The sequence below is a fragment of the Desulfitibacter alkalitolerans DSM 16504 genome (assembly GCF_000620305.1).
GTDB lineage: Bacteria > Bacillota > DSM-16504 > Desulfitibacterales > Desulfitibacteraceae > Desulfitibacter > Desulfitibacter alkalitolerans.
The window spans coordinates 199,846-257,516 of record NZ_KK211102.1; the positions used below are offsets into that span (position 1 = coordinate 199,846).

A 57,671-nucleotide genomic window follows, 5' to 3' on the forward strand; every position below is an offset into this window, starting at 1 on the left:
CTTTTTAAAATAATACTCAATAGGCTCTAGATAACCACCCAGCTTAAGGGGAATAGACAAAATTGGCACAACTACAAAAATTGTAGCAAGGGGCAGGTTTTTTGTTATCCCTTCTATCCACACCTCATATCCTATTTTATATTTGAAGATTAAGATATGACCTATGCTTAAAAGAATGATGCTCATAAATAGTATTATGCCCCTAGCATAAAAAAGACCAATGCCAACAACACCAATCAAAAATACAGTTTTAACTGGCATCAAGGGGCCAATTGAAACAAATTCCTGAACAAAGGTTATACTAATGGCACTAATGATGCAGACCACATAGATCTTTTCTAATATTTTTTTCACAAAAGACCATCCTAATTTCGAATAATTTATCACTAACTTCTGTGAAAGCATGCTCCCACAATTTCTACCAAATGCTTGACTGATGACTGGCTTTTATCGTTTTTTAAAACATGGGACAACTGCATCATACAGGAAGGACAGGCTGTAGCTACAATACTTGCCTTACTCTCTTTAATCCCATCCAGCTTTCTTTTCCCTACCTGTTGGGACAACTTGTAATGGGTAAGGCCAAAGGAGCCGGCAGAACCACAGCATTGATCTGCAAGATCCATCTCAACAAATTCATAAGCAGGCTCAAGTCTCTTCAAGAGTTCTCGCGGGGCTGTTCTGCCTCTTTGTGTTCGTTTTAAATGACAGGGATCATGATAAGTCACTTTAACACCATACTCAACAGCATCAATTCTTATATCCAGCACCTCCACAAGAAAGTGATTTATATCCATGAGTTTTTTTGAAGCTTTTGCTGCTTTATCAGTTTCTAAAAGTTCAGGATAATCTAACCAGGTGGAAAGACACGTGGCACAGTCAAAAATGTAATAGTCCACTTCTTCTGAAAGAAAGTTTTTCAGATTTTCTTGTGCAAGGAAGTTCCCTGCTGCAAAGTCTCCACTGGCATAAGCCGGTACACCACAGCATACTTGTTCTGGTATTAATACCTCTACTCCATGGGCTTTTAAAAGCTTCATAATATTATATCCCACGTTATGATTAATTAGATTTGTCATACACCCTGTAAAATAGGCTACTTTTAACCGTGGGTTTTCAACTGTATTTCTATAAGGAAACCTGCCACGAAATGGACCAGAGGCAACCTTTGGCAGCATGGCCTCAATGTTTCCCAGATCGTTGGACACCAAATTTAAGATTGGAGCGACCCGCAGGAGCTTTTGCAAGCCTATTTTTTGATACAGATAAAGTATTTTACCAGCAATATTTAAACGCCCATTGTATTTAAGCAGGTGTTGAAAAATATTTTTCTTAATGATGGGCAGACCTCTATTCTCTACAAGCTCTTTCCTGCCATGCATTATTAGCTTATCAGCAAAGACACCATTTGGGCAGGATTCTGTACAGCTTCCACATAGCAGACAGGCAGAAAAGATATCTGCAAGCTTTTTGTTCCATTGGATAGAGCCTTTTTGAAGATTTTCAAGGAGCTCCATCTTTCCCCTGGCCACCATTTGTTCTCTAAATGTTTCTAGGTAAAGGGGACAATGGGCCTGACAGCCTCCGCATCTACTGCATTTTTTTATGCTCTCAAGATATGCTTTGCTCATTTCATTCACCTATATAATCTTCCCTGGGTTTAAGATGTTGTTGGGGTCTACTGCCTTTTTTATGGCTCTAAGATACTCAATACCCACAGCACCTAGTTCCAGTTCTAAAAATGGTTTTTTCATTGTACCAATACCGTGTTCCCCCGATAGTGTACCACCTAATTCCAGAGCAGCCTTAAATATTTCTTCTGTTGCTTTTTCTACACGTTGCATTTCTTCTTTATCATTTTTATCAACAATAATATTGGGATGCAGGTTCCCGTCTCCTGCATGACCAAAGACCGGCAGGAAAAGATCATATTTTTTGCCTATAGCATTAAGCCTTTTTACCATCTCGGGTATCCTGCTCCTGGGTACAGTTGCATCTTCTGAAATTTTGGTAGGTTTGAGTTGAACTACTGCTGAAGATACAGACCGCCTTGCTTTCCAAAGTGCATCCCTTTCTTGAACCCCAGAAGCAATTTGGAAGTCCCCACAGTTAAATTTTTGACATACTTTCTTAACCCTTTCCATATCCTCATTAACTGCAGTTTCTGATCCATCAACTTCTATTATCAAAATAGACTCTACATCCAGAGGCAATCCTAGTTTGACATGTCTTTCCACACAGATAATTGTAATTTTATCCATTATTTCCAAAGTTGTGGGTGTAACACCCTCCAAGATCATACCGGAAACTGCAGCGGCGGCATCTTCTAATTGTTTAAAAGTTACCAGGGCCGTCTTAATAGCTTTGGGCTTGGGCAAAAGCCTAAGGATAGCTTCCGTTATGATACCCAGGGTCCCCTCGCTTCCAGTAAGCAGTCCAGTTAAATCGTAACCCGTAACATTTTTAACTGTCCTTCCTCCAACATGCATGATTTCCCCTGTTGGCGTTATGACTTGAAGACCCATTACGTAATTCCTGGTTACACCATACTTTAGGGCCCTGGGCCCCCCAGCATTCTCTGCCACATTTCCCCCTATTGTACAGGTTTTCAAGCTAGCAGGATCAGGTGGATAGAATAGTCCAGCTTTGTCTACCTGATGCTGGAGCTTTTCTGTCACTACTCCTGGTTCAACAACACACAACATATCATTTTTGTTAATTTCTTTAATGGAATTAAGTCTAGTCAAAACTACGGCTATCCCAGTATCCATGGGAATAGAGCCTCCACTTAGTCCTGTTCCTGCACCCCGAGGGAATAATGGAATCTTTTCTAAATTGGCAAGCCTTACAACAGCCTGTATCTCTTGAACGCTTCCTGGTAATACTACAAGCCCTGGTATTTGCCTTTGAAAGGTAGCATCATATGAGTAACATATTCTATCTTCTTTATTTGTATAAACATTTTCCTTGCCAACAATATCTATAATTTTCTCTATAACTCTTCTTTCCAGTTTCATCATCCCCTTAACAAAGCTGCCCACTTGCAAAAACCTTTTAGGATTTTTAGTATCTATGATAGATTATTCTCCTTTTCTTCCTTTGAACCCAGGAATCCTCCTCATAAATATTCCCGCTATTTATAGTTTCAGACCTACTATTTATTCTTGGTAGTAATAACCTGCAGGCTATGAGGAAGCACTATCACCTTTGCATTTTTACCATGAATTTGCATGCCATATACAAGAGCCTCCAATATGGTTTCCTTGGCTTTCATATGCATTTGCCTAACCACTTCTGGAGTCTTGGAATTGGTAATACATATCTTTGCATACCTTAATGTTAAACCCATTAAATAGGCACGCTGTCCCCCAGCTGGAAAACCATTTTCTTTAATATGGTAAATGATCTCCTCGGGACCCTCGGCTTTTTTCATGAGCTGATAAAATCGTTGTTCACCCACTCCCTGCCCAGCTCCCTCCCGGGTCTCAGCAGGTATAATTATAAGGCCTCCTTTTTTGACAGCAGGATAAGGACTAAATGCTATACAACTGGCCCCGCGAGTTGCTTGATATAGGTTTGTATCTTTAGGAAAACCGATACCAGCAATGGCAATATCTGCTTGTTCTTCAATTTCCACCTGATAAACTGCCTTACCTATTCTAACACCCTCATCAAAGGCATCTTTAACATGCCCTGCTATTATGCCGGCTACTTCGCCTTTGTTATTCAAAACAACATTAACCATAAAATCCAAACCAACTTTTTGGGCTATCTCCATGGCATTTTCGTGAAAGATATTGCCCTCTACATTTCCAATCTGGGTACATGGATGATCAAAAACCTGGCATCTATGCTGGAACATGATTGTTTCTTCTCCAGCTACGCCTATGGCTATATTTTTTCTTCCTCCACTAAACCCGGCATAAAAATGGGGCTCAATTATCCCTGTACTGATGACTAAATCAGCCTCTGCAACAATCCTATTAATCCATATGGGGCAATCTTGTGTAGTCTGTCCCAGATATACCTGTTCCTCTTTATTGATAGCAACATGATTGACAATACGATACTGGTTAACTACATCCTCTCCAAGTCTTTCTGATAGCTCTATCCTATTATTGGGCCTATGAAGACCCGTAGCAACTAGTATGGTAATGTCTTTTCGGTTAACTCCAACACCTTCTAGCTCCTTTAAAATTGCAGGAATTAATAAATGATCAGGAGTAGGTCTGGTAATATCAGTAATTACAATGACTATCCTCTTCTTACCACTCGCAAGTTCAACAAGTGGTCTAGAATTTATTGGTTTTCTAAGTGCCTCTATAATTTTACTCTTTAGGTTTACCAATCCATTAACGGGATTGGGTTCTAATACACCCAAGAAATTTTTTTCAGATATACATACTTCCATTTCATCTTTATTAAAAGGAATTTTTACAATTACCATTTCTTTTACTCCTTTTGCTGACTATATTTCTTAATGAAAAGAGGAGAGAACATCTCCCCTTTTCTTAATTAAGAATTTTTGCAAAAATTTCATTTTCCCTGTCATATACTTCCTTCATCTTTGCACCATCATAGTTCAACCAACCAGCACCAGAATTCTTAACAAATTCTTTGTATTCCTGAGAATTTGCAGATACCAAAAATGCTTCGTACAGGATATCAATGATCTCTTGGGGGGTATCTTTATGGGCTAATAGTGATCTAGTTGTGGTGACCACAGTGTTGTAACCTAATTCTTTAAAAGTAGGTATATCTGGAAAAGCCTCTAATCTTTCATCTGACATGATGGCCAAGAATTTCAGGTTACCAGCTTCAGCCTGTCCGAAGATCTCCAGGGGACTAGCAGTAACTGCATCAATGTTTCCACCTGCAGCTTCGATTACTGGACCTGCACCACCGCCTCCATCAGGAATTATATTCCACTTAACTCCAAGGTCTTCTTCTGCTGCATGGGTTGCAATATTCCAGATGCCGCCTTCTGCAGTAGTGCCCATGGAAACTGTTTTTTGTTTGGAGTATTCTATAAATTCTTCAAGGGTATCAATGCCAAGCCCGGCGTAGACACCAATTGCTGCTGGCTCGTAATTATAGCCAATAACAATTTTAAAGTCATCATGGTTAAGATCTAAATGGCCTAAAAGCTTTAAAGTAACTATAGTAGATGTACAGTTAACTAGTGTATAACCATCTGCTGCCCTATTTGTTAGTTCTGCATATCCTACTGCTCCAGATCCACCAGGCATGTTAATTACGTTGATTGGAACACCAAGTACATCTTCGGCTCCTGTTTGAGCTAGCCTTCTTGATATCAAATCTGAACCCCCACCTGCACTATAAGGAACAATCAAGGTAATAGGTCTAGTGGGGAAATTGATTGCCTGCTGATCATCTCCTCCACCATTACTTCCACCTGCATTATTTGAAGTATTACAGCCTGTCAACACAACACACAAAGAAAAAACAACCAGGACAATCATAAAGATCATTTTCACTTTTTTCATTGAATCACCCACTCCTTTAAATGAATTTAATTTTTTAACTCCAACCCCATTACACTATTTGCCACAGTTTTATTCAATTTCACCTCCAATCTATAACCTTTTAATTACCCGCAAATTTTTATGTTAAGAGTAAATTATTTTGATTTGGACGCCTTTTCTAACTCACTTTTACGTTTGTGGACACCAGTTACATAGGGGTAAGCTACAAGCAATATAGTAAGAAAAAGAAGAACAAGGCTTATTGGTCTTTGTATAAAGATTAACCAACTACCTTCAGAAACCAATAATGCACGCCTCAGATTTGACTCAGCAATGGGACCCAAAACAATACCAAGAATCATAGGCATTGGGGGAAATTTAAACATGTACAGGATATAACCAAACACCCCAAATCCCAGCATTACCCAGATATCAAATATAGAATTTCTAATGGCAAAGGCTCCAACAATTGTCAATACTGAAATAAAAGGGAGCAAAACGGGCATTGGCAGAGTTAAAATTTTTGCAAAAAACCGAGCTCCAATCATCCCAAATCCCAACAAGAAAAAACATGAAAGGATTAGCCCAATGTATATAGCAAAAACCAAATCGCCATGATTGACAAAAAGGGATGGCCCAGGCCTGAGGTTATGTACCATAAATGCACCAAGCATAACAGCAGTAACGCCATCCCCAGGAACTCCTAGGGTTAGCATAGGAATTAAAGCCCCTCCGGTAACCCCATTATTCGCTGATTCAGAAGCTGCAACTCCCTCTGGCTCACCCTTTCCATAATTCTCTGCTTTTTTTGATAGTCTTCTGGCAAAGTCATAGGAGAGAAATGAAGCAATAGGACCACCAGCCCCTGGCAAAGCCCCTATAAGCGACCCCAGGAATCCGCCACGAATATTTGTGGGTAATAGATTCTTAAATTCCTTCCAGGTGGGTAGAATGTTCTTTACATTCTGCTCAACCTTAAAGTTATATCTTCTAAGTGCTACTTGTGTTAAAAATTCCCTCATTCCAAACAACCCAATCATCATAGGAATGAAGGCAAAGCCTGATAACAGGCTTATCACTCCAAAGGTAAATCGAGGAGTACTGGTTACATAATCCATACCAACTATTGTCATCATCATGCCTAGCACCCCAGATATTAAACCTTTAACAATGGATTCACTGGAAATACTAGCAATAATACTCAAACCAAACACGGCAATCATAAAATATTCAGCTGCACCAAAGGAAAGGGCCATCTTGGCCAATTGAGGAGCAGCAAGTATCAGTACTATTGCACTCACAATTCCCCCTATAAAAGAACTATAAGTTGCAATTCCTATCGCCTTTCCTGCTTCTCCTCTTTGCCCCATTGGATAGCCATCTAATGTAGTCATCATTCCCGACGGTGTGCCAGGAATACTAACTAGAATTGCTGAAATTGCTCCTCCATAAATGCCCCCACAATAAATCCCCACAAGCATAACTAATCCTACAGAAGCATCCATAACAAATGTTATGGGGATTAAGATAGCTACACCCATGGTTGCAGTAAGACCGGGAATCGCTCCAAAAATAATCCCCAACAAAACCCCACCTGCTAGCACCAATAAAGCATAGGGATCAAAAACCATTGCCACTGCATGATAAAACTGCTCTATCATATCTTTTTATACCTCCCACGTTATTAAGGCAAAGGAATCCGAAAGAAATTGCCAAAAATATAGTACACGCTAACTGATATGATTATGGCTATTGGAATTGTTTTTATTAATCTTCCACCCTTAAGCAAAGTAATGGTTGCAACCAGATACAAAATTGTTGTATATATAAAGCCAATATACTTAAGCAGTATAGTATAAAAAACAATACTTAATACTAATAGCACAACCTTGATAATATCCTGCTCCTCATATTCATGTTTGACCTTTCTAAGAATATCTTTAATGGCACTTATAATAAGCAGCACACTCAACACAGCAAGGGTAATAGCCAAAAACGATGGGAAAAAAGTTGGAGGCATACCACTAATTTTACCAACAGGTATTTTTTGTGTAGTAAAATATACCCAACCACTAAAAATCAAAAGAAATATCCCTGCAATTAAATCTCTATTTTTATACCAGTTTTTCATCTGCCAGCTCCTTCCTAAATGTTGATTAAATGACTTCGCGCATCATCCTTTCACGTCAAAGTTTCTCTAACACAGCTGATGCTCTGTACGGTTGATGATTTCGTTTTGAAGATTAGGGCTTAATTCTGTAAAATAGGCACTATACCCTGCGACCCGTACAATTAGATTTCTATACTTTTCTGGATTCTTTTGTGCTTTTAATAACGTAGATTTGTTAATCACAAAAAACTGAATGTGCCACAGTTTTAAATCTACAAAGGTCCTTATAAGTTCCATTAGGTCCCGCGTACCCTTTTCACCTGACAAAACCTGTGGGCTGATTTTAATGTTTACCAGCCTGGCCAGGTTATTGTTGTATTTACGACTTTTGGCTTTGGCAATTGAAATTAGAGTAGCTAATGGACCCTGGCTATCGCGGCCTTGGGTTGGAGATACCCCTTCGGAAAATGCTTCCCCAGCCTTTCTTCCATTTGGAGTTGCTCCCATTCTCTTGCCCATTGCCACATGAGTCGTAACTGGAACAAACTTTAGATTTTGAGGACCATTTGGTGTTTGATAACACTGCATTACCCCGCAAATGATTTCATCCACTTGACGAGCAATCTCATCAGCATAGTGTTCGTTATTACCATACTGCGGAACATTCAAAAGCATTTGTCTAATTCTTTCATGATCTTCAAAATTTGTTTCTAGAGCCTCCTTCAATTTCTCTAAATCAAAAGCTTTATCTTCAAAGATTAACTTTTTTATAGCAGTGAGGGACTCAATAACTGTACCAAAACCTATTACACTGAGATTCCCTGTATCCTTGGATAGCCCTATGCCAAAAATAGGCTGGTGAATATCAGTTAGTGCTTCAACACAGGCATCATTAAGCATTGACATGAAAGGTGCAGCTAAACAGGCGGCATTTGAAATTTCCAAGGCAGCCTGGCGAATATAATAGTGTTTTACCAAAAAATCCCAGGCCTCAGTAAAATTATTCAATACATCCTCATAGGTCTTAATATCAGAAAACTTTATAGATGGAGTCATGAGCTTTTTTTTCTTTCCATCAATGGTCACCACCCCGTCATTTATTGCCATTTCCAGGGCTGCAACTGTATTCGGGTTACACCCCACAGTTACATAGGTATCAAGATCAAGAAGTCTTACTTCAGTACAAGCGCAAGGCGTATAATCCCTGGCATCGTGAGTATTGGCACCATCATGTAAAAGCTGGGGAATAATTTCTTCATCATTTAACAGTTTAGGGAAGCCTGTTCCTTCTTTGATCAATTCTACAATAGCGTACAAAAGTCTATCAGGCGTTCTGGAGTGTACCCGAACAGAAAGGTCTGGATAGTGAAGGGGAAATTCTTTTTTTGATCTAAGCACAAGGTATGTTAACTCGTTTGAAGCGTCCTGCCCATACCTTGTCTGACCACCAAGAACTGTTTGTTCAAAATGGCAGTAACCCTCAAAATAATTATTTGTGGCAGTTACATTATATGGAACATAGTTTGCAATTTTAAACCACAAGCATTCCATTAATTCAAGAGCTTTTTCTTCATCTATAACCCCTGCTTTGTAATCCTTTATAAAGGTTGGATACATATACTGGTCAAAACGCCCCAGAGAAATTACACCTACTGTTGGTTGTTCCAATTTATAAGCTGTTTGTACAAACCACTGGCACTGTAAAGCTTCCCAGAAATTTCGTGCGGGGTGAGCTGGTATCCATTCACAATTTTGAGCAATGGTCTCCAGTTCCTTTTTTCGCACCAGGTCCCTTTCCATAGAGGCTAATTCCCTGGCACGTTTGGCATAACGCTTGGCATAATCAATGAGGCCATCACAGACTATAATTGCAGATTGCAGGAAGGCCTTTTTATTATAGTCATTATTACGAACCTGGCTCAGACGTTCTTCCATTTCTTTTTTTATTGCCAGTAAACCTTTGTCAATAACCTTCTTGTAATGTCCAGCCCAGTTCAACGTGGCATTAATATTTGCATTGTCTTGTAAGAGCCCAGCTGAACCCCAGTCATCATCGCCATAAATAAGTTCCTTAGTTTCATTTGGAAGCATAGACAGATATCTTTCATGGGCACTCTTACCCTTCCAATAGGGAATAACCTTTTCTTTTATGATTTGTATCTCCTTATCTGTAATCCTATAACCGTTACCTTCCTTTGCAGCTTTTAGAGCTTTTTCAAGCCAGGGGCCCCGGAGTTCTGGAAAGAGGATAGAATGCCTTCCAGCGCCACCACAAGTTCCAACTATCAGTTCATTGTCTTCAATAACTACATCAATATGGTTAAAAATGTGGTGCAAAGCTTTTGCTCTTCTAATATTCATTGGATACTCTTCTGTTTGCGACATGGATTCGGTGAAAAGAACCGCTCTTTGAATATCAATTCTTGGCACCTGATCTCTAAATTTCGAAAGAAAACCATTAATACGTGACCTTGGACTCATCTGACCATGGCCGCTTTCAATTCTTTTTTCTTGTTCGGTTAAATAAGCTACCTGAGCCATAAACCTCCTCCTTTTCAAGTAATAATTTTGTTCAACCAACTAAAAAAACCCATAAAACACACAGGCATGACAAATGCCTTGAAGTATGTTCATGGGCTTTATCTTGTTTAGTAACATCAACTTCAACAAATTGACGCCAGCAAGAAATCCCTTATTTAATTATAAGTTAAACTGCCACTGCATCTTTTAATACAAAAATCTCATCTGCTGCATATTTGTTTGCCCATTTTCTCCCTGTATCTTTCAACAGCATTTTTTATAGCCTGAATTAACGAACCTGTGGTGGACAGGCAAATCTTTTCCTTTATGGTTTGAAACAATGGCTCCAGAGATTCCTCAACGCAGTATCCATTAACCAGTTCTTCCAGACAGGCTTGTGTTAAGGGAGAAATCAAGTTAAAATTAGACTGCACAATACGATGTGTATTCACGTCAATGAGCAGCTGAACCGACATGATCTTGTAAACTGTTATTTCCTTGGGCGGCTTAGCATTACCACCCACCAGTATACAACCCTCCATCCTTTTCATTGACATTTCCCCTACATCAGCTATTTTTAGAATATTATAACATATCTTCCCATGCAAATAAATAGCCTATATCTTATTTATGTGATTATCTTATTTATACGTTATATATTTCCACCTTATTTGTTAGTTGTACTAGTTCCTAGGTCTAATCGTGTACGTGCTTGTTGATTCATTTCTTCTATCTGGGCTTTTGCAGGTGAACCTATCCCATCCATTTTATAGGTCATGCCCAAAAATTTATATTTGTTGCTTCCATAAGGATGATAGGCAAGCAGCTCATAATCATCAATTCTTTTAAGGATAATTAGAAAATCTACAATTTCCATGATCTCTTCATTTTTATCATTAATGCCTGGTATAACTGGAGTACGAACTATAATTTCTAACTCTGGGAAAGTTTCTGTCAGCCTTTTAAGGTTTTCCAGAATAAGTTTATTATCAACCCCAGTATACTTTTTATGCTTTACAGGATTCATTAGCTTCACATCATAATAGATAAGATTACACCATCTAGCCACTTTTTCAAGGTTTTCCCATGAACAATAGCCCGTGGTTTCAATAGCAGTATGAATGCCTACATTCTTATATTTTTCAAGTAATTCTGCCAAAAAATCAGCCTGCATAAGGGGTTCTCCTCCACTAATGGTTATACCACCATTTGAACGCCAGGTTTCTGCCTGGTCTTGGGTTTTATCAAATACCTCATTGACTGTCATATCAACACCAAAAACGTGCAGCGCCTTGGAGCAGCAAACTTCTACACAGGAGAAACAATTAATGCATCTGCTCCTATCTATTTGGATTAACCCTTTTTTGTCAACAATGATAGCCTCTTCATTACATGTTTCAGCACAATATCCACAGTATTTGGCTCCAATACATTTTGTGTTGTTAAAGGCCAATTGGAAATCAAATAACTGGGTTTCAGGATTTGAACACCAGATGCATTTAAGTGAGCACCCTTTCATAAATACTAAATCTCTAATACCAGGTCCATCATGAACTGAATATTTTTGGATGTTAACTAATCGGCCAGTCTTGTTCTGCAAATTTTTCACCTCCATTTAAATAAAAAATGCTCAAGTATGCACAAAAAACAACTTTTACGCATATTTGAGCATTGACTTATTTTTATTGCATGGATGCCGGTACATCACTGCGAATAAGTCTCCCAAATGTTTTATTAAAATATAGCTTAATAATAATATGAGTGGAATGTATTGTCAACATGACAACAGTTGCAGGCTCAAATCTAAACCAAACCCTTATACATTACTTTCCATTACCCGAATTACAAATTTAGGATGCATATTAAAAATATAACATTCCTGTCTATAATCTTGTTCTCTTTACTTGTCTATTGAAATTTGCAACGGCCTTAACGATTTCTTTCAGGTTACTGTTTGGAGTCCGTATTGGAACAGCACATTCTGGTGAAACCAGGTTAATACCCATATGTATTAACCGAAAAACTTTTTGTTTAATATCATCAGGGGTTCCATTTAATAAAAGTTGAGGGTTGTTTATACCGCCAATTAATGTAATACGATTCTTGGCTGTTTGCAGCAAATCTTCTAATGAATTGCGTGAATCAAAATGGAAAGCTGTAAAACCCGCCTTGGTAATGTATGAGAATCTGTCAGTTGCATCCCCGCATGTATGTAATATAACAGGACAGTATTTATTTACTTCTTTTACAGCTTCCTGCTGAATAGGCAGTAGATATTCCTTATAGCAAGCAGCGCTTACCAGGTTGCTGGTAGCATGATCTGCCCATGTAATCACATCTGCCCCCTTCTCCAGTTGAATATGGGCCATTTCCAAACTGACTTTTACTAAATCCTGCATTATTTTTCTGGCACTTTCTGGTTCAATAATTAATTTAAGAAGATAGCTTTGAACACCATATAAATGGTACGCTAGTGTTAATGGTCCAATTGCCTTGCCAACTACAGCTGCCCTGTTATCATATCTTTTTTTTAAAAGCTCTATGGCTTCAAAAAGTGCTTTAACAGGCTTTTTATTAATAAAACCCCTTAAATCAACTTTTACTTCTGGGGTTTTCATGAAATCCTTTTTAACTTCAGGCATGGTATCTTTTTTCCCCCAATCTATATTGCAACCGAGGGCTGCCGCTTCTAGAACTATGCTAAAATAAGGAGCTACAGTATCAAAGCCTAGTAATTCATGGCCGGCGGACGCCAGTAAAGCCATTTTTTGAGCATCAAAATGTGCCCTTGGGAAGAAGGCCTGCACCTTTATCATGCTTTCAAGGGTAGCAACAGATGTGGGGTTTATAACAGGAAGCCTGTCAACTTCTTTGCCCTGAAGTGCAGCTATTACCCTTTCACAGCCTGTCATTTGTCTATTAATAAACATTTTGCTTCCCCTCTTGATTCATGGATTTCCTGCGAAAATAAACTAATAGCATTTTAATTATAAAAATGTTATTAAACCCTTTGTCTAGTTTAACCCCAGTAATACTTTCCACTTTTTCTATATGCTTGGCCACTGTATTGCGATGCATGTAAAGCTTTTCTGAAGTTAACTTTATATTCATGTTATTATCAATGTATGTTTCCACAGTATCCATAATTTGAACAAATGCATCTCCACTGTTGACAAGTTTTTGATACAGCGGCTCAAGATGCCGACCAATAAATCGTCCTGGCAGTTCATTTACAAGAGATTCCATCAATATTTCATCACCTTTAACAAATCCGCCATTTTTACCATAATATTCACTTATACTCATTATATTTATAGCCTCTAAGTAAGATTTTCTTATTCCTGAAATATCAGAAGCTATACTACCGTAAGATAGCTGTGAGGAGAAAATTCTATTATCTTTTATTTGTTCAAAAATATTAGCACATATTACATCAAGTGCCTGGTAAATAAGATGTAACTCCTCTGTATTCAAGAAGGCTTTTCCTATAATAAGAATGCTGTCATTATAGAAGGAGATAAAGTCCTGGGTAGTAATATGGATATTATTTCTAATCTGTTTTTTCACATCCTCCTTCATCTGCTCTCGAACAATATCATAACCTAGTTGTAAATTTATATTAAAATATGCATTTTCTTTAGGTTCCAGGTATACGACAATTATAGCTCTTGGAAGGCTTAAGTCATATCCCAACTCCATTGCGGCCATTGCTAATTTCTTTTCATTTAATGCAGCCTGGCTGTCTAATAAACCTCTAATCAGTATTTCCTCTTCTTTAGTTTTGGAGTACCTTTCCATCCTGGTTTTGTCCATTGCTATCGTTTCTTCAATGGCTATTTTTAATAATGCAGATTCAATTAACTTTTTATCCCCTTTCCAGCACAACCACCCAACAGGCTCATTTTCAAGAAAAAGTGGTAAATAATTGGTTGTATCAATTGTAACAATCCGTTCATCAGCTTTTAACTGGGCAATCTCTTTTCTAGATATACCCTTTCTGTCCAGATTAGAGCAGGCTACAATTGTGCCGTCAAAATTGGCAACCTCTATTGGGCTGTTCCACAATTCTGACGTTCTAATGATTAGAGATTGAATACAATTCCAGTCCATATTAGTTACCTCCTACTTTCTCACAGTAAAAAGATGTATCTAGAACAATGTTACAACGCAACTCTTTGTGTGAAAAGTAAAAATGTTTTTTATAGAAAACTATTTGTGGATTATCTTTAATTATAGTCTTTACAAACTGATATAAGTAGAAAATTAATAGGTGTTTTAACTACAGCCCTATCAGTCCAAAAGGCTAACTAAACTAGAAAAAAATGTTCTAAACAGGTTTGGAAAATACATTTAAATAAAGCCCTCTGTCTTGTTTCAAACAAAGGGCCCTAGGCTATTTAATTATCTTTACAGTATTCTTCTACAGCTTTAACAATTGCTCTTAAGTTTTCATTTGGAGTTCGTAATGGAATTGCACACTCTGGAGAAATCATTTCTATTCCTGCCTCGCAATTCTTGTATACTTCTCTACGTACATCTTCTGGCGTACCCTTATATAAAACTGTAGGATTATTGATACTTCCCGTTAGACTTATTCTGCCATCAATTATTTTTTTTGCTTCAGTTGGATTAACTTTTGAATCAAAATGGAAACATTTAAATCCTGCTTTTGCAATATGATCAAGCCTATCTGTAGTATTTCCACATATATGAAGGATAGTTGGACCATTTATTAGTTTATTGATCTCCTGATGCACTGGTAAAAGAAAATCTTTATAACAATCTCCGCTAACCAAATCACCTGTAGCATGGTCAGCCAGTGTTACAACATCAGCCCCTGCTTCAAATTGAGCATTAGCAAACATTATAGTTACAGCCTTCAATTTTTGCAAAAACCCCCGTACTTTTTCAGGGTCTAGGATAGTGTTTATTAAAAATGATTGGACTCCATGTAAGTGGTATGATAATGTCCAAGGCCCCATTACTTTGCCTACTAAACATAAATTATCCCCATAGTATTTTTTTAGTATTCTCAATGATTCTATAACCGTATGAATTGGAGGCCTTTCAAGAAAATCACTAGGTATAACTATCTGGCTAGGGTCCTCATATAGATTTTCTAAGACATCGGGCATTGAATCAACTTCGCCCCATCTCATTTTTGCTCCAAATGCCGCAGCTTCTTGTTGTACACTAAAGTAAGGAGCAATTGTATCAAACCCAAGCAATTCAAAACCTGTTGCAGAAAGGGTAGCCATTTTTTCCGGGTCTAAATGTGCATCAGGAAAAAAAGCACCACATTGCTCCATTGATTCAACAGTTGCCACTGAAGTAGGGTTGCCAACAGGAATGCGGTCAACTGGTTCCCTATTAAGTGCTTTTAAAACACGTTCTTTAGGCTTCATAGAATACATATTTAATCTTCCTTTCATTATGTTACAAAATTTACGCTAATTTTAAAAAACGTCTGATAAACATAGAATAACAATTTTAAACAAACATTGAAAGTATTAAAACACTAATAATACCTGTTATCCCCATTACAAGAGTTGTAGCGGTAACCGCCCAGTAACCTTCAGTTATGCTCATACCTGAAAACTTGGTCACTACCCAGAAGTAACTACCATTAGCATGAACTACTGTTACAGCTCCCGCACCAATTGCAAGAACAGCTAATTCAGGTGAAATACCCAAAGATGGTAACATAGGGGCTAATATTGCAGCAGTTGTTGTAATTGCAACTGTTGCCGAACCCTGTGCAGTAAGAATAAATGCCGCTATTAAAAATGGTAGAAGAACACCTGGTATTCCCCAAGCAGAAATAACTCCTCCCAGATATTCACCTACGCCCGTCATAGCTAGAACTCTACCAAAAGATCCTGCTGCTCCTGTCACCATTAAAATAACAGTTGCACGTTCAAGAGCACGGCCTACCCACTGATCTCGAACTTCTTCTGTATTAGGCGCCATTGTAAAAGCTATACCTGTACCTATAAGTAAAGCAATAGCTGGATGACCAATAAACGCAAGCAGCCCTCTTATAGAAGAATCATCGGCTAATAATTGATTGGCAAACGATTGAGCTATAATTAATACTATTGGTACAACTATTGGCACATAAGACATAAAAGTAGATGGTGTTTTAACTTTACTTTCCTCAGTTGTTGGCTGTGCAACATCATCTTCAGTAATAAATCTTGGAAACTTATTTCGAATAAATTTTGAATTTGCCCACATAACTGCAACCAGAATAGTAGGAATAGAAACTATAATACCATAAAGGACAACCTTGCCTAAATCAGCACCTAGTATACCCGCTGCTGCAATTGGTCCCGGGGTTGGCGGTACAAACACGTGAGTTGTTAATAGTCCAGCCATTAAAGCTGCTGATAACGTCATTACAGGAACTTTACCAACTCTTGAAATTGCTCTAAAAATTGGTGAAAGAATAACAAAGCCAGAATCACAAAAAACTGGAACTGAAACTATTCCACCTGTTATCCCCATTGCAAGCGGACTACGATTTTTACCTACTACTCTTAAAACAGATTTAGCAATCTTTTCAGAAGCACCAGTAGATTCTAGAATCTCACCAATAATAACCCCTAAAGCAATGACTATACCAATATAAGTCATTAACCCTCCAAATCCTTGGGTTACAGCATTGACAACTTCTAAAGGAGAATGTCCTGTCAAAAGCCCCATAAGTATAGATGTAATAATTAGGGCTAAAAAAGCATGTAGTCTAACTTTAGAAACTAAAAGTATAAGAAATAAAATCATCACAACAATTATAGCTAATAGTAATGGGCCACTCATAAATAATTCCTCCTATTTAATAATTTTTTGTTTATTAAATTTAAACTAGTCCTTACTAAAAATCACCACCTTCTTGAAAATAAATCATTAAGTAAAATAGTATTATTCATATTTTTCTATAAACTTTTATTTCTTTTAATATTTAAAAAAGCCTATGAACATAATGCACCCATATTACCTAATAAATTCTAGAAAAAGTGTGCAATAATGATACTTATTTGTTACCTCAATGTTTAATATATTTTAGAATGTTGTTACATGAGTTCCTAAAAAGGATGGGAACCGTCAACATCTTACAGCTTAAATTAATATGAAAGAAGCAATCCATGGGGGATTTATAAAGCAAAAAATATCCCCACTAACTGTCCTGTTAGCAGGGATATAAAGAGGAGGAGTGTTTGTTATTTAAATACTTTTCTTACATTGCTATAATCACCCATAGTAGCCTGATAAATATCATTGGTATTAATCTCAATAGGTTCAAACAAAGCACCTGACAGTATGATTTCTCCAGCTTTCAAAGACAAATTAAATTCAGCCATCTTGTTTGCCAACCAGGCTACAGCTAAAGCGGGCTGACCTAAAACAGCAGCACCAGTTCCAAATTTGCATATTTTACCGTTTTTTTCTAATACAACTCCGAGATACTTTAAGTTAACAAAGTTTATGGGGATGATATTCTCTCCAAGTGCTATCTTGGCAGCACATACATTATCAGCAATTATATCCATAATATTGCCCTTCCATCCAACATACCTGCTGTCAACTATTTCAAAGGCTGGAAATATTCCTTCTGCAGCCTGGAGCACATGTGAAATGGTAATCCCCGGTCCCCTTAAATCTTTTTTTAGTAAAAATGCCATTTCCACTTCCAATTTGGGCCTAATTAATTCTGTCATGTCAATATAGGCTTCTTCAGAAGCATTCATTGAATTGAACAGGTAGCCAAAAACCGGCCCGTTAAAACCCAGCTTTTCCTGTGCCTTTCTATTAGTCAATCCAACTTTTTTACCTATTACTATTTCCCCTTCAGCTACCTTCCTTTTTACATTATTAAATTGAATACCATATGCTTCATTTATTCCAATATTGGAGCAAACTATTGATATAGGCTCAATGAATTGGTGATTTTTTTCAGCATAATAGATCTTGTCTGAAATTTTTTTAATTGTTTTTTCCATTTTTCTTCAGCCTTTTTTAATTTCTTATTTAAAATTTTTTTGTAAACATACACCGTTTTCATAATATATTAACCGTTAATCCATTTTTCCCATTAAAAATGCCATGTTCAATTTATATCACGGAAACAATACTGATGGCAGCCAAAGAACTAGTTGAGGGAACAAAATAATAAGGATAAGACCTAAAATTTGCAAAGCCACAAAGGGTATGGCAGCACGATAAAGATCCGTTATTTTTATATTTGGTGGTGCTACCCCCTTTAAATAGAATAAAGCAGGACCAAAAGGTGGTGTTAAATATGCCATTTGCATATTCACAGCAAAAACAACACCAAACCATAAAGGATCAAACCCTAGCTTCACAATAACAGGTATTAATAGTGGGCCAGTCAGCATAAGTATCCCAATCCAATCAAGGAAAAAGCCCATGACAAAAAATAATACCTGTAATGAAATAAATATGCCCCATTCGCCTAATGGTATGGAATTAATTAAGCCCTCCAAAAATCTAGCACCACCTGCTCGTGTGTAAACAGCAATAAGAGCAGTGGCACCAAAAATTATCCACATTATCATTGCTGAGACTCGAACGGTTTGCAAAGCAGATTCTTTTAACATCTTGAAATCCAACTTCCTACGTATTAAAGCTACTATTAGAGCTCCAAAGCTCCCAACACCCGCCGCCTCTGTTGGTGTTGCAATTCCAAAAAAAATGCTTCCCATTACAGCAATTACTAAAAATATTGGTGCAATAAGGACTTTAAGAAGTGCTATTTTTTGCTTCATGGATGGTCTGGGTTCTCCACTGCTTAAAGCAGTTGGTCCCATATTAGGATTTAAGTAGCATCTTACTATAATGTATAAAATATATAATAAGGCAAGTAAAAGTCCTGGTACTAAAGCTCCAGCAAAAAGCCTTCCTACAGATACACCAGCAACCATAGAATATACAATAAACAGAATGCTTGGAGGAATTAAAACACCAAGAGACCCTGCCGCAACAATCGTCCCTGTGGACAAATTCTTGTCATATCCCCTTTTTAACATTTGTGGCAGGGCTACTAATCCCATTAATACTATTCCAGCACCAATAATTCCAACCATTGCTGCAATTATTGCACAAGCCACTACAGTTGCAATGGCTAATCCGCCCCGTAAGGAGCCTAACCATGTATAGAGACCTTCAAATAGCTCTTCTGCAACACCTATTCTTTCTAAAACAGATGCCATGAATATGAACATGGGAGCAGCAACAAAAGTATAGCTTCCCATTTGTTCAAATACTCTCATTAATATTAACGGGAAAAAACTTGGCCCCCACATGAATAGAGTAACTATGGTAGCAAGGCCTCCTGCTGCAAAAGCCATGGGCAATCCGGCCATTAATAAGCCTACAAATGAAATTATTATTACTATTGTCAATAATTCTATACTCACACTACCTCTCTCCTTCCTGTCCATTACCTTTAGGGTCTTGTGTTAAGAGATGCATATCTCGTATTAGCTTTACTATCCCTTGAAGTAAAAGCAAGGTAGCCCCTATAGGCAGGGCAAATTTGAAAGGGTATAGGGTTAAGCCCCATGCCGATCCGGTTGTTTCATTCATAAGATATGACTTCCATGCCCACTGGTATCCTCCCCACATTAATGCTAGGCAAAATAAAACAAATACGGGAAAGGTAATTATGGCAAGTATCTGCCTATTTTTTGGAGATAGCCTTTGCGTAACTGCTTCAACATTAACATGAGCATTGTGCAATAAAGCATATCCGGCAGATAGGGCATATACTGCAGCTAATGGATAAATTGTCAATTCGAAAACTACAGGAATAGGATTTTTAAACACGTACCGCATAACCACACCATAGGTAATTATAAATACAGCCGCAACTACAACAACGGCCATTAGTCTCCCCAGCCACTCATTAATTAGATCAACAATGTGCAATATGGATTTCACCACACTCATCTCCTTATAGTTAAACTAGGAGGGAAATATATTACTTTCCCTCCTATAAACTAAATACCGGGCAAAATATCGATTTTATTCAAGTCTATTCAGGCAGCGTACCAATCAACCTCATGTACTCTTCCAATTCTTTAACTAATCTGGCGGCTAGTTCGCTTTGATTAGCATATGAACGCCATAGATCCATAGCAATTAACTGTGCTTCTCTTAAATCTTCATCGGCCCACATGATATGCTCATTACCTGCAGCTACATATTGTTTAACTGCTTTGTAATCTTCCAATAAAGCGCCATATTCATGGTTCCAAGAAAATTCCCTTAATGCAGCCTCAAAAATAGCCTTGAGTTCATCTGATAGTGCATTCCAAGAATCCTTATTTACTGCAACATAAATAGTAGCTGTATTCTGGTGGGGTGAAGGCCATATAAGATATTTTGCTACTTCATGGTATCCTGCTGAGAAATTACCTGCTGGAGTAACCCATTCTCCTGCATCCACCACTCCTCTATCTAAAGCTGAGTAAACTTCTGCTGGTGGCAATACAACTGGTGCCGCACCCATTGCTTGGAAGAAATCTGCAGTTATACCTGGCGGTGTTCTTACTGATAAACCTCTAAAATCACTAACATTTCTAATTGGCTTGGTTGAGTGAAGGCTCTCTTGCTGCCAATATGTTACTCCAGGAATATATAGATTGTACTCACCATAGGCCTCTCTCATAATATCTATAACACCATAATCATAGAACCATGATGTAACCTGCCAACCCTCTGTAAGAGACATTGGAGGTGGAGCAAAAAGGTTAAAACCTACATCTCTACCTGACCACACTCCTGGCCAATCCATAGTCATATCTAATACTCCTTGTCCTGTTACTTCAGTTGATTCCCAATGGGGTACTACTGCGTCCCTTGGATGTACTTCTATTTCAAGCCGCCCACCGGATAATTCATATACCCTGTCGGCAAAATCAAGTACATACTGATGGTGTGGATGTAGCCCCGACCAGGTCCATGATTGAAAGTCCCACTTGTGCTTTTCAGTGGCCACTGGTGCCGCATTATCTCCCCCTGAAGTTTGTTTTGCATCGCCAGAGCCGCAAGCTGCCGCAAAAATAGCCAGCACCATAACCAAGACCAGGATCAACAGATTCTTTCTCACATCATTACCTCCTCAATTCATTTTATTATTCATTCGCCTATAATTTTTAACCCCTAAACTTAAAACTGCACCTCCTTGCATATTGGTTTTCTTACTCACTCAATTTTTTATACATTTTAGAACTTATGCACTTTACACCAATCCTATTTACTACTCAACTGTAATAGGATACCTGCCATATTTTTTTACAGCCTTGCCTAAAGCCAGCGCATTTTCAGGTAATACGTAGGATGCAAGGGAGTTTGCGCTGCTAACAATATAGCCTCCCTTTGGCCCAATGGTTCTAATGCGTTCTTTTACTTCTGCATCAGTTTCTTCTGGAGTTCCTCGAGTTAGTGTATAATCTAAATCTATATTTCCTACTATACAGACCTTGCTGCCATAGTCAGCTTTCATCCTGCCAATGTCCATTGCTGATGGCTGTATAGGGTGTATGCCATTCATGCCCAGGGTAAGAAGCTCATCTAATACTGGAAAAAGGTTTCCATCACTGTGGAAAATCCAGGGCTTTTTAATCTCGTCTGCAGCAATTTTCATATATGGCAGGAAAAACTCGCGAAACATGGATGGTGAAAACCAGGGACTCTTATTGTCAGCAATATCATCTGCAGCCCAGAAAAAGTCAAAGTCCATCTCATTTAAATACTTAACCACCTGGGCAGTCCATTCTGAATATCTTCTATGGACTTCTTTTACCAAGCTTGGATTATCATATATCATATAACAAAGCTCTTCAAAACCGATACTGTTAATAACTGGTGCAGGTCCTATTCTAATGCGGGCAAAAACTGCATAATCTTTTTTATACTTTGCTATCCAATTGGCAACCTTTTCATACCTCCTTTGATCATGAGGGTCAGGGAGGTACTCGTCCATTAGTGATAATGAGCTTTCATCCCTTATCAAACCTTTTTTAATAAAATTTCTACCCCCCACACCATGTTCCATTTCTGCTATCCATGGTGGTATAAAGTCAAAGGTTATCTTTTGAGGGTTATGGTATCCTTCATGTGATGTGCCACTTTTTATTACTTCCCCTGCCTCTGCAATCCCCCCTGAAGGGTATTCGTAGCCAAAAGCATCCAGGCCTAAAAGCTCACATAATTCATCTGGTGTGAAATCATCCCTCCCCATTAATTTCACCTGAAGTACTTCATCAATTGCACTTTCTGCGAAGGGAACTTGATCAGGTTCTTTTAATTTTAAAGCGGTCATAACACGTTCTCTAGAAGTCATTGAGGTTTTCATTACTATCCCACCTTTAATTGTTTCCTGAATTGTTGTATAATTTATTATATTTTAAATATTAATAGTTGAAAATGTAGCCATATTTGACATTGGTGTAGTTTTTTTTACTTTTTTGCAGTATATGATAAGATATATTAAAGCTTTGACGTTTAAGTATAAAAGGGAGTTTTGGTATGAAACATGAAATGACATCTAAAGAAAGAATAATGACAGCTCTGTTAGGCAAAGAGCTGCCGGACCGTGTGCCCTGGTTTGAAATGGAAATCGCTCTAGAATTTCAAGAAAAATTAATGGGAAAAAAATCTTATACACCTGAAGAGTTTGCCTTGAAAATGGGAGTTGATGCTATAGGTTCAACCCTTCCCTGTGTTGAATTGAATTTTTTTCCTCCTACATTGGCTCCAAAACTCACATATAATGGCACAAGCACCCATGGAGAGGGCATACTAAAATCTAGAGATTACCTTCATCTATTGCAGTTGCCTGAACCTGCTGCAGCATTTAAATATCTGCAGATAAAAGAATGGCTGAATAGTACCAGCCGCAACCTGGCTGTTTATGCCAAATTAAGGTTTGGGTGTATCTCAACCATTCTTAGCATGGGTTTAGAGAACTTTGCGTTAGCATTACATTATGACATTAGTTTTATTGAGGAAGTATTTTATAAATACAGCAGCTGGTGCGAAAAAATTATTGATATTATTAATGAATTGCCCTTTGATTTTTATATTGTTGCGGAAGATTTGGGTTTCAGCAAGGGACCATTTATGTCCCCTGGGACCTTTAAAAAAATGTTTCTGCCTACCTTCAGTAGGCTTGCCGGTAAACTCAATAAACCCTGGGTCCTTCATAGTGATGGGAATATCCTTCCCCTTTTAGATGACCTGCTCACATTAGGCTTTTCAGGCCTTCACCCTATAGACCCTAGCTGTATGGACCTGGCCTTCATGAAGAAAAAATATGGGTCTGAAATATGCTTGATTGGAAATGTGGACATACGCCATACATTAACAAGTGGAACACTGGAAGAAGTAGAACAAGAAGTTTATGAAAAGATAACGCTGGCAGCCCCTGGTGGCAGGTATATATTAAGCAGTGCCAACTCCATAACAAATTACTGTAAACTAGAAAATGTATTAGCAATGGGTCAGGCGGTAAAAAAATATGGAAAATACTAATTATGAAAAAATAATCAACGCCATCTGCCAGGGCAGCATTGAGCTTACAGTTGCCTTGCTAGAAGAGCACATAAACAGCAGCGAATCTGTTAATGCAACTGAGATAATTTCTCAAGTATTTATACCTGCAATGGAAAGAATTGATGTCTTATTTGAACAAGGTAGTCTTTTTATAACCGATGTAATAATAAGCTCAAAGGCCATACAAGAAGGCTTCAAAAAGCTTAAAGCCATGGATAAAACTAAATTTGCCACTCCATATGCCAGAGTGGTCATAGGAACAATAGAAGGGGATATCCATGACATTGGCAAAAACATTATGAAAATGGTACTTGAGGCATCTGGGTTTGATGCAATAGATTTGGGAGTTGACGTTTCCCCTAAAAAGTTTTTGGAAGCGGCAACCTTTTACAAGCCTGATGTGGTTTGCATTTCAGCCTTGCTCTCAAGCTGTAAAGATAAAATTTCAGAAACAGTTAAAACATTCCAAGAGGCTGGAATTAGTGACACTAGAATAATTGTAGGTGGTGCTCCCTTTACCAGACAGGTAGCAGAAGATGTTAATGTTGATGGTTATGCTACAGATGCCTTTGATGGCATCAAGCTCATTAAATCATTGGTTGAAAAAAAATTATGTACTGCCAGCACCTATTCTCATGAAGTAAACTTAACTAATCTAGATGGGTTTTGTAAAACTATTTCCCAATTACTTGGAATAGAGATAGCTCTTCACCATAACCACATGGATACAAGAGACTATCACAAGATTTCAAACTTAAAGCTTGATAATTATTTAGACTATTTAGACCAGGGGATTATAAATCTAGGCTATGTAAATTCTTGTGACAATGGATATGCAGAGCTTATTATACCAGTATTTTTCAAAGAAGAGCTGCTTTCATATATTGTTGCAGGTCATTTTGAATTAGAAATGAGCAAAAATACAGCTGCGGCCCCTTGCCTGCTCAATGGCTCCAGCAAGGCAGAAATTACCATTGAAAAGATTAGCAACCTAAACAGTATTATCAACATACTTAAAGAGCTTATATCAGCCAAGGCAGAGAAACTACTAATCAATACCCAGGTAAATAATTACTACAAGTATTTACACAGCTTTGTACAAAAACAATCCCAATTAGAATTGCTGGCTAAGGATGCAGAGTTAAAAGCTTTACAGGCCCAGGTCAATCCACACTTTTTATTTAATACATTAAATACAATAGCTAATGTAGCCCTTTTTGAAAAGGCTAGTAAAACTCACCAACTATTAAATGCAATAGCAAAACTTCTCAGGTATACCTTACAGAGCGTTGCAAATATTGTGACAATTAATGATGAGGTAAAAATAATCAATTCTTATCTGTTTATTCAATCCTTTCGTTACAACGATAGATTACAATATAATATTGGCCTGGATGATAGCATAAAACATGCAAAGATTCCCTGCATGATTATTCAACCCCTTGTAGAAAATGCCATTATTCATGGCGTCGAACCTTTAAAAATAGGGGGGCGAGTGGATATAATAATCCAGCTGGTTAATGACTATATAAACATATTCATAAAGGATACTGGAGTGGGTATCCCTTCAAATAAAATTGAAGAAATCAACAGGTTAAAAATTGATAAGACAGGGACAAGCCAGGTCACTGGCCTGGGAATTGATAATGTTTATAGAAGACTTGTTCAGTTTTTTGGTTCTGAATGCAGCCTTGAAATTAAGAAAAATGAACCAAAAGGTACTTGTATTAAAATAGTGCTTCCGTTTATAGAATGATTCCGGGAGGTCATAAGCTCATGAAAATACTAATCGTGGATGATGAATCACTAGAAAGGAAAGCCTTAAGATATAAAATCAATTCTCTTCTAAGCAACGACGTTTCCTTTCAGGAAGCTTCCACTGGTTTAGATGCTATTAATATAGCAAATACATTTTCCCCTGACATATGTTTTATTGACATAAGAATGCCTGAAATGACAGGCCTGGAGGCTGCTCCACAAATATTGAAGTCATGTCCTAAAACGTCAATAGTAATTATTTCTGCATATGATGAGTTTATATATGCTCAGGAAGCAATAAGATTTGGTGCAAAAAATTATCTTTTAAAACCTGTTGAAACTGGTGAACTAAAACAGGTTATAGCTGACTATAAAAAAGGTAATGAAGAGCAGACAAGCTACAGCAAAATTCAAGAGGATTTAAACCATGCATCCATTAAAGTAGCCATTAAATATATTGAGGCTAACTTTAATAGAGACATCTCCATGAAAGAAGTATCAGGAAAGGTTTATTTAAATCCCAGCTATTTCAGCAGGCTTTTCAAGCAGGAAACTAATCAAACTTTTAGTGAGTTCCTTGCTGATACTCGTATTAGAGAGGCCAAGAGACTCTTAATTGATACTAGTTATTCCGTTAATTTAATAGCAGAGCTAATTGGATACAAAGATGCCAAGTACTTTACACAGATCTTTAAACAAAAAACCGGTATTACACCCAGTCAGCACCGACAAAATTCTTTAATTATAGGTAATAGATAAACGGTAAAACATAAAAGCATAACCTTGCCGCTGTTGTCGCTGGGGCAGGGTTATGCTTTAAGTTTAGATTGGCAAAACAAATTAGACTACTGCCTTCAGCTTATCTCCCAGCCTTTGATCCAAAATCTTGTGAATTCTTGCTTTTACCATGGAATAGTTATACTGGTCTGCAGGAGATAGGGGCTGCTTGGGTCTACCCATGTTAAATCCCCGCACATCAAGGGCAGCTTTAAAACCTATGGGAAAGGGCAGGGCAAACATTGCCCTTATCAGGTTAAGAACAGAAAACTGCAGCTGCTGGGCAAGGTCATGATCCCTTTGCTTCCAGGCTTCATAGATGCCTGACATGATTTCAGGAACTATACCAACAGTAGCAGACATGGTTCCCTTTGCTCCAGCCATTAATCCTGCAAGAAACATTTCTTCTCGGCCTATTAGGATATTAAGGTCTTCACCTGCAATTTTTATTTTATCCATGAAGTGCATTAAATCAACCATGCTGCCGCTGCTGTCTTTCATGCCTACTATGTTGTCCATTCTGCTCAGCCTTTTTACCACGTCATAGCTTATGGGCTGTGCAAATAGGGGTATGTTATATAATACTATTGGAAAGTCTGGTACTGCTTTTGCCAGCTGGGTATAATGTTCTTCCATTATTTCCTGGGAAGAGGGAAAGTAATAGGGAGGTGCGACAACTACTGATTGGCACCCTATGGCTTTTGCTGCCTTGGTTAGTTCTATACATTTGCCTGCACAGCTTTCTGCTGTGCCTGGCACTACCGGCACCCGGCCTTTTGCTTCGTCTACTATGATTTCCATTACTTTGACCTTTTCTGCAAAGCTCATATGGATGAATTCTCCACAGCTGCCCAGGGGAAATAGTCCGCTTACTCTGCTGTCTATGAGCCAGCTGACATATTTTCTCAGCTCTTCTTCGTTTACGTTTCCATTATCATCAAAGGGTGTTACCATTGCCGGGTATATGCCCTCTGGTTTGAAAAATTTGTCTTTAGTGTTCAAGTTTAACCGCCTCCCATTATAGGAATTAGGGCCAATACGTCTCCGTCTGCTAGTTGTTTGTTTTCTATGGGTGTTTTTAGTGTTCTCCCATTTAGCATCAGGGCAAATCTGTTATTTTCCAGGTTTGTGCGCAACGGCCAGTTAATTTTTTCTTCTATTTGTTTTAAGCTTTCTGTTAGGTCTTTTTCTACCTGCAGTTCCAGTTCTTTTACGCCTATTTCGTTGGCTGCCATGGCAAAGAATTTGATTTTTATGTTAGCTTTATTCATTAGTCATCAGCTCTAATTCTTGTAATTTTTCTGGTGTGGGTCTTCCCTGTCTATCCCAGCCTCTAATGAGGTAGTATTCTGCCAGCATTTCTGTCAGTGGCACTGTGTGACCTTTTGAGGGTCCTTCCTGTAAGGCTTCTTTTATAAGGCGTGGCGGCAGGTTATCATCTGCTGCTGTAATCCCTTCTCTTAGGTTAAAGAGCCGGGTCAGATTGTTTATTCTTTCCCCTATTTTTATGAGCTTTTGGGCTGATGAAAAGTTATTTTGTCCTGTAAGGGTGTAAAGCAGGTCCGTTATCTGGTTTGGTCCTAGTGCAAATATGGCAAAGAGGCAGATGCCAAGGCTGTCTATTACTGTAAACCAATCTTGCTCGTTTTTTACTAGTTCTGCTTTGAATTCGCTGGATAAGGGGTCTATCCTCTGGTTGCTGCTTAAAAGTTCTGTTTTTACTGGAAAGGCACTTAAATGGCAGCCTCCTCTATCACTTGTGGCATAGGCCAGGCCCATGCCAAAGGCTCCACGTGGGTCATAGGCTGGTAATTCCAGGCCTTTTACATGCATTGCAAAGTGTTGGCTTTCTGGGCCTATTTCTTTAGATGCTCTTTTTACTCCTTGTCCCAGGATCTTTCCAAAGCCTTCTTTTTTTCCTATTAGATGTATTAAGTTAATAATTGCCTCATCATTTCCAAAGCTCAGGTTAAAGTCTATTTGTTCTTTTTTTATCAGGCCTTTTTCGTAGCATTCCATGGCAAAGCCTATGGCATTGCCTGCGGAAATTGAGTCTATGCCATAGTAGTCACACAGGTATTCTGCATGGACTACTGCCCCCATGTCACTGTTGCCGCACTGGGCTCCAAAGGACCATACGTTTTCGTATTCTGGACCTTCCACAAATTTATCTTTGTATTTTCCTGTTTTAACTGTGGAGTATTTTGAGCAGGCGATGGGACATGCAAAGCATGATCTGTCTTTGTCATAGATTTCTTTTGCAAGATAGTGTTCATCTACTTCTTCTGCTCCAGGATAGGTTCCTCCTTGAAAGTTTTTTGCCGGCAGTGCGCCTCCTTCTCGGATATAGGAGTAAATGCCGCTTGTGCCGTATTTTGGTCGTGAGCCTCCTGTATCTGGATTTATTGCTATTTCGTTTTTTGCCTCCCTGTTTGCTATCATAAATTCATGGTAGTTATGGATTTCTATTGGGTTGCTGCCTGAAACTGCTATGGCTTTTAGGTTCTTTGAGCCCAATACGGCTCCTGCTCCTCCCCTGCCGTAGGCCCTGCCTTCTGCTATGACGGCTGCCATCAGGACCTGTTTTTCTCCTGCTTCTCCAATGCTTGCTGCTTTGTATTCTTTGCCGTGTTTGTTTTTTAGCCATGTATTGGTACTCAATGCATCTGTTCCCCAGAGGTGGCTGCAGTCTTTGATATGTATCTGGTTGTTGTTTATTAGAATATATACTGGCTTGTCTGCTTTGCCTGTGATTTTTACCAGGTCATATCCTGCTGCTTTAAGTTCTGGGCCGAAGGTTCCCCCACAGTTAGAATCCAGCCAGATGCCTGTTAAGGGGCTTTTGGTTATGATTACTGATCTTGAGCTTGCTGGTGCCAGGGTTCCTGTTAATGGCCCCGTGGCAAAGATTATAATGTTTTCTGGTGATAGGGGGTCACAGTTAGATGGTAATTGGTCATATAGTATTTTTGCTCCAAAGCCTTTGGCCCCTAGATAATTTTCTATCAGGGCCTGTGGTAGCTCTTCAATTCTATGGGTCCTGTTTGTCAGGTCTATTGTTAGTATCCTGCCTGCGTATCCTGGGGTTTTTGTCATCTTGCTTCACCTGCCTTTGTTAGGGCCTTTGTTGGGCACCAGTTTATGCATTGATATGCTCCGTTGCATCTGTCACAAAAAAGTGGGTATTGTCCGTCTGTTGGCAGTTCTCCAAAGGGACAGGCTGTACTGCAGTCCAGGCAGCCTGTGCAGGCTTCTTGTTTAAATGCCAGGTTGTTGTCTCCATCCAGGTCCAGGGCATTTTCCTGGCATACTTTGATACAGGGCTTTGCTCCACAGTTTCTGCAGACTTCTACTTTGCCTGTCTGGGGCCAGTCATCTCGATAGCGGATTCTGGCTTTTTTTGTGTTTATTTTTCCTTCATGTTCCATTGAGCATATGACTTCACATATGCTGCAGCCTACACATTTGTCTTTGCTGAATTTTAGCAAGCTAGCACCTCCTACTATTTCTGTAAAAGTTATTATCTTTGTTTTTGTTAATTTAAGGATATAGTTTATCACCAACATACCCTAGTCTTTTGGATATTTCTAGAGCTGTTTTTGTTACTAATAAGCTATAAGAATTTAATGTGTTCTCATAGTTAGTAGCTAAAGCAGCTATGCTTATGGCAGCTATGGGCTCCATGTGACTATTGTAAATGGGTGCAGCGACACAGCAGACATCCACTTCACTTTCTCTCATATCAATGGAAAAGCCCCTTTTTCTGGTTTCCGCCAGGTCTTCAAGAAGAGAGCTAAAGCGAGTAATAGAAAACTCTGTTCTTGCAAGTAATTGACCACCTCCAGTTATCTCTTTAACCCTGTCTTCAGGGTAGGCAGCTAACAAGGCCTTTCCCAGGCCAGTACAATGCATGGGGTACCTGGATCCTAGCACTGCAGTAGTCCTTATAAGTCTAGGACCCTCCACTTTATCAAGGTATACCACATCTCCATTGTCTTCTACAGCCAAAAATACTGTTTCCCCTGATGTTAAACTCATTTTTTCCAGTAGAGGCCTTGACTCTGTATGGAGATCAGCCTTGGACAGGTAAGCTGCTCCAGCTTCAAAGGTTTTTATGCCAATTTTATAATTTTTAAGATTTTTGTCGTGTACCTGTAAATACTGCTTGTGAACTAGTGTATAGACAAGCTCAAATGTGCTGCTTTTAGGTATCCCCAGGGCTTTACTTATTTCTGTAATTGTCAATGGCCCTTCTGCCCTGGCTAGTAAACTCAAAACATCTAAGGCACGCATTGCAGATTTGTTAAGTTTTTCTACCATAACAACTCTCCTGTTCGCTATTTCGAATTTGGTTCGCTATTTAGAATAATAATTCTCCTCTTGCAAAAATAATCCTGCTTGTGAATTGCACTTTTTTCAAAAAAGATTTGAATATAAAACAAAACTTGGCTTGCGCCAGTAGTTCTAGCATTTTAATGCGTAGAAATACCAGTCCTTTAGGGCGCCAAGTCCTTGACGTCGGTGGAAGCCTTAGTCTTTGTGAATACTATCTACCTTGTGGAACTTATATTTTCTGATAGTGTAAGATAAACCCAGACTAAGTTCATCTGGGTTCATCTTTATAAAAAAACTCCATCTTATATAAGACTGGGCAGCCATGTAATGATCTGTGGGAATAAAGCAAGTATGACTAAAGCAATTAATTGAATCAATAGAAAGGGGAATGTAGCTTTATACAGCTCCATGGTTGGTACATCAGGCGGGGAAACCCCTTTTAAATAAAAAACAGCATAAGCAAATGGTGGAGATATATAAGACGCTTGAATCATCACAGCAAACATTATTCCAAACCAGATGGGGTCAAAACCAAGAGAATAAACTAATGGTGTAAATATAGGTACTCCAATTAGCAGAACACCATAAGAATCAATGAACATGCCCATTATCAGAATAATGAACAGTATTATACTCAGTATGGCCCATCTATTCATATCTAATCCCAGCATGAGCTCTGAGATTAATCTACCACCACCCAGTCCCAGGAAAACCGCTGTAAACATTGATGCACATAGTATTATCCACATGATCATAGCAGTTGTTTTCATGGTAACAAAGCAGCTTTCCTTAATCATATTCCAGCTTAACTTTCTATGAAACAAGGCTATAATTGCTGCACCTAATGCACCAATAGCCGCAGCTTCTGTTGGAGTTGCAAGACCGAATAGAATTGAGCCCAGGACTGCCAATATCAGGCCTAGTGTAGGTGCTATTGACTTAATAGTCATCATTAGTTTTTGTGAAGCATTATATTTATCGGCTTCCTGTTGGGGTATTGCAGGACCATAGTTAGGATTAATAGCACACCTGATGGCAATGTAAGCAATATACATAAAGGCAAGCAATAGGCCTGCTCCAATACCACCGGCAAATAATTTAGCTATGGAAATCTGTGCCTGGGCACCATATATTATTAAAATAATACTTGGAGGAATTAATGTCCCCAAACATCCCGAAGACATAACAGAGCCTGCTGCCAGTCTAAGATTATACTTATGCTTTAGCATTGTAGGCATAGCCAGCATACCCATTACTGTAATTGAAGCTCCTATTATACCTGTGGAAGCAGCAAGGAGTGTACATATTACAACTGTAGTAATTGCTAGTCCTCCCTTGAGTTTACCAAGAACTATATACATGGATTCAAACAAGTCATCGGCAGCTCCTGACCTCTCTAAAATTGCGCCCATGAAAATGAAAAGTGGAATAGCAACATAAGCAATGCTGGTTGCAAGATTAGAAAGGGTTCTTATAAACATATTAAGGACCCCCATATTCCCCCATAAGGTCACACCAAAAATAATTGCTAAACCTCCCAGGGTAAAAGAAAGTGGATGTCCCAGCAGCAGAACTAATAAAAAGACAGAAAAGACAATTAAGATTATACTTATGTCCATTATATTCGTTCTCCTTTAACAATAAATATTAAATCTCTAAGCCACTTTGCAAAACCCTGCAGCAGCAGCATTATAAATCCTATAGCAAATAGTATTTTTAACGGCCAAAAAGGCGGTGCCCACAATGTATAAGTTCTTTCATTCACCGAGATTGAATACAATGCATGAAGAGTTCCCTTGTATGTCATTACTATTGCAAAAACAAAAAATATACAAGTAAACAATATAAGGTCAAGCCAGGCCTTTTGCTTGGGAGTCAATCTATGATAAATTACATCTGTTCTTACATGCCCATCATTTTTTAGCACCCATGCTCCTCCCATAACAAAGTGAGCTCCATACAGCAGCATGACCAATTCCCAGTTCCATATGGTTGGCGCCTCAAGTACATATCTCCTAAAAACCTCTATAACCTGGAGAATAACCATTAATATTACGATAAAACTAAATGCTTTTCCAACGTTTTCACTAATTTTGTCAATGCTGGACAACACCTTGGCTAATGCATTTAGCATTTTTATTCACACCTCTTTCTCCAAAGGATTTATTACAGGCATCATTGGTTAAACCATGATGCCCGTAATTTATAATCTTAAAGGTTGCTAGTCTAGTTCAAATCCAGCCATTTCCTCAGGCGTTAAGCCCCAGCCCCACCATCTAGAAATATCCTTGTATGGATACCATAGTTTCATGAATTCATGTTTTGATTCTAGAGCTTCACGAGTAAGTCCGCCATGGGTTTTAATATCCTCCAACTCTATTTCATACATTTGAGCCCTCATTTTCGGCCACTGTTCTTCTGACATTCTGATAAATTCCATTTTTGCTTGTTGTTCTAGTTCATTCATAGCAATAGCACTCCTATATTGACTTTTTGTTAAGTGTTGAAATTCTCGTGCTTGAAACCCAAGTTTTACTATCATCTGCAGGTCAGGGGGAAGCTGATTCCATGCATCTTTATTTACTACAACAGTGGTTACAAAGTGTACATTCCAAAAGTCGGGCCAGATGCCATATTTGGTAACATCAGTAAGGCCAAGACCCACATTGTAATCCAGATTACCAAATTCAGCCATGTCAACTGCTCCAGTTGCTAGTCCAGTAAATACTTCTTCTAATGGCAGGGTTATAGCTGCAACACCATTTTTCTCCAACAGCCTTGGATCTGATGTCCTAAACGTCTTACCCCTCATTTCCTCAATTGTTTTAAAGGGTTCATTAGCCATTAAAACTTCTGTGCCCCAGACTTCTGCTGCAATAAATTGTAAATTCAACTTGTCAAATGCTTTCTGCATTATTTCCCAACCACCATGCTCATAAAGCCAAACATATTTGTCAACTGCATCCATGGTCATGTTGCCTGTGCTTAGTGGTAACAATGCATATTCAATTCCTCTAGCATACACAGGCCAGCTTGAATGCATTTCAAATACTCCATCTCCACAAGCTTGAAAACCTTCCATACTGCCCACGAAAGTTCCATTAGGGTGCACCTCTATCTTTAAACGTCCATTACTTGCTATATATATCTCTTCAGCTGTTTTTACATTTTGCTCAAAATCACTTTGCCCGGGGTTATGGATTACCTGCATCCTCCAGACAAATTCTGGTCTCTCTGCAAATCCAGTTGATGATGATCCTTGAGAAGCACTTTGGTTTCCTCCACCGCATCCTGATAGTGCAAGGATAAATACAGTTAGCAATATTATCAAAACAATCATAGAATGCTTTTTCATTGCATTTGAGCCTCCTTCTTATTTTTAAAAATCCACTACTATTGGTTTTGTTAGATTACGCTAAATATTAATCGGGTATTTCCCATATTTAAAAGTAGTTTCAACCATGGCTTTATAATTCTCTATTGGTACATATGAAGGGACAGAATTACTAGCCCCAACACAATACCCGCCACCAGGAGCTAGATAGGCTATTCTCTCCTTTGTTTCGGCGATGACCTCTTCAGGTGTACCTCTAGTTAATGTATACCCTAGGTCCAGGTTGCCCATGATACACAACTTGCCATTAACCGTATCCTTTAGCTGGTTAATATCCATTGCCTTTGGCTCAATTGGATGAATAGCATTAAAACCTATGTCAACTAAATCATCCAAGATGTCCCATAGTTTTCCATCTGAATGATATATGAAAGGCAGAGATCGTAGTTTGCATTCTTTGCTGAATTTTTTATACCAGGGGAACAAATATTTTCTCAAGTGCTCAGGAGACACCATCAAGGCTTCTGCATAGGCAATGTCATCTGGCATCCAAACTGCTTGCACAACATCAGTGTGCTCTAAAACCCTTTCTAAAACTTTAAACTGTATCTCTCCGAGTTTGTCAAATAGTCTTTGGACTAGGCCTGGTTGATCATACATGGACATGCAGAAATGCTCAAATCCCATTAACATCCAGGCGCATGTAAAGATTTTTCCTGAGGTAGTAATAACCTTCATATTGTCTGGCAGCAATTTTTTAACGTCTTCATATTCTGAGTAATCAAGGTCATCAGGGTTAGGCCAGTTATACTTTTCAAAATCCTCTTCAGTTTTTATAACTCCTTCATGGAGATTAGCCCAATCTCTCTCCTCTATGCCGTCTTCATAAAGACTTGTTTCTGTTTTTGTTTTTTGAACAGATGTGCCTTCTAATACATGACCAGGTTCAAGCAAACCCTTGGACAATAAGATATAGTCATAACCAGCTGCCGCCCAAAATTCCACATCATCCTTTAATCCTTCAACCTTTTTACCCATATATGCATTCTTTATCTTAGGGTCAATAATTAGTTCTGCTAAAGGTACCCTGTCAGGTTCAGAACAATATAACGCAGTTTTAATTCTTTCAAAATCTGGTTTGTCAGGTCTATTAATCATTTAGCAAGCACCTCATTTTTTTAAATTTATTAACAATTTATTATGGCGTTAAAATAAATCCAGCTGCTGTTAAATCGCACACCTCCTTGCTTTGCGGAATATTCTTACTAATTAGAATATACTGCAAAAAGAATGCCAGTCTATATGGACTGGCTATCAATGGCTAAGCAGGTGCCGTTGATTACTATTGTAATCACGAAAACAGCAAATTTCATCTTTTTATTGTCACTTAAATGTATTATCCCGAACATAAATATACTCACTTGAGCACTATTGTACTCAGGTGTTGTTAATAAATATTATTTATGCAGGGCATTTAAATTAATCATGTATCTGCCAGGTTGTACTTTTTCATTTTCTTAACTACACTTGACTGGGAAATCCCCAGGGCCTCTGCTGTTTTTCTTGTGCTCCTGGTTTCTTTGTATGCATCATGTATTATTTGTTTCTCTTTTTCTTCTAAAATAGTTTTCAAGGATGCTTTTTTAACTAAATTATATTTATAATCATTTAGTTCATCCACTGCATTATGCTTGAAGCTTTCAACGCCAATACAATCATCAATTGATGTCACTACTAGTCTTTCAATAGTGTTTTCTAATTCTCTAATGTTGCCTGGCCAGTCATAATTTAAAAATTGATTGATTAAATCGGGATGAAGCCATTTTTGAAAACCATATTTAGAGTTAATCTTATTTAGGAATTCATTGGCTAAGGGAATTATGTCCTCTTTCCTGTTTCGAAGAGGAGGAATTTCTATAGGGACTACATTTAACCGATAAAAAAGATCCTCCCTGAATCTTTTTTGTTTAACCATTTCCATAAGATCTCTGTTAGTAGCTGCAATAATTCTTACATCTAACATTATAGTGCTCTTGCCGCCAATTCTTGTAATTTCCTTTTCCTGGATAGCCCGCAGAATTTTCACTTGTAAGCTTAAACTCAACTCGCCAATTTCATCTAGAAATAGTGTGCCTTTTTGGGCCAGTTCAAACAAACCAGGTTTTCCTTCCTTAAGGGCACCTGTAAAAGCCCCGTATTCATAACCGAACAGTTCAGTCTCCAATAAGTTTTCCGGTATTGCACCACAGTTTATTTTTATGAAAGGATTGTTTGCCCTTTTGCTAGCCCTGTGAATTAATTGAGCAAGCAGCTCCTTTCCTACACCAGTCTCCCCAAGTATTAATACAGATGAATCTACTTGTGCCACATGAAAAGCCAGTTCAAGCTTATGGTTCATTTCAGGATTTTTAGTAATAATCTGTTTGAAGTTCTGCCTTGATCTTAATAGCTCCAACTCATGAAAATATCTATTCTGGGTTTGTTCGCTTTCTGCCAATTTAGCCTTAAGCTTATTTAGTTCTGTTATATCCCTTGCCACATTTACAACACAAGTTATCTGGTTGTTGTCATCAAACACTGGCACGCCAGTTAGAAGGAGTTCCCTTCCACAACGCACATCAATAATTGTTACCTTTGATCTTCTTTCCATCACTAGAGGGCTAATAGCTTTTTGAATGTAACCCTCCTGAATTAATCTATTTACATGCTTGCCTAGATAATCTTCATTAGTAATACCAGTTAGGCGCTTATATGCTTCATTTACCCTGATAACATAGCCATCTTTATCTACAAGAACTAAGCCATCATCCATGGATTCAATAATTGTATCTAATTCCCTGTTTATTTCTTTTACATATGACAACTGTTTAGATAGTTTTTCTAAATCACCAATGTCTCTAAAAATTGAAATGGCCCCTACTATATTGTTGCCCTCTAAAATAGGGCTCCTATCAGATACTATGGTTCTCCCATTGATTTCTAATCTTTGATTTGTCTCAGCTTTACCACTTTTTAAAACTTCTAACAAACTTGAGTTAGGTATAAGACTTATTATGCATTTGCCAATTGCCTTATCTCTGCTGTAACCTGTTATCTTTTCTGCTGCTTTATTAAAAACGACAATTTCGCCTTTTTTATCAACAACAATAACTCCAGTCACAATAGCATCCCAGAACTGGTCATTTAATTTCATATGAAGCAATAGCGTTCACCTCCCATATACCAATCTAATAGGTCATTAATATTTTGTCGTTTATCCAATTTTCTGCATTCTTTTTATAATTCCTTTTTTGTCACCAACTACCAAGATATGAGAAAAGCAGACCTCATGGCCTGCAAAAAGTTCCCTTATTTACCGCAGCACTTCTTGTATTTTTTGCCGCTGTTACATGGGCATGGTTCATTTCTTCCTATTTTAGTTTCTTTAACTATTGCATTAGCTTTATTTGATGGTTTGGGTTTGGGTTTGGGTTTGGGGTCAATTTTGGTCGAATCTAACCTCTGACTAAAATTCTGATTAAATTTCTTTTGGTTTTCTTTAAAACAATACCACCAACCCATTTCACCGTTAATATCTCCAATTAGTTGTGCATGTCTATCTGACTTTTTATCTTCAAGGTAAGCCTCTTTACCAATACCTCGTCCCATTAATATATCGTCCAGGTCAATTATTGTTTCATCAACCAGATGATTTTTATAAGCCCACTTTATTTCCTCTATGGCTTCTTCTGGATATAAATCAGTTAAGCCGTTTATTATACCATCCATGACTTCAAGATCATTTTCTTTAGCCTTTTTTATCAATAGATTTTTCAAATAAGTTATTACTTCTTCTCGCTTCAATATCCCCTGCAAAGCTAACACTACTAATGCATTTATTCCTTGCCATCTCACATATTCATCAACTTCTTTATTCTCTATCAAATCATAGATCAATCTTGTATTACCATTATAAACTGAAGCAATAATTCTTCCTAAGTCTTCTGTGATTGTATCTCCATATAATTCATGTGTAATTTTTCCGGGCAGTTTGGCAATATCAATAATTATTTCAAAAAAGTCTTTAATCTTGAATTGGGCCAGCAAAAAAGTTGCATATACATGGATGAAATAATCATCCTCTAAATATTTTTGGTAGTTGTCTCGAACATCTTTCATAATATTCAATAGTTGGGGAATAGCTTTGTCTTTCTTATTAATTATTTCTGCTAATTCTTCTTTGTGGAATTTTTCTTCAAAATATGTTATCTTACCCAACAGCTCCATAATATCTATAGTGTCATCGTTTAAATCATCATTATCACGTAAAGATTTTTCTTCTTTAATTTTCTTTAAAGCATGTCTCATTTCATCTATTACCTCTATGTCAATAGAGTTATCTTTTAAAAACTCCTCTGCCCTTTTAATTGCCTCTTGCATAAACCAACTGGCTTTACGTGTTTCATTTTTTGCTAAATATGTATAAGCTAATCCTTCAAACCCAGCATGATGTTCAGGTTGAGACAAGCATAGTTTTTTGTATAGATTCTCTGCTTTTTCTAGCTCTCCCTTTCTTAAAAATTCTTTAGCTTCATTCTCCCATTCCCAGTCATTTTCCTGATAGGGCTTAATTTTTGGAAATTGTTTTTTGATTTCTAATAAATAATCCATATTATATTACCTTCCTTTTATTGAGTATTAAAGTGTAATGGAATTTCAAGCTTGACCTCAAGTACTTAAAATTCTAGTTCTGTTCCCACCTGAAGCAGATCAATGTATCGTTTATAAAAGAACTTTCTATTTCTATGAATCCTTGAATCATAATTAAGCAAACCGAGATCACAGAACTCGGATATTAGAGAATTTGCAGTTGGATATGTAGCACCTAAAATTTTGGCTACCTTAGCTGTTGTTACTATAGGCTCCTCGAAAAGTCTTTCTAGTAGTTTTAGTCCATTCGAAGGATTTCTAGTATTTCCAATAAGCCTAGCATGTTCTTCTTTTAAACTAAGAATTTTTTTTGCAGTCTCTGTTAAACATGATGTGCTCGGTGATTTCTAAAAAGGTGCCTGTGACACAACGGTCATACTGTTTGTTTTTATATGAATTTAATATCCTTCACCATTAGCCCAGCTATCAATCCAAAGTGTGAAGGAGATTTAGGTCTTGCAAAGCACTCTCTGCGGGGGGTAGCCCAATATAATCTATGACCCTTAGTTCCTTGCAGTGCAGGGGACTAGGTTTTTTTTGTTTTTTCTTCATTGAGCCTGTTAGGCATCATATATGACACAAAATTTTAAAACTGCTGTGTATTTGCTGTGTGCTCATAGGCATATTTAGGGGCAAGTTATTTTCATAGAATTTGGTGTAATCTATGGAACCCTTTTTATCAAAGACCATATGTTCACTTGATTTCGATTTTCCCCAAGAGCATTCTAGAAAATTTTTTTGAATTTAATTCGTACCTAACACCCCGCCCTTTAGTACCGATCTTTGTAAGCAAGGGTTTATGAGACTCACATAGCTTTGATAGTAATTGACTGACGGTTAAAGTATCCTCAATTCCTAATAATAGTCTTATTTGACTATTTGAAATGGATTTATATTTTTTTGCCGCTACTAATATTAGTTTCTCTTGTTCGGTTAAATCTAACTCAGCAAATTTGAAAAGCCACTCTTTATCATCTTCATTAATGAAATGCTGCTGAGACAAAGTAATAGAAAACTGATACCTTCCATGATCATTCTCAATTTTAGGAAGTTCAAATTTCATTTCTTGCCAACTATGAATAATCTTCAATAAACCAGTTCCAGCTATTTCAGCCCAACCAACTAATCGAAAAGCCTTGGCTATAATAGGGTTTCTGGGTGCAGTTAAGTCTCCGATATATAAGTCTTCTGCCTCCTTAAGCTGAGCAGATCCAGGATTTATGAAACTGATAGAATTACTAAAATGACGCACCTGGGCAATCTTTCGTTCAAAAAAATCTTGATGTATTAGCATGTTTACTAAGGCTTCTCTAATAGCCATCATTACAGGTGTATTGTCTTTTCTCTGTCCTTCAGATATATAAAAAGGGCTATTTAAATGACGTTTAATCCGATCCATAATAATTAAATTATGTATCGATCAAGTTTTCTTGACAAATGACACGATCGTCCCAGCGATCCTCAGTTCCCCACTCATTAGAACTTACATAATAATACTGATTTTCATACTGCTGCAACACAGATTGGATAGAATCTATTTTTCCAAATAATAGTAAGCCCGCCAATGTAAGCCCGGATGTATTACCTGGTCTTCTTATGCTTATAGCACCAATCCTTTGCAAAAATTCATTTTGTTGTAAACTTAATAATGGCGAAGAAGGATCATAGGCAGATAGATAACTACGGTATTTCTTTATAGTATCTACTTCTAAATCATCCTCTGTATAACCCTCTAAAATCATTGAGTCACTAGACTGCTCGGAAGCCTCTCTTAGCATTCGTTGAATTTCTTCCTGAGAGCAACGCTGATCCCCGCTCCCCAACCGAATAAAAGAGTTATGTATGTTGTTACCGTAATAAATAGGTTTTGCCTGCCTAGGCATCTCATTTATATGAAAGATCAAAACAATTTTTCCATCTATTTCATGACGTTCTGCAGCTGCTGATAAGGCAATATTGAATTTTTCCCCACGTAATGTAGTTAGGAAATCACTCTGTAGCTTTTCGGGATTTTCCACTCCATGGACATTAAAGCCTCCATCTGTCTCCTCTATCCCGAAACCTATTGTACCGCCTTTTGTGTTGGCAAAAGCGCTCACAGTTTGCCAAACATCGGCAGGCAAATTATTAGCTGCTCTCTTAAATTCTACATCTACCCATTCACCATTATCTATAATGTCTAATAGTTCGTCTCTAGTCATATTACCACCCCCTTCTAACTTGGTTTGATTTTTTCGGATAAGAACCTAGTTTGCATTTCCCAATAAATAATAAACCAAAGACTCCATTTCTATCATCATCCTATTCTACTATAAATCACTCTTCATGACCGGTCTTTCAGACAAAGCTCCAGGTATTCACCGAGTAGAACCCAGGCGCAGTAACTCGTAAGCCCTGTTTCCTGGATCCTCTCTAAAATTCCGGACATCGGGTTTTCCCACAATCCGGCTTCAAACTGAACGCCCGTCGGTCAACAAGGTCTTCCCGCAAGTGCACTACACTTAAACGCAGTTCCCGTATATCTGCAGTTCTCTTTTGGTTTACCTGTGCCTTCGCCTCTGTGCTAGTTAACTCCCTCTTTCAAGGTTTCGCTGTTGTAGAGGCCGTTCAGTCCAGAGGGCCTTGACTCTGGTGTCGTTATGTTGTCGCTCACCGTCATTGCTTAATACGCCCTCATCTGCCAATCTCGAATCCTCCGAACAATTTCCCGGTTCTCGGTTATATGCCCGGTCTTTGCCATACGGAACTGTCTTGGCTGGTTCCGAGACCTTCCCTACTTTGCCCACTTATCCTTTTTCTGGTGCCGCAACCCGTACACCGGAGGGCAGACTCTGTGCACCTTCCCATTACTTCCAGAATCTTACCAGTCTTCGTCTACGTCAGTGAGACTCGACGCCCTCAACTCCCTGCCACTGACTTCATGCAGGGGACGTTTTCGATGCAGCAGTTTTCGCTTTATGCTACGGCCCCAGAAATTGCTAGCTCTCTGTGTCAGTCCTACCCTTAATTGAGCAGTCAGAGCGTTTACTTCCAAGCTGGGCATGAGAAAATCCGGGGGAAAAAATAAACCAGACTATCAAAATGGTATATCAATAAAAGAGGTATGAACTTTTGAAAAATGATGATAAACTTGCTATAAATCAATAAAAAGTTGTAAAAAATGCAAAATAACTATGGAAAAGAGAAGGAATATGCCCTATTAACATAGAATAACGTTGTTGTCATATAGTATAAAATACTATAAAATTAAGCACACTAAGAGATATCCAGTATGGCCAGCCTGCGGGAGTGGGCAGAGGTGCAGTGGTAATTCCTTTTTAGAGCGTAGCGACATATGTAAACAAACATGATGTGCTTGGTGGTTTCTAAAAAGGTGCCTGTGACACAACGGTCATACTGTTTGTTTTTATATGAATTTAATATCCTTCACCATTAGCCCAGCTATCAATCCAAAGTGTGAAGGAGATTTAGGTCTTACAAAGCACTCTCTAGAAATACACCCGGCAATAGCATCCGCTATTTGAATGCCCTTTTCTTTTTCCGATTCCGTAAATCCTATTTCCAACTTGCTCATACCTAACATCTGTTTAACCTTTCTAATATGTTTATTCATATTAATTGAACTTTTTTCAACTCTATCAACTGCAATAATTATATCATCTTCCGTGATTTGGCAATGTTTTAGCAGTTCTACAATAGCTGTAGCATACTTTCTTTTATGGTCTCCTCCATAACCTTTTAAAACAATTCCCCAACATTTTATAATTTCTTTATTCTTAGAAATTAAAGTAAGCACCTTTTTTCTTTCTACATCTGAAGCGGTATGGTCATGGTATTCGTTTTGATGAAAACCTTTACCTAATCGGTTTTTCATCCAGCTGCGCCAGTTCTTTATTATATTTTGAGGAATCATTGGATTTTCTACGCAAATGGCCACAAATACATAATCCCCATTACAACCCGATTCATCTATATAAAATATCTTGGCATTTATTATCCTCCTGAAGAACAACGAATATTATTTCGTAATTTTTTTATCTAATTCTTCTTATAGGAGCATAAATCCTTTAAAAATCAGCTTCTAAAACTGCCGATTGTGACCACAACCAAACCTAAGCAAACAAAGAGAATTCACAAAAAGATTTCAGGGCTTGTTAAAGAAAGTTGAACTCCCAAAGGTCAGGCTAAATTAGACATTCCCACGCAAGCCTGCTGCTTAAGAGAGGCATAAACCCTAAGGTGATTCAAGAAAGACTAGGCCACTCAACTATTGGCATAACCCTAAATTTGTACAGTCATCTAACACCTGGAATGCAGGAGGAGGCTTCTAACATGATAAATGACTTATTTGCCGATAAAAGAACCCCTCCTAAAACAGGAGAGGTTAGCGAATAACTGCTGTGAAAACTGCTGTATTTTTTGGCGGGAGCGTGTGGGAATCGAACCCACCGACCGCAGGATCGCTACGGCCCACTGGATTTGAAGTCTACCAATGTAGTATTTTAAAGCATTTCCTAGTATCTCCTAGGTATATAAATAGGATAAATCTATCTGAGCTTGTCCGCAATTTAATGTTTTGAAGTAGTCTTGAATATTTTCTAGTATTTTTGAATTTATTTGAAAAATTGTTGTAAAAATGTTGTACATTCTGCCCTGCCGACGAATTGCTCTCAATGCACTTCCTTAGCGGCATTCAATCAAATCATCTAAGTCACATTTTAGCGCTCGACACAGTTTGCAATAATATCTACAGTCGGAGATGACTCTCCGTTCTCAATTGCTGAAATGTACGACTTGCTCACCCTAGATCTTTTTGCCAATTCCCGCATACTTATACCTTTTTCTTTGCGTAATTCGCGAAGCCTAATTTTTGCCATTCTGCACCTCATGCTGTCAATTTTCCATATAGTACAACAATGTATGAGCTTTTTATATAAGGAATTGTCTTTATGTAGATATTCCCACCTTTTATTAAGAATTACTAACAAAGTGGTATAAAAAAAGAATCCACTTAGGCTTTCTTAAGAAGTTTTACCCAATCTTTGTCCTCAGGAAAACCTAGCAAGGATATATCTACTGCATTATACTCTTGCATGAGAGCCTCTAAGTTAATAATAAAAGAGGTCCATTTATCGCGATCATCAATGAGGAATTTTAGAATATATATATTGGCATATAATCCATTGTACTGTATGTCATTCTCTTTAGCTTCTGAGGGTAGCTTTGGGGTATCATTATAATACTTATTGTAAAGCCTGCAATAATGAGCACAAGTATTTCTAAGAGTACCTAGAGACCTTAACCAGGTGGTTATATAAACTGAAGGAAAGGTGTAATGGACCTTTGATATAGCATCCTTGTCATGTTTTTTTAAATTGCTGAAAAATCTAGATAGCATGCCAAAAGAGAATAATTCAGTCGCAACCCAGACGGGGAATTTCCCTTCATAGAGATTTGTGTGATGCCTAACAAAAAGCTCTTTATTATGGTTTCTTGTCACCTGTTTTTCAAATTCTTCTAAAAACTGAAGATGGTGTTTTTCATTCTCAAAGAAAGAGCTCTCCAAGTAACTAAAAGGTCCATACTTATGAGCTAAATAATATGCTATATGTGTTCTAAATGAAATTTCAACTGTCTCAATTAAGTCTAATAATAAGTATCTTAGCTTTTTATCAAACTGATATATCTGGTAAATACCTTCAAAAGTTACACCTTCATGGAAAACATCATTGTGCCTTAAATGCAAGCTATAACCACTTAACCGGTAATAATTAACATGAGATAGTATTCTCTTTGCAAAATCCTCATTTTTTATAATCAAATTCCTACTTTTAAGAAGCTCAATTTGCTGATCATATGTTAAGGGTGGCTTCTTTAATGAATGCTCTGAAGGGTTATCAGGCATATCTTATCCTCTCCAATATAAAAAAACGTCTCACCCTGGTCCGCATTCGGCAGCTAAGCTGGCCAAGAGGCGTGGTGAGCTCTGTTACTAATATAGTATATCAACATATTCAGAAAATCAAACATTTTATTTAAAAAATCAAACTTTATAATCAGGGAAATGTAACCTATATATTACGCAAGGAAATAATTTTACCCCATCTTCCCCCACTCCTTTTTTATTGGTATATGATGGATTTTATAAAACATGTGTGCTTATTATGACTGTTTTAGTTTTTACTTGGGTCTCTCCAAAGTGATTAAATCACGAAGCAAAAAATTAAATTTCCAAAAAAGAGTTCCCTCGCAGGTGACTCGGGAACCCTTTACTCCTGAAAATCTAGCCTTTAAAATCAATCCTTTTAATGGTGGCGTAGTACGCCTCAACGTACAATTTGCGTTTATACGTCCGTACAATCAAACTTAGTACGCTATTAAAACAAAAGCCAGGATCAGGTCCTGGCCTAGCCTTAGTACGCTGCCTGGTACGTCTATGAAAGTGAAAGTATATATAAATCAATTGTCCTGTTAGTACGCTGCCTAAAATCCTAGTACCTTACCAACGTCTACTAGTGCTTTGCCAATTGTGACCACAACCAAACCTAAGCAAACAAATACAGCTGCAGTATTAATAAACTTTGCTATCTGACCTTTGCCTAAAGCGCCAGCTATAGCAGAAAACACATAAGAGGCTATAGCTACAAAGGCCATTTGAATAATTACAGCCCCAGGGCCACTAAATACAGCCTTCCCTATCTCTCCCATGTTATCACCTCCCCCACCTATCTATAAGCTTTCTAAAGGGCTCTGTGAAGTTATCTATGGCCTCAAATAAGCTGCCTATCCAGTCAAAAGCCTGGGCCAATAGCTGGATAAGAAGTAATGCACATAAGACAACGGTTAGTATCTTTATTAATCCTGCTATGGGCCTTTGGTCAATAGCTTTTAACACATAAATCATTATTGCTCCAAAGGCGCCGATGAAGAGCAACTGGAGCACTAAAACGCCAAAGCTCTGTTCCATCCTCCCACCTCGCTTTTAATGTCCTCCAGCAGTTTTACATTAAATTCAAGGTTGTTGGTGTTTTCTTTTTTGATGAGCTCTTCTATGTTGGTTTTGCGATTCTTACTGTTAGTAACTACCAGGATAGCTGGAAACCTATTAGTTTTAGGCACCCACCAAGCTCCGGAGTATTCTCCTGATTGATATAGATTGTTATACTTACTCACCTTATCAAAAGGATTGCTTCCTAGATCCACTTCAACAAAGTAAAATTTATTTTCCTTAGTCACAGCATTAGAGATACCAACAAAACAGTCGCACCTTAAAATCCTGTAATCCTGTTCATATTCAAAACTAAGCAGCTGCTCCCATGATCTGAGATTGGCCATTGTCCAAATATACACCCAGTTTACACTTAACAGGTGATCCAGCTGGTCGCTCTTTTTGCCTGAATAATAGTAAAATGGAGCGCCTGGGATGTCTCTTCCTCTTTTTATTTTCTTTGTTTCATACAGCTTTAGAAGCCTCTTTTGTGCTATGCGCTTGCTGTTTTTAATTCCATTAAAGAATAAAACCTCTATCTGATCTGTATCTAATACTCCATGCTTGTTTATTGCCTCTAGTATCCTCCTATCTCGGAGGTAGCCTTTTTTGTGATTGGTCAACATTCCATTCCACCTGCCTTACGTTATTAATTAATTTCCTAGCCTTCTTAATAGGCAAATACATAGACTGCACTTCAATTTCTCTCTCCCATTGATAAACTGCCCTTCCTGGGATATTGGGTATTAAAGCTCCTTTTCCATTGTCTAGGACTATTCTTGAATTAAGTTCATCTCTGACATGGAAGCACATTGTAGCTGCAAACATGGCTTTACTGTCTCCAAATTTCTTGTACATAGTTGAACTAGGTCGCTGGGTAGCAGGAACTACACACACACCAGCTGCACGACCTAACCTTACGATCCTGTTTAATGCCTCCTGACAGTCCTCATCCTGCATCTCTGCCAGCTCATCAATGATTAGTACTATAAAGGGCATGTTTTCCTCGTATTCTTGTATTTTGACTACTCCAGCAGCTTCTAGGATGCCTAGTCTTTTATCAATCTCCTTATTTATAGACATTAACAATGCTCTGCCTTTTTCCAAGTCAGTCACGACCAAGCTATGCCCTTTTAAATAGCTAAACTCTAATTTTTTGAGGTCAATAATAGCCAGATACACCATCCTAGAAAGCAGCAAGGAAACTGCTAACACATGGAGAAAGTTGCTTTTTCCTGCTCCAGGGTGACCGGCCACAATAAGGTTAGGGGCCTCTGCAAGATCTCTTACAATCAAGCCGGCTGCACTATGCCCAAAGGGTACCGGCAAAAACATTTTAGAGTAATCTTCATGTTGCCAGCTGTAGGGGTAATTGGGCCTTAACTCTTCAGTTGAAATTTGCATTTTAATCACCTTTCCTTCCTTTTCAATTTGTACAGCTCCTCCAGCAGCATCCTGAAAATATTCATGCTTACCTTTAAACTCTGAAAAGGCTCTTCCTGGAGGTAATCTAATTAAGAAAGTCCATTGGTTGTCAGTTTTTATCTTTTTTATTATCAAAGGCTTTAGGTCCCTGTATAATGCGTTGATAGTTTCCTGGACTGCTGCATGGACTTCATTTCCTGGCCTATGCAGCCATAGGCTTTGCACCAGTTCAATGGTTTCCTTTAATGCGTTATCATCTTTGCCCATTATCTCTCTCACCTCCCGTGGAAAGTATTCTTTAACATTTTTGTTAGGTATTCTTATATATATTCACTACCGATTGTCCATCTTCACAAAAAAAATAGACCTAGAGCAGGTAATTTATTCCTCCTGCCTAGGTACTAGGTAGAAAAGCTTATTTATCATATGTAGCGGGTATCCTATTGATTTCATAATCAAAAAGGCCACCTTGACTGATGGATCATATTCCTCCTTGGTAAGCTGAGAGATATAAACATGTGAAATTCCTGTTTCTTTTGCTATTTGTCGTTGAGATTTGCCTGATATTTTTATAGCTTCTTTCAGTTCGTTTCTTAAAGACAAATTATCTTTTGTAAGGCTTCTTTGCTCATTTTTTGCTTTATAAGTTTCCAACCACTGGCCTACAATAATTGAAATGAAATCCTCTTCCGTAAGTTCTGGATTGTATTTCTTGCTTTTTTTATAAATAACCCGCAAAGCATCAAGCATTTCCTCAGGTAACTTTATAGCGCTAAGCATTAAAAACACCCCCTGTTAAGTATATGCTAACGCTTATTGGCAATACTACTTTTGGAGGTGTTTTTATGTCTAAATATGATTATGAAAAAGCCGGCAAAAGTATTTCCAGCTGGGATGTAAATAAATCTGATTTTCTCAATAAACCTAAATGCGAAAATGATAGTAAAAAAGATAGCTATGATACAGATCGAGCTGCTAAAGATGTTTTAAAATAAAACATGATGTCTTTGGTCTTTTATCTAGACTTCAGGCCAAACCGCAGTGCTGTTCATTTAAATGATTTGCTAGTTCCATTTTAAGCTGCTCCTGTTTCATTTCTTGTCCTCCCGAAATTTCTTTAGATAGTTTGGGAATTATATCTTTTGTCCAACTTAAGGTGCCACCATGCTTACTTAACCATTTAGCAACTAGCCCCATATCTTCTTCTGCAAACACTCTCTCTTTAGCTGCTTCTAAAAGAGAACCATCATCCTCAAGAAGAACAGCCCTGAATGGATGTACTTTCCAGGCAACTCTCACCCTATGCTTTGCGTAACTCGTTTGCTCCCATTTTTTATAATACTCTAGACAATCCATATCGCCTTGTCTAACCTTTTTCATTGCGTTAGTCAACTCCTGATGCTCCTGTTTACTATACCAACGAGACTTCCCATCTTTGGCCTCCGAAGCTATCTTGCTACATTTACGCTCACAAACAGTTTTTTTTCGTTTGTCTGCAAAATATTTGCCGCAATGCTTACATTTATTAATCTTTAAACCTTGTACAGCGCACCAGTATAATTCAGCCCAACAAAGAGCCATTAAACTTTCACTGGCAAAAGAAAATCCAACATCTTTACGTTTATTTATCCCAGGTGCAATCCTTGCCTGTTCCAAGCGGGAGGCTATCAATGGTGCTCCATCATCAAATTGCCCAATTGGTTCCGAAAGAGAAACTCCTTGCCTACTTAATATTTCTCCATCTTTTATTTCTCTTTTGCTGCAAAACAGGGGGAAATCCTCGAAATTTTCAACGATTTTTCTAAGTGATACCACTTCTTGCTCAAGGCTTCTCTCAAATCCATATACCTCATAGTCCTTAAAATCCTGGTCTGCCAATGATAGCACATCTACCCTAAATCTAAGCGGCCAAGCAATATCTTTCAGAAATTTTTCCTGGTCCTTCGTTTTTCTGCCACCACCAATCCGATATTCAATACATTTTAATTTAGATTTTTTCTCATATCGGAAATTGCCTTGTTTGAAAACAAAACTGCCTTTCATTTCCTCAACAATATTCCAAACTCCATAATTAGGCACCTCAATTTTATCAATAGCGGAGTCCCCAAAATAAAATCGACAATGCTCCAAAAGCCAGCAGAGAACAGATTCACTCTGCAATAAACTTGATGTTAAAAATAATGGTTGTTTCGCGTTGAAAATTGCTTTTCCCTCAAAACCCGTAGATTCATGGTCAACATTTACCTCATATAATCCATAGTTTTTTGAAATAAATCGAGTAAAGCTAATATTTTTCAAATATTTCTCCCCCCAGAAAGACAGACAAATTTAATAACCTGCATGCCTTGCTATTTATGAAAGACGACAGTTTTTAGACCACAGTATAATTGTACCAAATTTCCATATACCATACAATGTTTTTAAGAAGATAAACACTATAGAAAAATATTAGGAGATGATTGGAAATGTCAAGTCAGAATGCTATTACGCAAACTCATTTTAACGGGGGTGAGATTTTGAAAAAGGAAGCATTGCTAATAAGTGTATCTGAAGCCAGAGTTTTGTTAGGTGGGATAAGTGACTCATTAATGTGGAAATTAATCAGGAACGAAGATATAAAGACCTGTAAAATAGGCAGGCGCAGGATGATAAGGTTAATAGATTTGGAGAAATTCATTCAGTCTCAAGAATAGTGTAAAACCTGTTCTGGCGAAACAGGTGATCGAATTCTCGCAGGAGGCGCGAAGAGAGAAAGGGCGTTAAGGATGTTTTGTTATTAAACAACCATTCACACAAAACTAACAACAGGAAACTTTTGGAAATCAAAATAAAAAAACTAATAAAGAAAATAGAACAACTGGAGCATTTTGAGCATTATATCTGCAATGAGATAAAAGCCGAAATTAATGTAGCACTAGCGGAACTTCAAATATTAACCAGAAAACGTACAAACATTGAGTTTTATGACAAGTAGGTGGTGATATGTCAGCACAACTAGAAAATGGCTTTACCCGACTAGCAAATAAATTGTTAGAAGCTATCTATTCAGCCAAACTAAATGCTACCCAATTAAAAATAATCCTTACTGTGATTAGATATACCTATGGCTATAGCAGAAAAGAGCACAACTTGTCACTTAACTTTATTTCTAAAGCTACCGGAATCAGTAAAAGATACATATCTAATGAGCTGAAGCAGCTCATTGAGCATAAGGTTATCGAAGTAACAAAAGAACACACTGACACATCAAGCAGAGTATTAAAAATAAACAAAAACTATAAAGAATGGCAATGCGAAATAATTCGACAGATGAACAATCCTTCTACAGGTGAAGAATTAAACACCACAACAGATGAAGTGTTCATCACCACAACAGATGAACAATCCTTCTACCAAGAAAGAAAAATTAAAGAAAAACTTAAAGAAAAATATATAGTGGATCTCTATCATAATATCTGTTTATCATTGCCAAAAGTAATGAAGCTTACTGACAAAAGGAAAGGTCACATCAAGGCTAGATTAAAGCAATATTCAGAGGATGATTTTAAGAAGACATTTGAGAAGGCTGAGCAAAGCGACTTCCTTAGTGGCAGATCTGGCAAATGGACAGGTTGTAACTTTGACTGGCTAATCAATGAGAATAATATCGTGAAAGTACTTGAAGGCGGCTACGACAATTCTAAGGAAACACTATTTCAAAAAAAACAAATGCCTCATGCTGACGCTAGGATTATTTAGGGGGTGTACTGAGATTAATCTTTATGATTTAGAGAGCGAAAAATATATTCTTGGTGCTATGTTGCAAAATGACTACTGCTTAACTGAAAGTATGGCTGCACTCGGAAAAGAAGATTTTTATGATCAACTACACCAGACAGTTTTTGAGATGATTGTAAAGCTTTACCAAAGAGGAATAAAACCGACTTATTTTGAGTTAGTAAAAGAGGTATCTCCGGGGCTCATAGATTTAGACCGATTGAGCGATATAACTAAAGTCTATATTAAAGATAAAAACATTCTGTATTGGATTGAGAGAATAAAATCATTCTCTCAGTTAAGAAAATTTGTTGGGATACTTAGGGTTGCAGGAGATCAATTAAAAGAGGCTCCAAGGGTTGAAATCATAGAAGAAACTGAAGCTGCAATATTTAAGCTTTCATATCAGGACCAGGTGGATAGGATTATCTCAGCAAAAGAATTAGCACTTTCCACTATTGATAAGATCGAGGAGCTTAGGCAAAGCAGGGGAATAATCAGTGGATTAAAAACAGGCATTCCTAAGCTTGATACAACTCTATGGGGAATGAAACCAGGGGACCTAATTCTTCTAGGATCTAGGACTGGGGGAGGGAAAACAGCCCTGTCCTTAAATATAGCAAGAGCTGTTGCAATTTCAGGCGAGGAGGCTACATTATTTATCAATACTGAAATGAGCACAATGCAACTACAGTTCAGGTTAAGTTCTATGCTTTCAGGTATCCCAGCCAGTGACATAAGGGGAGGCGCAGCGAAGGATGAAGATTTCAAGGAGTTAACCCAGGCCATGAATCAACTGTATAAAGCACCTTTATATTTTTACAATGCTCCAAACTTAAACCTACAGAAGTTGATCAGTATAACTAGAAAATTTCATACTCAGCACAAAATTAAATTTGCTATTGTAGATTATATTGGTCGGATGGATAAACATACAGCAGATTTAACAGAATGGCAAGCCCTTGAGCAGATAGTAAAAAGCACAAAAATTCTTGCACAAAACCTGCAGATACCAATTCTTGTGATTACGCAATTGAATGATGATTTTAAACTGCAAGCAGCACGCAGAATGGAGAATGAGGCAGATATATTTTTAAAGTTTTACCCTATCGAGGAAGAACTTGAAGGTCATTACGTACCCAGACCTACACACTTTATATATGTGCAAAAAAATAGGGATGGGGAAAGCAATGTTAAGGTGCCTGTTTTCTTCAATAAACCAACTCAGGTGGTGGTGGGTTGTGAACGATATTGATATGGCAATGAATGAAGTCTATCAAAAACTCGCCAACATGCTAATAAAGAGAACTCGCATAGGCTGGATGGACGAGGAGACTTGCAGAAATGCCCTGGATAAGCTAAGCGAATGCAAGGAAAGCACAGGTGGTCAAATAGACATTAAATTTACACAACTAAGAGAAATTCTTAATATGGGGGTAGTAAAAGATGTCCATGACTCCAATTCAAGCAATTAGAAAAAAGTGTCTAAATTGTTCTAATGGTCAATATGTTGAAGTTCGAAATTGCCCAGCTAATGACTGCTCTCTTTGGGAATATCGACTAGGCAAGAGACCTCCTAAAATCAATTCTAAGACAAAAACTCATAAGCTAGCTAAGGATTTTTGAAATTAATCTTATTAACAAGGGTATTAACCTAATAAGCTTCAAAATAGGCTCTTATAGGGCCTATTTAAAAAAAGAATTTAAAACTAGAATCCATTAATATCTTGAAAGGAATGATCATATGAGCGATAAAGATGAAGCGTTGACGCCACTTCAAAAACCCTTGGCCGAGAGACCACAAAGATCCGTTGAAGAAGTGCAACAGTTAAAAAATGACGTTGCATCCGAAGCTGAAATTACAGACCTTCAAAGGATTAGCAAACTTGATGAAGTTATCGATAAAGGCATTGAATTATTAACAGATAAAGACAAGCTAGCTAAAGCTAATTTAAAAGACATAGGAATTGTTGTTGGAATTATGTTGGACAAGAAAAAAGAGACCCTTGAGAGCAGGATAGGTAAAAAACAGCAAAATATTAGTTTAAGAGTCGCCTGGAAAAATGGTGGGGGTGCCGTTGAATTAAAAACCGGAGAATGATTCGAGGAGGCTAATAAAGAGGTATACAGGGGTACTAATCCCCTGTTAAAGAGGCAAATTTCACAAGACGAAAGGAGTTGATAAGAATGACAATTATTATGACGGTTGTTGTCCCTGATGGAATAGTTGTGGCAGGCGAGAGTCGTGCTATAACTGCAGATTCTTTAACTAGCATTGAAAGTTTTAGCCAAAAGGAGCATTTTATCCCTTACGAAGTCCACTCCGATAATTCAAATAAAATATACAAGATCGGAAACTTTGGACTAGCCTATTCCGGACCTTGTTTTGACATGGATGGATGGAGCATAAGGCAAGATATTGCTGAGCTAGAAAGGGCTTTTAGTAAAAATACAATAGAGGAAGTTGCAGCGGGCTTTGTGCAAAAATTGACTAAAGCTTTACCCGCCAAGACAGGATATGGCTTTCAGTTATCCGGATACAATAATGAAGGCCTGCCGAAAACATTCAATTATGATGATGGTCAGTTTAAACAATCTCCTGGTTATTATCAAGGAAGGATGCGCTATGGATTAATGATGAATGGAGAAACCACTTTAATCAACAAGCTATTTGATGGTGAAAAAATACTGTTTCATGCCATGTCTTTGAGAGATGCAATCGAATTTGCAGAACTGAGCATAACAGTAGGTTATAGATATTTACAATTTTTTAAAGAATACCAACCTGTTTCTAATGGGCCAGTCGATATACTAGTAATTACACCTAATACCAGCCGCTTTGTAAAGCATAAAGCATTGTCACTTTTAGGGAAGGAGTCAATATCATGAAATATGGATCTAATTTATGGGCAAAAGATGGCAGCACGGTGCTAATAGACGAAGACGGCATCATGCAAAGTTGGCAGGAAGGAAGAGCAGACAATCTAGACGCTAACAATCCTCTAGTCTTGAATATTTATTTGCCCGCTGAAACAAAGAGTATAAAGAGGGCAATTTTAAGGTTTAGAAGGTTGGCTTTCAGGGCATATGAGAAAGCTGCTGCAAGCGGAGGTGGTGGCACGACTACAAGTGAAAGCGGCGGGGGCACGACTCAAACTAGCGCCCCCAGCAACTACGCCCTACAAGGAGGTTATTTATTACCGGATTGGATGTACTTAGCAGGAAGCCACAATCACGGTGGAAATACTGGCTCAGCAGGTGGTCATAATCACGGCATTACGGACGGAACGGTATTGAGAAAAGCTGACGGAGGTTCGGTTACATGGTACCAGATTGTGTCGCATTTACATTCAATAGGTACTGATGGCTCCCATGCCCATGCAAGAGACACTGACCATAAACACAATATAACAATCCCTGGCCATACTCACAGCGTTAGCATACCTGCCCATACGCATGCTTTGGATTTCGGCATATATACCAGCGTAGTTGCTAATGGAGTAACTATCAAAATAAACGGCGTCGACAGGACCACGGCTTTAGGAGGTCCGTTTAACAGCGACCAGTCGAGCATAAATATTGCCCAATACTTAAATATCGGGCAATGGAATGCTATTGAGCTAGGCATTAGCTCAGCACTAGGAAGGCTAGACGCTACTATATTTTTGCAAGCATTAATGGGGGTGTAAATAATGGCAAACGAAAGATTTAAAGCAAAGGAAACTATGAAAGATAAAGTAAAGGTGGTAGAGCTTACTTATACTACCCATCTTTTAGACGAAGACGTTCAATCTCGAATAAATTATTTGGAAATGGCTTTAGTAAATTACGAACACCAACTTAAAACCACAAACGAATTAAAAAATTTAGCGGAAGAAGAATTAAAAGAACTTCGCTTATTCTTGAAGAAATCCGTACTTGAGAAGTAAGCTTTTTGGAAAATACGTTCTGTAATTTATAATTTTAGCCTGGCTGTGCTCCAAGATTTCTTGTTCTTTAAGTATAGCGAGATTAATTATATCGGAACCATGATTAAATTCCATAAAAATTTTAATTTCTCCATCTGTTATATAATTGCCATCTGGGCCAAAGCTACCAGTAATTCCTGGTAAATTGCTGATCTCTCTAAGGCCTATTAATTCATCATTAAGCTGTGATAAATTGGCATATTCTTTCCCAGAAATCAAGTCAGAGATATTTAGAGTCTCCTCCTTGGTAATTGCGGACCCTTTAGTTTCTTGGCTAGGGCTTGTAACTACTACGGCACTATTCGCAGCGTCCCATTCCACAGTCGCACCTAATTGCTCTGCCAAGGCCCTGGCCGGAACAAGAGTCCTGCCGTCAATAATAATAGGTTGAGCTTCAGAAGTTATGTCAACGCCGTTAACTATCAACCTAAGTGCAGGATTAGCTACTGCAAAGGTAGTGGTTGCAAGCAATAAGCCTATCAGCAATCCAGCTAAAAACTTTTTCATAAAAACACAATCCTTTCTTTATAAACGTTTCCATGATTATATCAATTATTTTAGAAGAATTGTGTCGGAATTTGCATATGCTTAATGAACATGTATAAATAGCCTTTTTATCATGTAGCATGAAACACCCTATAATTTGTGACTTGAAATCCACTACCTTTCTTGGCCTTGGAGGGGGTACGACAAAAATGACGTACCTAAAAACTGACCTAAAGCATTGGCATATAGGTGTTTATGTCAAAATCACAACTGCTGTTTTTTCTTCTAACTTTTTTGTTGCATCAGAAAAGAAACTTTAAATCTTAGTGCATATGAACGGCAAAAACTCTTTAGAAAGGTCGTAAATAACTAACATATACGTTGGTATTCAAAATAATTTTTATTAAGAAATATGCATAGCTAGCTATGGGAAAAATGGCAGAGAATGCATATTTAACCGTCCGGCTAAACATAGCAGTATATCGAAAGCAGTTACTTGAGAATATAGCATCAGACCAGATGAGTTTAAAAGAGTTTATAAACCAGTTTACAGGTGAGCCAGTAAAAAAGAACAAAAAGAAATAACCCCTTTTCAGAGGTGCAAAATTGTTCCAAAAACCCCCCTTTTTTGAACGAGATTGTTCCAAAATAAAAAACCTCTTGGGTTATTGTCGCCCAATGGTTTTAGGTAGGGTTTTGCTTTTAAATCACGCAAAGATATAATATATAGGAAGTTTACATGTTTACGTGGAGCTTGCTAAAGTGGCACTTGGTTTTGAAAAAATATTTAAGCAAACGCCTTGTAGAAAACGTAAATTATAAGAAGTAAGTTAATGCTTGATAACGGCCATTTGTTTTTAAAAATACCTCGAGCCATCTCTTCTCGCCCCCAGGAGGCACCCCCCCTCCCCTGGAGAGAAATATTTCACAGCGATAGGAGTAATAGAACTGCCCTGGACGCTGCAGATAGGTTCTAGAACGGTACGAGACGGACGGACACCCTATAGAGTTACGAAAATATAGATTGAATGGACTACAATGCTTACACTCTTCCAACATCATTAGATATCATATCTAGTGTATAGACTAAAGTCCTTATGTAGCAATGGTTGAAAATGCTCTACAACATCTTTACAACAATTAAATAGACTTTTTATGAGACAAGTTCATTTAATAAGATACACAGGATTGGATGCAGTAAGCTGAGAGATCCGGATTGCGAAACTTCTAAATCTGTGAGGTGATAGAAGGCCATAAGAATATTCTTATTAGTAATGATAACTAATATCTTTTTTAGTTTATTTATACATCTGACAAACTCATTAAAAACCGTCGCTTTAGATACTTACACATTATAACAATTGCCTTTCTTGCATTTCACTCTTCTTGCCAAGGAATGGACTTACGTTTCGTAAGTAGTCGGGATAAAAAAATAATTACCTCTATCTGTAATTAACCCTTATCGCTGATCTTACTATCTGGCACATATTCAATTATATCACCAGGCTGGCGATTAAAATGTTCGCATATTCGATGCAGAACCTCAAGAGAAACATATTCACCTTTAGTCATCTTGGCCATGGTTGAAGGTGAAAGCTTTAATGCTATCCTAAGGTTTTCTTTGGTCATGTTTTTGTCAATGAGCAACTTCCATAATGGATTAAAAGAAAACATATTTACCTACCTCCTCTTTTTATATGAATTATAATAAATATTCTATGATAAGTCAAAGAAATATTATGCGTTTGCATTGACTATTTCTTTAGCATGGTATAGAATATCTATATGAACACATACATAAAATAGTGAAACACAAGCTATAAAACTTAGGCTTTACAGTATGCCTGATCATTTATTCAAGGGGGTAGAGAAATGATTAAACAATTAAAAGCTATGATTAGTGAGCATGATCTGCAAGCCAATGAGTTAAACGAAGCGTTTACTGAATTTGCTTTTCAACGTCAAAACAGCATAGGCATAGGTGAAACTACAAAAAAGCACAGAGATCTAAGTAGTAAGTTAGCTAATCGTTTAAAGGAAATATGCCCACCCGATGAATACCTTGCTTTGGATGCACTACGCGTTGAAGTAGAGGCAGAGGTTGCAGATGTTTATTATCGAGCCGGCGTAGTTGATGGAATAAGTATTGTTGCTAGTGTAGTAAACGATTAAAAATAAAATGAAGGTGGTGGATGTAAGTGGTCCTCGAAGAACTAAAAGCTTTGTTAAGGTATAGGAAAATTACTTATGGAGAACTTTCAAATGAACTTCTTGTTACAACTGGTACTTTTTGCAACAAGATAAATAACAAAAAAGGTAACGGATTTACTCAAAACGAGATTGTGGAAATTAGCAAATACTTGGATTTATCTCCAGACGAATTGTTAGCATGTTTTTTTCCTGACTATCTGCGTCACATAGGTAAGTAAACTATAATTTTAGGAGGTTAAATAATGGCTAA

Annotated in this window: 60 protein-coding genes and 1 pseudogene (2 of these 61 only partly in view); 18 read left to right on the plus strand and 43 right to left on the minus strand. The window is 37.8% G+C overall.

Features of this window, described 5'->3' with window-relative positions:
- The 19 genes from K364_RS0115210 to K364_RS0115300 form a co-directional block, all read right to left on the minus strand.
- Positions 1-354: the start of a hypothetical protein gene (locus K364_RS0115210; RefSeq protein ID WP_028308727.1), read on the minus strand. It extends 1,071 nt beyond the left edge of the window; 354 of the gene's 1,425 nt are visible here — the first part of the coding sequence; it begins with the start codon at positions 352-354; its stop codon lies beyond the left edge, outside the window.
- Positions 355-386: 32 nt separating this feature from the next.
- On the minus strand, positions 387-1,631 hold the full coding sequence (locus K364_RS0115215; RefSeq protein ID WP_028308728.1) for a (Fe-S)-binding protein: 1,245 nt from the start codon (positions 1,629-1,631) through the stop codon (positions 387-389).
- 9 nt (positions 1,632-1,640) lie between these two features.
- Positions 1,641-3,041, minus strand: coding sequence for an FAD-binding oxidoreductase (locus K364_RS0115220; RefSeq protein WP_242841719.1), 1,401 nt, complete (start codon positions 3,039-3,041; stop codon positions 1,641-1,643).
- Between the two features lie 113 nt (positions 3,042-3,154).
- Positions 3,155-4,447, minus strand: a complete 1,293-nt coding sequence (locus K364_RS0115225) for a nickel-dependent lactate racemase family protein (RefSeq protein WP_028308730.1) — start codon at positions 4,445-4,447, stop codon at positions 3,155-3,157.
- Positions 4,448-4,511: 64 nt separating this feature from the next.
- Complete coding sequence (locus tag K364_RS24395; RefSeq protein WP_051534123.1) at positions 4,512-5,507, minus strand: tripartite tricarboxylate transporter substrate binding protein; 996 nt, start codon at positions 5,505-5,507, stop codon at positions 4,512-4,514.
- A gap of 134 nt (positions 5,508-5,641) precedes the next feature.
- A complete protein-coding gene (locus K364_RS0115235) occupies positions 5,642-7,147 on the minus strand; it encodes a tripartite tricarboxylate transporter permease (protein WP_028308731.1) in 1,506 nt (501 codons plus the stop codon).
- 23 nt (positions 7,148-7,170) lie between these two features.
- Positions 7,171-7,617: a tripartite tricarboxylate transporter TctB family protein gene (locus K364_RS0115240; RefSeq protein WP_028308732.1), complete on the minus strand. Its 447-nt coding sequence runs from the start codon at positions 7,615-7,617 to the stop codon at positions 7,171-7,173.
- Positions 7,618-7,683: 66 nt separating this feature from the next.
- Entirely contained in the window at positions 7,684-10,137 is a 2,454-nt protein-coding gene (locus K364_RS0115245; protein ID WP_028308733.1) for a glycyl radical protein, read from the minus strand.
- A 200-nt stretch (positions 10,138-10,337) separates the two neighbouring features.
- Complete coding sequence (locus tag K364_RS0115250; protein WP_028308734.1) at positions 10,338-10,667, minus strand: DUF3870 domain-containing protein; 330 nt, start codon at positions 10,665-10,667, stop codon at positions 10,338-10,340.
- Between the two features lie 116 nt (positions 10,668-10,783).
- A complete protein-coding gene (locus tag K364_RS0115255) occupies positions 10,784-11,716 on the minus strand; it encodes a glycyl-radical enzyme activating protein (protein WP_051534124.1) in 933 nt (310 codons plus the stop codon).
- A gap of 283 nt (positions 11,717-11,999) precedes the next feature.
- Positions 12,000-13,046 (minus strand): MtaA/CmuA family methyltransferase, encoded by a 1,047-nt coding sequence (locus K364_RS0115260; protein ID WP_051534125.1) that lies wholly within the window; start codon positions 13,044-13,046, stop codon positions 12,000-12,002.
- Positions 13,036-14,226 (minus strand): PucR family transcriptional regulator, encoded by a 1,191-nt coding sequence (locus tag K364_RS25790; protein WP_051534126.1) that lies wholly within the window; start codon positions 14,224-14,226, stop codon positions 13,036-13,038. Before K364_RS25790 ends, K364_RS0115260 begins: the two co-directional genes overlap by 11 nt.
- 287 nt (positions 14,227-14,513) lie before the next feature.
- Complete coding sequence (locus K364_RS0115270; RefSeq protein ID WP_051534127.1) at positions 14,514-15,530, minus strand: MtaA/CmuA family methyltransferase; 1,017 nt, start codon at positions 15,528-15,530, stop codon at positions 14,514-14,516.
- A gap of 76 nt (positions 15,531-15,606) precedes the next feature.
- A complete protein-coding gene (locus tag K364_RS0115275) occupies positions 15,607-16,935 on the minus strand; it encodes a GntP family permease (RefSeq protein WP_028308738.1) in 1,329 nt (442 codons plus the stop codon).
- A gap of 401 nt (positions 16,936-17,336) precedes the next feature.
- Positions 17,337-18,116: a 2-keto-4-pentenoate hydratase gene (locus tag K364_RS0115280; RefSeq protein WP_028308739.1), complete on the minus strand. Its 780-nt coding sequence runs from the start codon at positions 18,114-18,116 to the stop codon at positions 17,337-17,339.
- Between the two features lie 117 nt (positions 18,117-18,233).
- Positions 18,234-19,553 carry a TRAP transporter large permease gene (locus tag K364_RS0115285; RefSeq protein WP_028308740.1) on the minus strand — a complete coding sequence of 440 codons (1,320 nt, stop codon included), beginning with the start codon at positions 19,551-19,553 and terminating at the stop codon, positions 18,234-18,236.
- A 1-nt stretch (position 19,554) separates the two neighbouring features.
- A complete protein-coding gene (locus K364_RS0115290) occupies positions 19,555-20,076 on the minus strand; it encodes a TRAP transporter small permease subunit (RefSeq protein ID WP_028308741.1) in 522 nt (173 codons plus the stop codon).
- A gap of 94 nt (positions 20,077-20,170) precedes the next feature.
- On the minus strand, positions 20,171-21,247 hold the full coding sequence (gene dctP / locus K364_RS0115295) for a TRAP transporter substrate-binding protein DctP (protein ID WP_028308742.1): 1,077 nt from the start codon (positions 21,245-21,247) through the stop codon (positions 20,171-20,173).
- Positions 21,248-21,397: 150 nt separating this feature from the next.
- Positions 21,398-22,495, minus strand: coding sequence for a uroporphyrinogen decarboxylase family protein (locus tag K364_RS0115300; RefSeq protein WP_028308743.1), 1,098 nt, complete (start codon positions 22,493-22,495; stop codon positions 21,398-21,400).
- Between the two features lie 173 nt (positions 22,496-22,668).
- Between K364_RS0115300 and K364_RS0115305 the strand changes: the two genes are divergently transcribed.
- Genes K364_RS0115305 through K364_RS24410 form a run of 3 tightly spaced genes read left to right on the plus strand, consistent with a single transcriptional unit; the run spans position 22,669 to position 26,211 of the window.
- Positions 22,669-23,673 carry a uroporphyrinogen decarboxylase family protein gene (locus K364_RS0115305; protein WP_028308744.1) on the plus strand — a complete coding sequence of 335 codons (1,005 nt, stop codon included), beginning with the start codon at positions 22,669-22,671 and terminating at the stop codon, positions 23,671-23,673.
- Complete coding sequence (locus K364_RS25795) at positions 23,660-25,450, plus strand: histidine kinase (protein WP_051534128.1); 1,791 nt, start codon at positions 23,660-23,662, stop codon at positions 25,448-25,450. The genes K364_RS0115305 and K364_RS25795 overlap by 14 nt, the downstream gene beginning before the upstream one ends.
- A gap of 20 nt (positions 25,451-25,470) precedes the next feature.
- Positions 25,471-26,211 carry a response regulator transcription factor gene (locus K364_RS24410; RefSeq protein ID WP_035269691.1) on the plus strand — a complete coding sequence of 247 codons (741 nt, stop codon included), beginning with the start codon at positions 25,471-25,473 and terminating at the stop codon, positions 26,209-26,211.
- 81 nt (positions 26,212-26,292) lie between these two features.
- Here the strand turns inward: K364_RS24410 and K364_RS24415 are convergent, their stop codons facing one another.
- The 14 genes from K364_RS24415 to K364_RS0115390 all read right to left on the minus strand — a co-directional run bounded on the left by K364_RS24415 (position 26,293) and on the right by K364_RS0115390 (position 42,599).
- Complete coding sequence (locus tag K364_RS24415) at positions 26,293-27,231, minus strand: dihydrodipicolinate synthase family protein (RefSeq protein ID WP_051534129.1); 939 nt, start codon at positions 27,229-27,231, stop codon at positions 26,293-26,295.
- Positions 27,232-27,233: 2 nt separating this feature from the next.
- The gene (locus K364_RS0115325; protein ID WP_028308745.1) at positions 27,234-27,500 is read right to left on the minus strand and encodes a MoaD/ThiS family protein; all 267 of its coding nucleotides are present in this window, start codon (positions 27,498-27,500) and stop codon (positions 27,234-27,236) included.
- Positions 27,493-29,325, minus strand: coding sequence for an aldehyde ferredoxin oxidoreductase family protein (locus K364_RS0115330; RefSeq protein ID WP_028308746.1), 1,833 nt, complete (start codon positions 29,323-29,325; stop codon positions 27,493-27,495). The genes K364_RS0115325 and K364_RS0115330 overlap by 8 nt, the downstream gene beginning before the upstream one ends.
- Positions 29,322-29,717, minus strand: coding sequence for a 4Fe-4S dicluster domain-containing protein (locus K364_RS25800; protein ID WP_169734761.1), 396 nt, complete (start codon positions 29,715-29,717; stop codon positions 29,322-29,324). Before K364_RS25800 ends, K364_RS0115330 begins: the two co-directional genes overlap by 4 nt.
- A 52-nt stretch (positions 29,718-29,769) precedes the next feature.
- Positions 29,770-30,549: an IclR family transcriptional regulator gene (locus K364_RS0115340; RefSeq protein WP_035269695.1), complete on the minus strand. Its 780-nt coding sequence runs from the start codon at positions 30,547-30,549 to the stop codon at positions 29,770-29,772.
- Positions 30,550-30,866: 317 nt separating this feature from the next.
- Entirely contained in the window at positions 30,867-32,183 is a 1,317-nt protein-coding gene (locus tag K364_RS0115345) for a TRAP transporter large permease (RefSeq protein WP_028308749.1), read from the minus strand.
- Positions 32,183-32,698 (minus strand): TRAP transporter small permease subunit, encoded by a 516-nt coding sequence (locus K364_RS0115350; protein WP_028308750.1) that lies wholly within the window; start codon positions 32,696-32,698, stop codon positions 32,183-32,185. Before K364_RS0115350 ends, K364_RS0115345 begins: the two co-directional genes overlap by 1 nt.
- Positions 32,699-32,785: 87 nt before the next feature.
- Positions 32,786-33,919, minus strand: a complete 1,134-nt coding sequence (dctP, locus tag K364_RS0115355; RefSeq protein ID WP_028308751.1) for a TRAP transporter substrate-binding protein DctP — start codon at positions 33,917-33,919, stop codon at positions 32,786-32,788.
- 60 nt (positions 33,920-33,979) lie between these two features.
- Positions 33,980-35,056 carry a uroporphyrinogen decarboxylase family protein gene (locus tag K364_RS24425; RefSeq protein ID WP_051534130.1) on the minus strand — a complete coding sequence of 359 codons (1,077 nt, stop codon included), beginning with the start codon at positions 35,054-35,056 and terminating at the stop codon, positions 33,980-33,982.
- A 325-nt stretch (positions 35,057-35,381) separates the two neighbouring features.
- On the minus strand, positions 35,382-37,091 hold the full coding sequence (locus K364_RS0115365) for a sigma-54 interaction domain-containing protein (protein ID WP_028308752.1): 1,710 nt from the start codon (positions 37,089-37,091) through the stop codon (positions 35,382-35,384).
- 155 nt (positions 37,092-37,246) lie between these two features.
- On the minus strand, positions 37,247-38,548 hold the full coding sequence (locus K364_RS26975; protein WP_028308753.1) for a DUF1186 domain-containing protein: 1,302 nt from the start codon (positions 38,546-38,548) through the stop codon (positions 37,247-37,249).
- A 733-nt stretch (positions 38,549-39,281) separates the two neighbouring features.
- Entirely contained in the window at positions 39,282-39,986 is a 705-nt protein-coding gene (locus K364_RS0115375) for an ATP-binding protein (RefSeq protein ID WP_084295932.1), read from the minus strand.
- Between the two features lie 10 nt (positions 39,987-39,996).
- Positions 39,997-40,788: an AlbA family DNA-binding domain-containing protein gene (locus tag K364_RS0115380; RefSeq protein WP_028308755.1), complete on the minus strand. Its 792-nt coding sequence runs from the start codon at positions 40,786-40,788 to the stop codon at positions 39,997-39,999.
- Positions 40,789-41,993: 1,205 nt separating this feature from the next.
- Positions 41,994-42,599, minus strand: coding sequence for a DUF3800 domain-containing protein (locus K364_RS0115390; RefSeq protein WP_156946495.1), 606 nt, complete (start codon positions 42,597-42,599; stop codon positions 41,994-41,996).
- 176 nt (positions 42,600-42,775) lie between these two features.
- Between K364_RS0115390 and K364_RS26330 the strand changes: the two genes are divergently transcribed.
- Positions 42,776-42,982, plus strand: coding sequence for a tyrosine-type recombinase/integrase (locus tag K364_RS26330; protein ID WP_084295934.1), 207 nt, complete (start codon positions 42,776-42,778; stop codon positions 42,980-42,982).
- 323 nt (positions 42,983-43,305) lie between these two features.
- Here K364_RS26330 and K364_RS27975 read toward each other — a convergent pair whose 3' ends face one another.
- The 7 genes from K364_RS27975 to K364_RS24440 form a co-directional block, all read right to left on the minus strand.
- Positions 43,306-43,476: a helix-turn-helix domain-containing protein gene (locus K364_RS27975; RefSeq protein ID WP_084295935.1), complete on the minus strand. Its 171-nt coding sequence runs from the start codon at positions 43,474-43,476 to the stop codon at positions 43,306-43,308.
- 122 nt (positions 43,477-43,598) lie between these two features.
- The gene (locus K364_RS24435) at positions 43,599-44,408 is read right to left on the minus strand and encodes an Abi family protein (RefSeq protein ID WP_169734762.1); all 810 of its coding nucleotides are present in this window, start codon (positions 44,406-44,408) and stop codon (positions 43,599-43,601) included.
- Positions 44,409-45,070: 662 nt separating this feature from the next.
- Positions 45,071-45,295, minus strand: coding sequence for a hypothetical protein (locus K364_RS0115410; RefSeq protein ID WP_028308757.1), 225 nt, complete (start codon positions 45,293-45,295; stop codon positions 45,071-45,073).
- 4 nt (positions 45,296-45,299) lie between these two features.
- Positions 45,300-45,554, minus strand: a complete 255-nt coding sequence (locus K364_RS0115415; RefSeq protein WP_028308758.1) for a hypothetical protein — start codon at positions 45,552-45,554, stop codon at positions 45,300-45,302.
- A complete protein-coding gene (locus tag K364_RS0115420) occupies positions 45,530-46,201 on the minus strand; it encodes a replication-relaxation family protein (RefSeq protein ID WP_051534132.1) in 672 nt (223 codons plus the stop codon). Before K364_RS0115420 ends, K364_RS0115415 begins: the two co-directional genes overlap by 25 nt.
- Positions 46,164-47,267 (minus strand): FtsK/SpoIIIE domain-containing protein, encoded by a 1,104-nt coding sequence (locus K364_RS0115425; RefSeq protein ID WP_028308760.1) that lies wholly within the window; start codon positions 47,265-47,267, stop codon positions 46,164-46,166. The genes K364_RS0115420 and K364_RS0115425 overlap by 38 nt, the downstream gene beginning before the upstream one ends.
- A 114-nt stretch (positions 47,268-47,381) precedes the next feature.
- Positions 47,382-47,780, minus strand: a complete 399-nt coding sequence (locus tag K364_RS24440; protein WP_035269702.1) for a helix-turn-helix transcriptional regulator — start codon at positions 47,778-47,780, stop codon at positions 47,382-47,384.
- A 65-nt stretch (positions 47,781-47,845) separates the two neighbouring features.
- Between K364_RS24440 and K364_RS26760 the strand changes: the two genes are divergently transcribed.
- Positions 47,846-47,995: a hypothetical protein gene (locus K364_RS26760; protein ID WP_156946496.1), complete on the plus strand. Its 150-nt coding sequence runs from the start codon at positions 47,846-47,848 to the stop codon at positions 47,993-47,995.
- A 31-nt stretch (positions 47,996-48,026) separates the two neighbouring features.
- Here the strand turns inward: K364_RS26760 and K364_RS0115440 are convergent, their stop codons facing one another.
- Complete coding sequence (locus K364_RS0115440; protein ID WP_028308762.1) at positions 48,027-49,298, minus strand: hypothetical protein; 1,272 nt, start codon at positions 49,296-49,298, stop codon at positions 48,027-48,029.
- A gap of 218 nt (positions 49,299-49,516) precedes the next feature.
- Between K364_RS0115440 and K364_RS24445 the strand changes: the two genes are divergently transcribed.
- The 9 genes from K364_RS24445 to K364_RS0115485 all read left to right on the plus strand — a co-directional run bounded on the left by K364_RS24445 (position 49,517) and on the right by K364_RS0115485 (position 54,685).
- A complete protein-coding gene (locus tag K364_RS24445) occupies positions 49,517-49,693 on the plus strand; it encodes a helix-turn-helix domain-containing protein (protein ID WP_169734763.1) in 177 nt (58 codons plus the stop codon).
- 122 nt (positions 49,694-49,815) lie between these two features.
- Positions 49,816-49,974: a hypothetical protein gene (locus K364_RS0115450; protein WP_156946497.1), complete on the plus strand. Its 159-nt coding sequence runs from the start codon at positions 49,816-49,818 to the stop codon at positions 49,972-49,974.
- Between the two features lie 8 nt (positions 49,975-49,982).
- The gene (locus K364_RS25805) at positions 49,983-50,738 is read left to right on the plus strand and encodes a replication protein (protein WP_051534133.1); all 756 of its coding nucleotides are present in this window, start codon (positions 49,983-49,985) and stop codon (positions 50,736-50,738) included.
- Positions 50,716-52,011: a replicative DNA helicase gene (locus tag K364_RS0115460; protein WP_051534134.1), complete on the plus strand. Its 1,296-nt coding sequence runs from the start codon at positions 50,716-50,718 to the stop codon at positions 52,009-52,011. Before K364_RS25805 ends, K364_RS0115460 begins: the two co-directional genes overlap by 23 nt.
- Positions 51,998-52,231, plus strand: coding sequence for a hypothetical protein (locus K364_RS0115465; protein WP_028308765.1), 234 nt, complete (start codon positions 51,998-52,000; stop codon positions 52,229-52,231). The genes K364_RS0115460 and K364_RS0115465 overlap by 14 nt, the downstream gene beginning before the upstream one ends.
- Before the next feature lie 269 nt (positions 52,232-52,500).
- Entirely contained in the window at positions 52,501-52,857 is a 357-nt protein-coding gene (locus tag K364_RS0115470) for a hypothetical protein (RefSeq protein WP_028308766.1), read from the plus strand.
- Positions 52,858-52,943: 86 nt separating this feature from the next.
- Positions 52,944-53,645 (plus strand): Ntn hydrolase family protein, encoded by a 702-nt coding sequence (locus K364_RS0115475; RefSeq protein ID WP_028308767.1) that lies wholly within the window; start codon positions 52,944-52,946, stop codon positions 53,643-53,645.
- 62 nt (positions 53,646-53,707) lie between these two features.
- Complete coding sequence (locus tag K364_RS0115480) at positions 53,708-54,445, plus strand: hypothetical protein (protein ID WP_156946498.1); 738 nt, start codon at positions 53,708-53,710, stop codon at positions 54,443-54,445.
- Between the two features lie 3 nt (positions 54,446-54,448).
- Positions 54,449-54,685: a hypothetical protein gene (locus tag K364_RS0115485; RefSeq protein ID WP_028308769.1), complete on the plus strand. Its 237-nt coding sequence runs from the start codon at positions 54,449-54,451 to the stop codon at positions 54,683-54,685.
- Here K364_RS0115485 and K364_RS25810 read toward each other — a convergent pair.
- A complete protein-coding gene (locus K364_RS25810; RefSeq protein ID WP_051534135.1) occupies positions 54,653-55,231 on the minus strand; it encodes a copper amine oxidase N-terminal domain-containing protein in 579 nt (192 codons plus the stop codon). The two genes, K364_RS0115485 and K364_RS25810, sit on opposite strands and share 33 nt — an antisense overlap.
- A 462-nt stretch (positions 55,232-55,693) precedes the next feature.
- Between K364_RS25810 and K364_RS27090 the strand changes: the two are divergent.
- Positions 55,694-55,795, plus strand: a pseudogene (locus tag K364_RS27090) (IS200/IS605 family transposase); the annotation flags it as partial.
- An 867-nt stretch (positions 55,796-56,662) separates the two neighbouring features.
- On the opposite strand, the gene K364_RS0115505 reads toward K364_RS27090, so the two are convergent.
- Positions 56,663-56,884 (minus strand): helix-turn-helix domain-containing protein, encoded by a 222-nt coding sequence (locus K364_RS0115505; RefSeq protein WP_028308770.1) that lies wholly within the window; start codon positions 56,882-56,884, stop codon positions 56,663-56,665.
- Positions 56,885-57,082: 198 nt separating this feature from the next.
- Here K364_RS0115505 and K364_RS0115510 point away from each other — a divergent pair, with 198 nt between their 5' ends.
- The 3 genes in view from K364_RS0115510 to K364_RS0115520 are tightly spaced (at most 26 nt apart) and all read left to right on the plus strand, a layout consistent with a single transcriptional unit that may run on beyond the window.
- Entirely contained in the window at positions 57,083-57,382 is a 300-nt protein-coding gene (locus tag K364_RS0115510; RefSeq protein WP_028308771.1) for a hypothetical protein, read from the plus strand.
- A 26-nt stretch (positions 57,383-57,408) separates the two neighbouring features.
- Entirely contained in the window at positions 57,409-57,639 is a 231-nt protein-coding gene (locus K364_RS0115515) for a helix-turn-helix domain-containing protein (protein WP_028308772.1), read from the plus strand.
- A gap of 24 nt (positions 57,640-57,663) precedes the next feature.
- Positions 57,664-57,671: the beginning of a tyrosine-type recombinase/integrase gene (locus K364_RS0115520; RefSeq protein WP_028308773.1), read on the plus strand. The gene runs 1,192 nt beyond the window's last position; the window shows 8 of its 1,200 coding nt (coding positions 1-8); its start codon is at positions 57,664-57,666; the stop codon falls past the right edge of the window.

Coding starts and splice junctions, on each gene's coding strand:
- K364_RS0115215 (WP_028308728.1), bottom strand. CDS start 1,631: ATGAGCAAAGCATATCTTGAGAGCATAAAAAAATGCAGTAGATGCGGA.
- K364_RS0115225 (WP_028308730.1), bottom strand. CDS start 4,447: ATGGTAATTGTAAAAATTCCTTTTAATAAAGATGAAATGGAAGTATGT.
- K364_RS24395 (WP_051534123.1), bottom strand. CDS start 5,507: ATGAAAAAAGTGAAAATGATCTTTATGATTGTCCTGGTTGTTTTTTCT.
- K364_RS0115235 (WP_028308731.1), bottom strand. CDS start 7,147: ATGATAGAGCAGTTTTATCATGCAGTGGCAATGGTTTTTGATCCCTAT.
- K364_RS0115240 (WP_028308732.1), bottom strand. CDS start 7,617: ATGAAAAACTGGTATAAAAATAGAGATTTAATTGCAGGGATATTTCTT.
- K364_RS0115245 (WP_028308733.1), bottom strand. CDS start 10,137: ATGGCTCAGGTAGCTTATTTAACCGAACAAGAAAAAAGAATTGAAAGC.
- K364_RS0115250 (WP_028308734.1), bottom strand. CDS start 10,667: ATGAAAAGGATGGAGGGTTGTATACTGGTGGGTGGTAATGCTAAGCCG.
- K364_RS0115260 (WP_051534125.1), bottom strand. CDS start 13,046: ATGTTTATTAATAGACAAATGACAGGCTGTGAAAGGGTAATAGCTGCA.
- K364_RS25790 (WP_051534126.1), bottom strand. CDS start 14,226: ATGGACTGGAATTGTATTCAATCTCTAATCATTAGAACGTCAGAATTG.
- K364_RS0115270 (WP_051534127.1), bottom strand. CDS start 15,530: ATGTATTCTATGAAGCCTAAAGAACGTGTTTTAAAAGCACTTAATAGG.
- K364_RS0115275 (WP_028308738.1), bottom strand. CDS start 16,935: ATGAGTGGCCCATTACTATTAGCTATAATTGTTGTGATGATTTTATTT.
- K364_RS0115280 (WP_028308739.1), bottom strand. CDS start 18,116: ATGGAAAAAACAATTAAAAAAATTTCAGACAAGATCTATTATGCTGAA.
- K364_RS0115300 (WP_028308743.1), bottom strand. CDS start 22,495: ATGAAAACCTCAATGACTTCTAGAGAACGTGTTATGACCGCTTTAAAA.
- K364_RS0115305 (WP_028308744.1), top strand. CDS start 22,669: ATGAAACATGAAATGACATCTAAAGAAAGAATAATGACAGCTCTGTTA.
- K364_RS25795 (WP_051534128.1), top strand. CDS start 23,660: ATGGAAAATACTAATTATGAAAAAATAATCAACGCCATCTGCCAGGGC.
- K364_RS24410 (WP_035269691.1), top strand. CDS start 25,471: ATGAAAATACTAATCGTGGATGATGAATCACTAGAAAGGAAAGCCTTA.
- K364_RS0115325 (WP_028308745.1), bottom strand. CDS start 27,500: ATGAATAAAGCTAACATAAAAATCAAATTCTTTGCCATGGCAGCCAAC.
- K364_RS0115330 (WP_028308746.1), bottom strand. CDS start 29,325: ATGACAAAAACCCCAGGATACGCAGGCAGGATACTAACAATAGACCTG.
- K364_RS0115340 (WP_035269695.1), bottom strand. CDS start 30,549: ATGGTAGAAAAACTTAACAAATCTGCAATGCGTGCCTTAGATGTTTTG.
- K364_RS0115345 (WP_028308749.1), bottom strand. CDS start 32,183: ATGGACATAAGTATAATCTTAATTGTCTTTTCTGTCTTTTTATTAGTT.
- K364_RS0115350 (WP_028308750.1), bottom strand. CDS start 32,698: ATGCTAAATGCATTAGCCAAGGTGTTGTCCAGCATTGACAAAATTAGT.
- dctP (WP_028308751.1), bottom strand. CDS start 33,919: ATGAAAAAGCATTCTATGATTGTTTTGATAATATTGCTAACTGTATTT.
- K364_RS24425 (WP_051534130.1), bottom strand. CDS start 35,056: ATGATTAATAGACCTGACAAACCAGATTTTGAAAGAATTAAAACTGCG.
- K364_RS0115365 (WP_028308752.1), bottom strand. CDS start 37,091: ATGAAATTAAATGACCAGTTCTGGGATGCTATTGTGACTGGAGTTATT.
- K364_RS26975 (WP_028308753.1), bottom strand. CDS start 38,548: ATGGATTATTTATTAGAAATCAAAAAACAATTTCCAAAAATTAAGCCC.
- K364_RS0115375 (WP_084295932.1), bottom strand. CDS start 39,986: ATGGATCGGATTAAACGTCATTTAAATAGCCCTTTTTATATATCTGAA.
- K364_RS0115380 (WP_028308755.1), bottom strand. CDS start 40,788: ATGACTAGAGACGAACTATTAGACATTATAGATAATGGTGAATGGGTA.
- K364_RS27975 (WP_084295935.1), bottom strand. CDS start 43,476: ATGAGGTGCAGAATGGCAAAAATTAGGCTTCGCGAATTACGCAAAGAA.
- K364_RS0115410 (WP_028308757.1), bottom strand. CDS start 45,295: ATGGGAGAGATAGGGAAGGCTGTATTTAGTGGCCCTGGGGCTGTAATT.
- K364_RS0115415 (WP_028308758.1), bottom strand. CDS start 45,554: ATGGAACAGAGCTTTGGCGTTTTAGTGCTCCAGTTGCTCTTCATCGGC.
- K364_RS0115420 (WP_051534132.1), bottom strand. CDS start 46,201: ATGTTGACCAATCACAAAAAAGGCTACCTCCGAGATAGGAGGATACTA.
- K364_RS0115425 (WP_028308760.1), bottom strand. CDS start 47,267: ATGGGCAAAGATGATAACGCATTAAAGGAAACCATTGAACTGGTGCAA.
- K364_RS24440 (WP_035269702.1), bottom strand. CDS start 47,780: ATGCTTAGCGCTATAAAGTTACCTGAGGAAATGCTTGATGCTTTGCGG.
- K364_RS26760 (WP_156946496.1), top strand. CDS start 47,846: ATGTCTAAATATGATTATGAAAAAGCCGGCAAAAGTATTTCCAGCTGG.
- K364_RS25805 (WP_051534133.1), top strand. CDS start 49,983: ATGTCAGCACAACTAGAAAATGGCTTTACCCGACTAGCAAATAAATTG.
- K364_RS0115460 (WP_051534134.1), top strand. CDS start 50,716: ATGCTGACGCTAGGATTATTTAGGGGGTGTACTGAGATTAATCTTTAT.
- K364_RS0115470 (WP_028308766.1), top strand. CDS start 52,501: ATGAGCGATAAAGATGAAGCGTTGACGCCACTTCAAAAACCCTTGGCC.
- K364_RS0115475 (WP_028308767.1), top strand. CDS start 52,944: ATGACAATTATTATGACGGTTGTTGTCCCTGATGGAATAGTTGTGGCA.
- K364_RS0115480 (WP_156946498.1), top strand. CDS start 53,708: ATGCAAAGTTGGCAGGAAGGAAGAGCAGACAATCTAGACGCTAACAAT.
- K364_RS0115485 (WP_028308769.1), top strand. CDS start 54,449: ATGGCAAACGAAAGATTTAAAGCAAAGGAAACTATGAAAGATAAAGTA.
- K364_RS25810 (WP_051534135.1), bottom strand. CDS start 55,231: ATGAAAAAGTTTTTAGCTGGATTGCTGATAGGCTTATTGCTTGCAACC.
- K364_RS0115505 (WP_028308770.1), bottom strand. CDS start 56,884: ATGTTTTCTTTTAATCCATTATGGAAGTTGCTCATTGACAAAAACATG.
- K364_RS0115510 (WP_028308771.1), top strand. CDS start 57,083: ATGATTAAACAATTAAAAGCTATGATTAGTGAGCATGATCTGCAAGCC.